The following is a 55701-nucleotide window of genomic DNA, read 5'->3' as shown; positions in this document are numbered from 1 at the left end:
GGCCGAGATCGTTCGAGGTGACGAACACGCCGGCATGGGCAAAGCGTGTCACCACGAACACCCAGGACATCAGCACGATGAAGAGATCGGCATGGCGGAGCGGCAGCGCCAGCGCGATGAGGGCGTAGAACAGCACCGGCAGCTCGAACTGGTTGCGGTAGCAATTGGCGATTTGCGTGGCGCCCTTCGGCCAGTTCGGCTCGCCCAGCGCGATGTCGCGGATCTTGGTCTCGCCCGAGACCAGCGCCTTCCGCCGCCCGAACACCATGCCGATCAGCAGCGCGAAGGTCAGCCCGATCTGCACGAAAACAGGCAGCAGGACCATTTGAACGGACATCGGAACTTTCCCGTGAGGCGGTATGCCGCGGACCGTCATTAGCCGCGACTTCTCACGCTGACAATCAGGGAGTTGAACCAGCGTTCCCGAGTCCGCGACCAACCAGCGATTGTTAAAGCGATTTTGCCCCATTGCGGGCCTTCGAAGCGAGCCGCCATGAGCACCCTGTCCAGCCTTTGGTCCGAATCCGCCGACGGCCAGCTCGGCATCTGGATGTCGGCGCTGTCAGGCGTCGCCGCGGCGCTCGCCGTCGCGCTGGCGATGACAGTCTATTTCCGCCTGGCCTACCGCACCTGGCGCGATGTCGTCAGGCACGGACTGGCGGTGCTCGCGGCAGCCGCGCTGCTCGCGTTCGTTGCCTTCGACATGCGCCACGCCGCGCTTGCCTATCTCGGCCTCAACCCGTCCAAGCCGGCGGTGGAGTTCGAGATCCGGATGCCACGCGAAACCTTGACGGCCGCGTCCGCCGACGCTCAGATCGAGCTGCACACCGATCGCAACCAGACACTTGCGCTGGTCAACGGCGTCAGCGACCTCACTGACGGACGCGCGGTGCTGCGCGGCGCGGTCGCCCTCACCCATCGCACCGCCGACCGCATGCTGGTGGTGAACCTGCCGGGCAAGGGCACGTTCGAGTTCCGCCTGCGCCTGCCGGCCGAGCCGCATCGCACCGAGCAGTTCGGCCCCTGGCATCTCGCCGACCGCATCGCCTCGCCCGTGGCGGGCAGCGTCGCGCAGCAGGACGCCTACACGATCCGCTATCGCGTGCTTTAAACTTTGTTTCATCGCCGATCTTGCGCCGATGTCATCGTTCCGACGTTTGGCTAGATGATACTTCGCGCATGTCCGAATTTCGCATCACGCAGATTTCTGACACGCATCTCGGCCGGCGTTTTCCCGGCCTGATCGCAAACTTCCAGGCGGTCAGCGAGCACATCGATGCAAGCAGGCCCGATCTCGTCATCAACACCGGCGACGTGTCGTTCGACGGACCGACGAGCCGCGACGATGTGGCGTTCGCGAAGAGCCTGCACGCTGCCCTGCCCGTCGACTGTCGCTACATCCCTGGTAATCACGACATCGGTGACAATCCGACGGCGCTCGGGCCGGCGCCGAAGCCGCCGGTCACCGAGGCGCACCGCCAGCAATTTCGCGACATCATCGGCGAGGACCATTGGTCATTCGATGCTGCCGGCTGGCGCTTCATCGGCCTCAACTCGCTGGTGATGAATTCAGGGCTCGCGTTCGAGGCCGAGCAGTTCGATTGGCTCGCTTCGGAGATCGCCGAGGTGGACGGCAGGCCGGTCGCGCTGTTCATCCACAAGCCGCTGTTTCTCAACCTGCCCGACGATCCTGAACTCCCGGAGACCTCGATCCGCTACGTGCCGCAGCCGGCGCGCGCGCGGCTGATCGAGATGTTCGCGCGCGCCGATCTCCGCCTGGTCGCCAGCGGTCACGTGCATCAGCGCCGCGACTTCACGTCCCGCCACGTCAGGCACGTCTGGGCGCCCTCAGCCGGCTTCAAGATCAATGACACACGCCAGGATCGGATCGCGATCAAGGAGACGGGTCTCGTCGAGTACCGCTTCGCGTCAGACAGTTTTGAAGTCCGCCACGTCCGCGCCGCGGGCCAGGTCGATATCGACATCGAAGAGCTGTTCGCCCAGATGGGCGGCGAGCACTAGCTCAGCTCTCAGGCGAAGCTCTTGAGATCGTGTTGGATTGCAGCCAGCAACGACTGCAGCGCCTCGCTGCTCACCGGCTGCGGCGCCGGACCATTGGCGGGGACCACGTTGACGCGGTCGGTCGTCCTGACCGATGGCTTCGGAAAGCGCGGCGGAGGCGCCGGCATCGCGGGAGCAGCAGACTCGCCCTCCTCCTCGCTGTGCACGAACTTGCCGTGGATGACGTCGTCATGGCGGCCCATGACATACATGGCCGCCCAATAGCCGGCAGCCAGCAGGATTACGCAGAAAATACCGATCTCTAACATCGCAGCACCTGAAATATGCGCGATGATTCAATGCCTTCGCCTTGGCGTCAATGAACCCTCGGTCACACGCTGCGCCTTTTACGGGCAGGTGTGGCCGATCGGTAACTATTTGTTAACCAGCGACGTCTGGTATGTGGCAAAGGCGCAACTCCAGGACGCCTCAGGCCTCCTGGAGACGCTAAAAGCAATGGCTCTACGCCTTGTCTGGCCCGACCCGGACCAGCTGCTTGCCGAAATTGGCGCCCTTCAGGAGCCCCATGAAGGCGCCGGGAGCGCTCTCCAGGCCGTCGGTGACGAACTCCTTGTACTTCACCTTGCCATCGCGGACCCATCCGGACATGTCGCGCAGGAAGTCGCCATGGCGCGAGGCGAAGTCGGAGACGATGAAGCCGCGGAAGGTCAGCCGCTTGGTCAGCGTCGCGCGCATCATCGATGCGGCCCATTTCGGCGGCTTGGCTTCGGTGTCGTTGTAATGCGCGATCAGGCCGCAGACCGGCACGCGCGCGAACGGATTGAGCAGCGGGAACACCGCCTCGAACACCGCGCCGCCGACATTCTCGAAATAGACGTCGATGCCTTTCGGGCAGGCGTCTTTCAGCTTCGCCGCCAGATCAGGATCGCGGTGATCGATGCAGGCATCGAACCCAAGCTCCTTCACCACGTAGTCGCACTTGTCCTTGCCGCCGGCGATGCCGACCGCACGTGCGCCCTTGATCTTGGCGATCTGGCCGACCGCGGAGCCGACTGCGCCGGAGGCACCGGCGACGACGACGGTCTCGCCGGCTTGCGGCTTGCCGATGTCGAGCAGGCCCGTGTAGGCGGTCATCCCGGGCATGCCGAGCACGCCGATCGAGGTCGAGATCGGACCGAGCTTGGGATCGACCTTGATGAGACCCTTGCCGTTCGAGATCGCGTGCGTCTGCCAGCCAGTCCGTGCGCGCACGATGTCGCCCTTGGCAAAATCAGGATTGTTGGAGGCCGCGACTTCGCTCACCGCCTCGCCTTCCATCACGCCGCCGACCGGCACCGGCGCGGCATAGGACGGACCGTCGCTCATGCGCCCGCGCATATAGGGATCGAGCGAAAGCCAGATCGTGCGCAGCAGAACATCGCCAGCGCCCGGCGTCGGCACCGCGAATTCCTCCAGACGAAAATCGGATGATTTGGGCTCGCCGACGGGACGCGCGGCGAGAACGATGCGTTTGGCGCTATGTTGAACTTGGGACATGGCTTCCTCCTGATTGCTTGTTGCAGTCATTTAGGAGGTACGCGGGAATGAAGCAAATCCCAACACGCTCGGTGTCATCGCCCGCGAAGGCGGGCGATCCAGTCCAGAGAAAATAGTGATTTAGCCGAGAAGCTGCGGCGTACTGGATTCCCCGCCTTCGCGGGGAATGACAGCGAAGAAAACCGGCACGCAGCCGAAGCGACTAACCGCCGCCCGGATAATTTGGACTCTCGCGCGTGATGGTCACGTCGTGGACATGGCTTTCGCGCAGGCCCGCGCCGGTGATGCGGACGAACTGCGCCTTCGCGTGCAGCTCGTTCATGTCCTTGGCGCCGACATAGCCCATGGCAGCGCGGAGGCCACCGGCGAGCTGGTGCATGACGTTGCCGACCGGGCCCTTGTAGGGCACCTGGCCCTCGATGCCTTCAGGCACGAGCTTGAGGGAATCCTTGATGTCCTGCTGGAAGTAGCGGTCGGCAGATCCACGCGCCATCGCACCGACCGAGCCCATGCCGCGATAAGCCTTGTAGGAACGGCCCTGCCACAGGAACACTTCGCCGGGCGTCTCGTCGGTGCCGGCGAGCAGCGAGCCGACCATCGCAATGTCAGCGCCGGCGGCGAGCGCCTTGGCGAGATCGCCGGAAAACTTGATGCCGCCATCGGCAATGACGGGGATGTCGGACTTTTTGGCGGCCTCGACCGCATCCATGATCGCGGTGAGCTGCGGCACGCCGACGCCGGCGACGATGCGCGTGGTGCAGATCGAGCCCGGGCCGATGCCGACCTTGATGCAATCAGCGCCCGCATCGATCAGCGCCTGCGCGCCGTCCGACGTCGCGACGTTGCCGGCGACGACCTGCACGGAGTTGGAGAGACGCTTGATGCGGTTCACCGCATGCAGCACGTGACGGGAATGGCCGTGCGCGGTGTCGACGACGACGAGGTCGACGCCGGCATCGATCAGGCGCTCGGTGCGCTCGAAGCCGGTGTCGCCGACGGTGGTGGCGGCGGCGACGCGGAGGCGCCCCTGCGCATCTTTGCAAGCGAGCGGATGGGCGACGGCCTTCTCGATGTCCTTGACGGTGATCAGGCCGACGCAGCGATATTGATCGTCGACGACCAGCAGCTTCTCGATGCGGTGATGGTGCAGCATCCGCTTGGCTTCGTCCTGGCTGACATTCTCGCGCACCGTGACGAGGTTCTCGCGCGTCATCAGCTCGGAGACTTTTTGCCGGCGGTCGGTGGCAAAACGCACGTCGCGGTTGGTGAGGATGCCGACCAGCTTGCCGGGCGTCGCCTTGCTTGCGCCGGTGACGACGGGAATGCCGGAGATGCCGTGATCGCTCATCAGCTTGAGCGCATCGTCGAGCGTGGCCTCGGGGCTGATGGTGAGCGGGTTAACCACCATGCCCGACTCGTAGCGCTTGACCTGCCGCACCTGAGCGGCCTGGCCTTCGGGATCGAAATTGCGATGGATGACGCCGAGGCCGCCGGCCTGCGCCATGGCGATGGCCATGCGGGCTTCGGTGACGGTGTCCATGGCGGAGGCCATGATCGGGATGTTGAGTGGAATGGCGCGGGTGACGCGGGAGCGGATGTCGACCTCGCCCGGCATGACGTCGGACAGGCCCGGCTTCAACAGCACGTCATCGAACGTAAAAGCTTCGCGGATGCCCTGAAGTTGCACCGTGGCCATATGCCAACTCCTTCCTGCGGCCGTGCCGCAAACGATTATGGATGAGCGCCGCCCTCGGCGTACCTTGCGGCATCGCCTTGAGAATCGGAGCCCATCGGTGGGGTTGACGCGGGTCGATAGCATGTCCGCGTGACGAATCAAAGCAAATCGGACCGCTGGCCAGCCATGCACAGGCTTTTTTGCGCAAATTCGGCGGGGATTGCCCATCCATACGGTCATTCCGGGGCGCGACGAAGTCGCGAGCCCGGAATCCATTCCGCAGCGGTCCCTGCGGCCCAATGGATTCCGGGCTCGCGCCAAGTGGCGCGCCCCGGAATGACAAAGGGGGTGGGTTCAGGATTTAGGTGCTATGCGTTCATCCGCAATAGTCCCGCCGGGATGGCGATGATAAGCCAAAATTCTCGCCCTTCCGCTCCATTTCCGTGACCAACCCGACATGCTCGACAAGCAACGCATCATTCCGCTGATCGTGGCCACGGCTCTCTTCATGGAGAACATGGATTCCACCGTCATCGCCACCTCGCTGCCGGCGATCGCGGCCGACATCGGCACCAGCCCGCTGACGCTGAAGCTCGCGATCACGTCCTACCTCTTGTCACTCGCCGTGTTCATCCCGGCGAGTGGCTGGACCGCCGACCGGTTTGGCGCGCGCATGGTGTTCGCGATCGCGGTCGGCGTGTTCATGATCGGCTCGGTCGGCTGTGCGCTGTCAGGTTCGGTTACCGGCTTCGTGGTCGCACGCATCCTGCAAGGCATGGGCGGGGCGATGATGACGCCGGTCGGGCGCCTCGTGCTGCTGCGTTCGGTCGACAAGAGCGCGCTGGTCAACGCCATGGCCTGGGTGACGGTCCCTGCCCTGATAGGCCCCGTGATCGGCCCGCCGCTCGGCGGCTTCATCACGACCTACGCGTCGTGGCACTGGATCTTCCTGATCAACATCCCGATCGGACTGCTCGGCATCTTCATGGCCTTGAAGTTCATTGAGCCGATCAAGAGCGAGACACAGGAGAAGTTCGATCTCTACGGCATGGTGCTCGCCGGTGTCGGGCTTGCCGGCATCGCGTTCGGTCTTTCGGTCGCCGGCCTCAATCTGTTGCCCTGGAGCACGGTGGCGGCCCTGGTTGCGGGCGGCGCGATCTCGATGACGCTCTACGTCATTCACGCCCGACGGACGGGTTCGCCGGTGCTGGATTTCTCGCTGCTGACCTTGCCGACATTGCGCGCGGCTATTATCGGCGGCTTCATGTTCCGGCTCGGCATCGGCGCCCTGCCCTTTCTGCTGCCGCTGTTGATGCAGATCGGCTTCGGCCTGTCGCCGTTCCATTCCGGCCTTGTCACCTTCTCCTCCTCGCTCGGCGCGATGGGCATGAAGACGCTGGCGGCGCGCCTCATCCGCGCCTTCGGCTTCCGCAATCTGATGACGGTGAATGCGATCGTCAGCGCGTTCTTCCTCGGCGTCTGCGCGCTGTTCACGGTGACGACCCCGCTGCTGATCATCATGGTCATCCTGGTGGTCGGCGGCTTCTTCCGCTCGCTCGAATTCACCGCGATCAATACGGTGGCCTATGCCGAGGTCGACAGCCCGCAGATGAGCCGCGCCACCACGCTGGTCAGCGTCAACCAGCAGCTCGCCGTCTCCGCCGGCGTCGCGGTCGGCGCCGCCTCGGTGGAGACGACGATGTGGCTGAACCATGTCAGCGAGCTCAATGCCACCGTGTTCATGCCGGCCTTTGTCGTGGTGGCGCTGACCTCGGCGGCCTCGAGCTGGTTCTTCTGGCAGATGCCGAGCGATGCAGGCCACGAGATCTCCGGCCGCAAGGCGATTGAGGTCGCAAGCCGCAAGGGCGCGGCGAAGAGCGCCGCGAGCGCTGCGGTGAAGGCGGCCACCGAAGATACGCAGGACATGCGCGATCAGCGGCTGGGGTAGCCCACGATACCAATCGCTCAGATTCGGAGCGCGGAAACCGTCGCTCAATCCGCGCCAGGCTCGGAAAAGGATTACTCGCCTTTGACCGAATGACCTCCGCGGTTCTCGAACCGACTGGACATGCCTTCGTCGCCGCGATCTGCGGGATAGGTTGCTCGCCGCATCTGCCTCGCGAGGCTGCCAAACTGCTTGGCGCCCTCCGACATGCGGCGCATCTGAAGTTGAAGATGTGCCAAACCGTCCTCAAGCAGAGCGAATTGTTCGAGAAAGCGTTCCTCGATACTTTCTTGTTCGGTGAGACACTTTTGGTTCGTGTCGCGAACGTCGGCACAACATCTCATGGAGTCACTCCTGCGTAGGCCATGAATCTGCATGGCCCGAAATGTGACCGGTGCGTAGAGGCCGCTGCCCGTCTGTAGCGAGGCCTCTACCTGTTCGATCCAATGATCACTCGACCGCCGGGACTTTCGTGCGGCCCACGGACCGGACAGTCGTGGCCCCGTCGTTCATCCAGCACTCACGTGATCGTAACGACCACCTCGAGATAGGTGCTGGGAACGACGAGGTCGCCGCGATCGCCCCAATTCGATTTCTCCAGCAGATCGAGAATGTCGGCCTCCAGCGCCGCTGCCTTGTCCGCATCCAGCGCGGCGAATGCGCGGTTGGTGGGACCGTAGAATGAACGAAAAACGTCAAGCCAATGGGCCGGAGACCGGTACCGGAAAGTGAACGTCTGCTCCAAGGCATTGATCTGCTGACGGGGAAACAGCTCGCCAAGCCGCGCGACGGTGCCCCATAGCGTCGGCGACCTAACGCCGGACGGCGGCGGCGCATACTTTCCGACGAGCTTGAGGAGCTGACCGATGAATCCGTCCGGCGTCCAGTTGGCGAGCCCGATCTTTCCACCGCGGCGCACCACACGCACGAGCTCGGCCGCCGCCTTATCCTGATCTGGGGTGAACATGACGCCGAATGTAGACAACGCAGTATCGAAGCTGCCGTCGGGAAACGGCAGGGCCTCGGCATCGGCCTCCTGGAAATCGACGGCAACGCGTTCGGCGGCGGCGCGCTCCCGACCCCGCTCGAGAAGCGCGCCGACATAGTCGGTGGACGTGACTTGCGCGAAGCGGCGCGCAGCGGCGAGCGTCGCGTTTCCGTTACCGGCGGCGACATCGAGCACGCGGCTCCCAGCCCGCAGATCGAGAGCCTCGCACAGCCGCTCGCCCACGATCTGAAGCGTGGTCCCGATCATCGCATAGTCACCTGCCGACCAGACCGTGCGCTGTCGTTGTTTGATGGAAGTATAGTCGAGGGGGAGCGTCGTCACTGACATCAGTCATCTCCTGTTGCCCGGCAACCCGCCGGAAGCGGCATCGCATCTCGCGATTGGACAACAGCGAGCCATAACTGCCCGAAGGCATCCAGTTCCGTAACTGAACCGGAGCGGTACAGATTCTGTACTGGCCAATCTGTCGACTTCCTCCTAGCCTCGCGACCTCGGAGACGACTGGCCGAAAGGAAGCAATCGAATGGCGGATGGCGGCTACAATCAGTTCTGCCCAGTTTCAATGGCAGCCGAAATCATTTGCTCTCGCTGGACGCTGCTTGTCTTGCGAGAGCTGGTAATGGGATCGACCCGGTTCAATGAGCTGCGGCGAGGCGTCCCCAGCATGTCGCCTGCTCTTCTATCCAAGCGACTCAAAGAGCTCGAAGCCGCGGGCATCGTCACCCGCGTCGCCGTAGAGCGGGACTCCGGCGTCCACGAATATCATCTCACCGAAGCGGGGACGGAGCTGCGCCCAATCATCGAAGCCATCGGCGCCTGGGGCCACAGATGGGTGACGACAGAAGCAACCTTGAAGAACCTCGATGCCAATCTTTTGATGTGGGACGTCAGGCGAACTCTCAATACCGATCCGATGCCGCCACGCCGCAACACCATCCAATTCATTTTCAAGGACAGACCCAACTCGGAGCGCAACTATTGGCTGATCGTGGAGCCGAACAAGGACGTTGACCTCTGCCTCGTCGATCCAGGCTTCGATGTCGATCTCTACGTGTCGACGGATCTTCAATCGATGACCGAGATCTGGCTTGGATACGTAACTGCCGACCAGATGTCGGATGATGGTCGGCTTGTCCTGACCGGGAGCAGCAAGCTGGCCACCGACCTCCGCGCTTGGTTGAAGCTCAGCGTGTATGCCAATTTCGAGAAAAAAGTGGCCTAAGGCTCGAGCGTCCAAACCAATCGCAGCGCCGATGATCGGCGCACTCTAACTGGGCCCACGAAACCCCGTCGCGAGCACATAGCGCTCGGAGGAATCCTGCCGGCTTGCGGCCGGCTTGACATGACGCACCGTCGCAAAATCGCGCTTGAGCTGCGCGAGCAGGTCGGCGTCGGCGCCGCTCTGGAAGGTCTTCGCGAGGAACGTGCCGCCGGGCTTGAGCACATCGCATGCGAAGGCAGCCGCCGTCTCGACCAGGCCGACGATGCGGAGCTGGTCGGTCTTGCGGTGGCCGGTGGTGTTGGCGGCCATGTCGGACATCACGACATCGGCGCCGCCACCCAGCATCGCGGTGAGCTTGTCGGGCGCGTCGTTGTCCATGAAGTCGAGCTGCGCGAAATCGACGCCGGGAATCTCCGGCATCTCCAGCAGGTCGATGGCGACGACCTTGCCCTTGCCTTCAACCGAGCCGACGCGCTTGGCCGCGATCTGACTCCAGCCGCCGGGTGCGGCCCCGAGATCGGCCACGGCCATGCCCGGCTTTAAGAAGCGAAACTTGTCGTCGATCTCCAGTAGCTTGAACGCGGCACGCGAGCGATAGCCCGCGGCCTTCGCCTTGGCGACATAGGGATCATTGAGCTGCCGCTCCAGCCACAGCTTCGACGACAGCTTGCGCTTGCCGCCGGTCTTGACCTGGACGTGCAAGCGGCCGGTGGTGTCTTTCGCCATCTCACCAGCTCCTGAGCGCGCCGTCCTCGCGCATCATCTCGACCAGCATGCCCTCGCGCAGGCCACGGTCGGCGACGCGCAGGCGCGGCAGCGGGAACGCGTGCCTGATGGCATCGAGGATGGCACAGCCAGCCAGCACCAGATCAGCACGCTCGACACTGATGCAGCTGTTGCCCGCGCGCTCCTCGTAGCTCATGCCGAGCAGCTTGTTGATGGTCGCGGTGATGTCGGGATCGTTCATCCAGATGCTGTCGATGCGGCGGCGATCGTAACGCACGAGATTGAGATGGATGCCGGCGAGCGTCGTCACGGTGCCCGACGTGCCGAGCAGATGCATGTCGGTGAGATCGCGGCCGTGCTCCGCAGCGAACGGCGCAACGTGATTGGCGACCTCCTGCTCCATTGCGGCATAGATCGCCGGCGTCACGTCGCGACCACCAAATTGCTCGGCCAGCGTCACGACGCCGAGCGGGATCGACATCCACGCCTTGATCCGCGGCTCCGGATCTTGCGGGTCGCGCTCGATCCGCACCAGCTCGGTCGAGCCGCCGCCGATGTCGAACAGGATGGCGCCGCGGCCCCTGGGATCGACCAGCGGCGAGCAGCCGAGCATCGCGAGCGCGGCTTCGGTCTCGCGGTCGATCACCTCCAGCTCGATGCCGGTCTCGGCCGCGACGCGGCTGCGAAAACCTTCCGCATTCGAGGCCGCGCGGCAGGCTTCGGTGGCGATCAGCCGCAGCCGCTTGGCCTTGCGCAGGTTGATCTTGTCCCGGCAAATGCTGAGCGCGGCGATGGCGCGATCGATCGCAGCCTCGCTGATGCATCCCGTCGCCGAGACGCCCTCGCCGAGCCTGATGATGCGCGAGAAGGAATCGACCACGCGAAAACCATCGTGAGTCGGACAGGCGATCAGGAGCCTGCAATTGTTGGTCCCGAGGTCCAGCGCCGCATAGACGCCGGTTCCCGGCGCCTGCGCAGGGACTGCAGGCTCCGTGGCCAACGCCACCGCCGCCATCGACCCCTCCAGCTCACCGTGCGGCGCAAGGCCGTCGCGGAGCCGCGTGTCGTCATTCATACAAACTGTCTTTCCACGACCCTAAGGGGCCGATCCGGAATTGATTTTTCGCCTGAAACATTAGCAGCGCGGCTGGCATGCGCAACATCGCATCACATAGGACCATGCCCATTCGTGCGTTGTCGTGAACGGGACCGTGGGCTATTTTTGGCGGGTCCGGTCCTCCAGGCGCCCCCAAATCGCGCAATTGCCGGCTTTTCAGGTCAATTCCATGCAAGAACACACCAAATCGTCCACGCTCGAAAACGCTATTGCACTGCAAAAATATGGGGTCGGGCAGCCCGTCCGCCGCAAGGAGGACGACACGCTGGTGCGCGGCAAGGGCCGCTACACCGACGATTTCAATCTGCCCGGCCAGGCCCATGCCGTGATTGTCCGTTCCACCCATGCCCATGGCATGATCCGCGGCATCGGCGTTGACGCGGCCAAGGCGATGCCGGGCGTGCTGGGCGTGTGGACCGGGACGGATCTCAATGCCGCCGGCTATGGCCCCTTCACCTGCGGTCTGCCGCTGAAGAGTCGCGACGGCTCGCCCCTGCTCCAGACCAACCGCCATCCGCTGGCAACCGACAAGGTCCGCTTCGTCGGCGATCCCGTCGCCTTCGTCGTCGCGGAGACGCTGGCGCAGGCGCGCGATGCGGCCGAGGCAGTCGAGCTCGACATCGAGCCGTTGCCGGCGGTGACCGATCCCGAGGAAGCTGCCAAGCCGGGCGCGCCGCGGCTTTACGATCACATCCCCAACAATGTCGCGCTCGACTATCACTATGGCGACACGGAGAAGGTGAACGCGGCCTTCGCCAGCGCCGCCCATGTCACCAAGGTCGACATCGAGAACACCCGTGTCGCCGTGGTGTCGATGGAACCGCGCGTCGGCCTTGCCTCCTACGATAAGAAGACCGAGCGCTACACCATCCAGATGCCGACCCAGGGCGTCGCGGGCAACCGCGCCAACCTTGCCAAGAACCTGAAGGTGCCGAACGACAAGGTGCGAATCCTCACCGCCAATGTCGGCGGCTCCTTCGGCATGAAGAACGTCAACTATCCCGAGTACATGTGCATCCTGTACGCCGCGAAGGCACTGGGACGCCCGGTGAAGTGGCTCGACGAGCGCTCGACCAGCTTCCTGTCCGACAGCCACGGCCGCGCGCAGAAGATCCACGCCGAGCTGGCGCTCGACGCCGAGGGGCACTTCCTCGCAGCAAGACTGTCCGGCTACGGCAATCTCGGCGCCTATATCACCGGCGTTGCGCCCAGCCCGCTTTCGCTCAACACCGGCAAGAACTTCTCCAGCGTCTACCGGACGCCGCTAATGGCGATCGACATCAAGACGGTCTTGACCAACACCACTTTGATGGGTGCTTATCGCGGCGCCGGCCGGCCCGAGGCCAACTACTACATGGAGCGGCTGATCGACCGTGCCGCCGACGAGATGGGCATCAACCGGCTGACGATGCGCAAGCGCAACTTCATCAAGTCGAACCAGATGCCCTTCCCGGCCTCGTCAGGCGTCACCTATGACAGCGGCGACTTCCAGGCCGTGTTCAACAAAGCGCTGGAAATCTCCGACCACGAGAATTTTGCCAAGCGCAAGAAGGAGAGCAAGAAGGCCGGCAAGCTGCGCGGCATTGCCGTCGGCTCCTATCTCGAGGTCACCGCGCCGCCGGGCCCCGAACTCGGCAAGATCGTGTTCGATCCCGATGGCACCGTGCAGCTCATCACCGGCACGCTCGACTACGGCCAGGGCCACGCCACGCCGTTCGCTCAGGTGCTGTGTGCGCAGCTTGGCGTTCCCTTCGAGAGCGTGAAGCTCGTGCAGGGCGACAGCGACATCGTTCACACCGGCAACGGCACCGGCGGTTCGCGCTCGATCACCGCGAGCGGCCAGGCCATCGTGGGCGCCGCAAAGCTCGTCATCGAGAAGGGCAAGCGCGCCGCCGCGCATATGCTGGAGGCCTCGGAGGCCGACATTGAATTCGCCGATGGCGCTTTCACCATCGCCGGCACTGACCGCAGCATCGACATCATGGAGCTCGCCAAGAAGCTGCATGACGGCAAAATGCCGGATGGTGTGCCTGACTCGCTCGATGTTGATCACACCAGCGATCCCATCGCCTCGGCGTTCCCGAACGGCTGCCACGTCGCCGAGGTCGAGGTCGATCCTGAGACGGGCGTGGTGCAGATCGTGCGCTACAGCGCGGTGAACGATTTCGGCACCGTGATCAACCCGATGCTGGTCGCGGGCCAGCTCCATGGCGGCGTGGTCCAGGGCATCGGCCAGGCGCTGATGGAGCATGTCCGCTACGACGAGAGCGGCCAGCCGATCACGGGCTCGCTGATGGACTACGCGCTGCCGCGCGCCGAGGATGTGCCGAACATGACGGTCGGCGATCACCCGGTGCCGGCCACCACCAATCCGCTCGGCAGCAAGGGTTGCGGCGAAGCCGGCTGCGCCGGCAGCCTGTCGACGGTGGTGAACGCGGTGCTCGACGCGCTCTCGGACCACGGCATCAAGCACATCGACATGCCGCTGACCCCGGAACGGGTGTGGCGCGCGATCCAGGACGCGAAGGGGAAGGCGGCGTAGGCGACATTCGTCGTTCCGGGGCGATGCAAAGCATCGAACCCGGAACCTCGAGATTCCGGGTTTGGTCCTGACGGACCGCCCCGGAATGACGGTGCTGGATGCTACGCCGCCGCCTGCTCGCGCGGCTGGTAGATCGCGGTGTGCTGGCAGTACGCGATCGGGGTCGCACCATTCGCGACGACGAGCGCGTCGAGCTCGACGAAGCGGTGGCCCTTCTTCTCGTAATTCGCGGTGACCTTTGCCCGCGCCACTATCTCGTCGCCGGCGCGCGCGGCTGACAAGAGCTGCATGCGGCTGCCGACGTGAATCCAGGGGCCCAGAATGGTGTTGTCGACCAGCACGCGGTTCATGACGCGCTGGATCAGGCCGGGATGACCGAGGCCCTCGCGCGCAAAGATCGGATCGGTCTCCCTGATGTCGGCGAGATAGTCGCTCGCGTCCTGCCCGGCCCAGCGACGTGGCGCCGTGCCGAGCCACTTGCCCACCTCGAAGATGTCGGGGCTGACCGGCTTGCGCTCAGCGACCGCGGGGACTTCGACATAGTCGCCCAATGACACCACTGGCGCCGCCGCCGGCAGCGAGGCAGTGCCAGTGGCGCACAGCTCGGTGCGACTGAACACCTCGATCGTGAGCAGGCCGTTGTGCTCGGTCGCATCGACGTCGGCGGTCTCGCCGTCATAGACAGGCTTGATGAAGCGGGCCTCGACCAGCCCGCGGGAGAGGAAATCGCGGCCCCAGCGCGCCACCGGCACGTGCATCATGTAGGCGAAGACGTCGACGCCGGGGACCAGCCCACCGGAAAAGCCGAAGCGGCGCGCCACCGTGTCGTCATGCATCTTGTTTTCGGACTGTTTGGCGGTGTTGTAGGCCTCGACGCGCCAGGTTTCGAGCCGGTTCGGCATGGCTTGGCTTCCCCAAAATTCTTGTTGTTTCGGGGCTGATCGTAGGCCCCGGGGAACACCGGTCAATCCCCTCGCCTTTGCGGCCCGAATGCGGTACCACGCGGCGAATGACCAACACCCCCACCCGCATCTATGTCGACGCCGACGCATGCCCTGTGAAGGACGAGATTTATCGCGTCGCGCTCCGCCACGGCGTGCCGGTGAGCGTGGTCGCCGGCAATTTTATCCGCGTGCCGCACGAGCCCCTGATCGAGCGCATCGCGGCCGGCTCGGGCATGGATGCGGCCGACGACTGGATCGCGGAACGGGCGAGGCCCGGCGATGTCGTCATCACCTCGGACATTCCGCTGGCGAGCCGCTGCGTGAAGGCCGGCGCCGACGTGATCGCGCCGAACGGCAAGCCGTTCACGGAGGAATCGATCGGCATGACGCTGGCGGTGCGCAATCTGATGACGGATCTGCGCTCGGCCGGCGAAGTCACCGGCGGCCCGCGCTCGTTCGCACCGCGCGACCGCTCCGCCTTTCTCTCGGCGCTCGACCAGACGCTGCGACGGATCCAGCGCCGCCGCGCCGACCAGGCTGCTACGAGTCAGGGCTAGTCATGGCGCCCCCGCTGATTCAACTGAAAGACATCAAGCTGACCTTCGGCGGCACCCCGCTGCTGTCCGGCGTCGAGCTCAACGTCGCGCCATCCGAGCGCGTCTGTCTGATCGGCCGCAACGGCTCCGGAAAGTCGACGCTGTTGAAGATCGCGGCCGGCCTCGTCGAGCCCGACAGCGGCACGCGCTTCGTGCAGCCCGGTGCCACCGTCCGCTATTTGCCGCAGGAGCCTGACTTCGGCGAGCACAAGACTCTGCTCGCCTATGTCGAGGCCGGGCTTGCACCGGGCGACGATCCGTACCAGGCCCGCTACCTTGTCGAACAGCTTGGGCTCACCGGCAACGAGAACCCGGCCAACGTCTCCGGCGGCGAAGCGCGCCGTGCGGCGCTGGCGCGCGTGCTGGCTCCCTCGCCCGATATCCTGCTGCTGGACGAGCCGACCAACCATCTCGATCTCTCCACCATCGAATGGCTGGAAAAGGAGCTCGACTCCCGGCGCAGCGCGCTTGTCATCATCAGCCACGACCGGCGTTTCCTCGCCAACCTCTCGCGCTCCACCGCCTGGCTCGACCGCGGCAAGATCAAGCAGATCGATCGCGGTTTTGCCTCGTTCGAGACCTGGCGCGACGAGGTGCTGGCGGAAGAAGAGCGCGACCAACACAAGCTCGACCGCAAGATCGTGGACGAGGAGCACTGGCTACGCCACGGCGTCTCCGGCCGGCGCAAGCGCAACGTCAAGCGGCTCGCCAATCTGCATGCGCTGCGCGACCAGCGCCGCAACTATCGCGGCACCGCCGGCACAGCCAGTCTCGCCGCGACCGAGGCCGAACAATCCGGCAAGCTGGTGATCGAGGCCAAGGGCATCACCAAGGCCTTTGGCGATCGCGTGATCGTCGACAATTTCTCCACCCGCATCCAGCGCGGCGACCGGCTCGGCATCATTGGGCCGAACGGCGCCGGCAAGACCACGCTGGTCAATCTGCTCACCGGCGGCATGCAGCCGGATTCCGGGACGGTGCGGCTCGGCGCCAATCTGGAGATGGCAACGCTCGACCAGCACCGCGAAAGCCTCGACCCCAAATCGACGCTTGCCGAAGCGCTGACCGGCGGCCGCGGCGATCACGTCATGGTCGGCGGCAAGCCCAAGCATGTCGTCGGCTACATGAAGGACTTCCTGTTCGCACAGGAGCAACGCGGCACGCCGCTGGAGGTGCTCTCCGGCGGTGAGCGCGGACGGCTGATGCTCGCGCGTGCGCTCGCCAAGCCATCAAACCTCCTGGTGCTGGACGAGCCGACCAACGATCTCGATCTCGAGACGCTCGACGTGCTGGAGGAAATGCTCGGCGACTACGAGGGCACGGTCATCCTCATCAGCCATGACCGTGACTTCCTCGACCGCGTCGTCACCTCCGTGATCGCGCCTGAGGGCAACGGCAAGTGGATCGAATATGCCGGCGGCTACAGCGACATGCTGGCGCAGCGCGGCGCGGATCTCAAGCGTGAGACCACGAAGACCCCGGCGCCAGCAGAAAAGAAAGAGGAACGCGCCGCTGTCCCCGCCTCAGCGAAGAGGAAGCTGAGCTTCAACGAGAAGCACGCGCTGGAGACGCTGCCGAAGAAGATGGAAACGTTGCACGCCGATATCGCCAGTCTGCAACGCGTCCTCGACGATCCCAATCTCTATGCCAGGGATCGCAAGAAATTCGACGACACGTCGGCCGCCATCGCCAAGGCGCATGAAGAACTGTCCGCTGCCGAAGAGCGCTGGCTTGAACTTGAAATGCTCCGCGAAGAAATTGAACAGGCTTAACCCATGACCACACCCCTCGCCGCCAAGATCGCCCGCGAATACGGCACGCCTTGTGCTGTCATCGACATGGACAAGGTCGAGCGCAACATCGCGCGGATCCAGAAGGCCTGCGATGACGCCGGCGTTGCCAATCGCCCGCACATCAAGACGCACAAGAACCCGACCATTGCCAAGATGCAGGTCGCGGCCGGCGCCAAGGGCATCACCTGCCAGAAGATCGGCGAGGCCGAGATCATGGCCAATGCCGGCATCGACAACATCCTGATCAGCTACAATCTCCTGGGCGAAGAGAAGATGGCGCGGCTCGGCGCGCTCAATGCCAAGACCAGGATGACGGTCGCCGCCGATAATTCGACGGTCGTCGCGGGCTTGCCGAAGGCCGCCGAGGCCTCGGGCCGCCCGCTCTCGGTCGTGGTCGAATGCGACACCGGTCGCAAGCGTGCGGGCGTCGAGACGCCGGCGGAAGCGATTGCGCTGGCGCGCGAGATCGCGGCGTCCAAGGGGCTCGCGTTCGCCGGCTTCATGCTGTATCCGACCGAGACCGGCTGGGCGGATGCGCAGAAATTCTACGACGAGGCGCTCGCCGGCGTGCACGCGCACGGGCTGGACGCAAAAATCGTCTCGACCGGCGGCACGCCAAACCTCGTCAACATCGGCAAGCTCAAAGGCGGCACCGAGCATCGCTTCGGCACCTATATCTACAACGACCGCATGCAGGTCGCGGCCGGCTCCGCCACCTGGGACGATTGCGCGCTGCATATCTATTCGACGGTGGTGAGCCGCGCCGCCCCCGAGCGCGGCATTCTCGATGCCGGCTCGAAGACCTTGACGACGGACACCGGCGGCCTCGATGGCCACGGCCTGATCCTGGAGCACCCCGAAGCCAAGATCGCGAAGTTCGCCGAGGAGCACGGCTTCCTCGATCTCTCCCGCAGCAACACGCGGCCCAATGTCGGCGACGTCGTCCGCATCGTCCCGAACCACGTTTGTGTCGTCGTCAACATGATGGACGAGGTGTTGATGGTCCGCGGCGACGAGATCATCGGTACGCTGCCGGTGGCGGCGCGAGGGAAACTGCGGTAGATCGCCGCTGCCGTGGGGTGGGCCCAAGCGAAGCGGGCCCACGACTTTGTGTCCCAACTACGAAAGATGGTGGGCATGGCGCTGTGCGCTTTTGCCCACCTTACGATTTCTGCAATTGGGCGAGCCACTCCAGCACGCCCCTGCCCGCTGCTGCCCCCGTCGCGAACGAGGCCTGCAGCAGATAGCCGCCGGTCGGGGCTTCCCAGTCCAGCATCTCGCCGGCGGCAAACACGCCGGGCAGCTTGCGCAACATGAAGTGGTCGTCGAGTTCGTCGAAGGCAATCCCGCCTGCGGTGGAAATGGCGCGATCGATCGAGGCAACGCCGGTCAGCTGGATCGGAATGGCATTGATCAGATGCGCAAGCTCTGCCGGCGAGAACGCAGCCAGTGACCGGCCGGAGGCGATGGCCGCCTCCTGCATCAGGCCGATGCCGACCGGCGACACCTGTGCCGCCTTGCGCAGGAAATTCGCCAGTGATTGCTTGCCACGCGTGCCCGACAGGCGCGTGGTCAGTGCGGCCGTGTCGAGATCGGGCCGTAATGCGATTGTCAACGTCGCCTGCCCGATCCCCAGCACCGCATCGCGCAGCTCTGCCGACAGCGCGTAGATCGCGCCACCCTCGATGCCGGCACGCGTAATCATCGCCTCGCCACGCACCGTGCGCGCGCCGATCGTCAGTGCCACGCCCTTGAGCGGCTGGCCTTCAAACCGATCGCGAAACACATCGGACCAGGCGACAGTGAAGCCGGAATTCGCCGGCCGCAGTTTTGAGACGGTGATGCCCTTTGCTGCGAGCAAATCGCCCCATGCGCCATCCGCGCCGAGCCGCGGCCAGCTCGCACCGCCAAGCGCGAGCACTGTTGCACTGCCGGCGACGGCGCGCGTGCCATCGGGCGTCTGGAATTCAAGCCGACCCTGCTCGTCCCATCCGGCCCAGCGGTGGCGGAAGGCGAATTGCACACCCGCCGCATCGAGCCGGCGCAGCCAGGCACGCAGCAGGGGCGAGGCCTTGAACGTCTTTGGAAACACACGCCCGCTGCTGCCGATGAAGGTCTGTTGCCCGAGGCCTGCGCTCCAGTCACGCAGCGCGTCGGGAGGAAACGCCTCGATCGCGTCGCGCAAGTGAGGCATCGCCTCCCGGTAGCGAGGGAGGAAATCCGCCAACGGCTCACTGTGGGTGAGGTTGAGTCCACCCCGGCCGGCCATCAAAAACTTGCGGCCTGCCGACGGCATGGCATCGTAGACGGTGACGCTGGCGCCGCCTTGCGCCAGCACTTCCGCCGCCATCAGCCCGGCGGGACCGGCACCGATGACGGCGACGTCGCTCAGAGCTTGATCCCCGCCCGCGCCGCGGCCTGCGCGACATACTTTTGCGTCTGCTCGAACGCACCGGCGAGCGCCTTGGCCTTCGACATGTCGCTGATCTCGGCGAAATGCGCGGCGATCGCGTCCGGGGTCCAGTCGGATTCCGGCAGGTTGATGCCTTCGCTCTCGATGATCTTGATCACGGCGAAGGAGCCCGCACCGGCACCCATGATGGTGCGGGTCGGCGCGTCCTCGCTCAGCATGTACTCGACGGCCGGCGTGATCGCATTCGGCTTCATCAATTGAAGCGCCTGAGGCGGCAGCAGCTCTTCGGTCATACGGGTCGCCGCCGTCGGCGAGATGATGTTGACGCGGATGTTGTTCTTGCGGCCCTCTTCCGCGAGCACATTCATCAAACCGACCATGCCTGACTTGGCCGCGCCGTAATTGGCCTGGCCGAAATTGCCATAGAGGCCCGAGGACGATGTCGTCAGCACGATGCGACCATAGTTGCGGTCGCGCATGCCGGCCCACACCGCCTTGCAGCAGTAAAAAGTGCCGACGAGATGCACGTCCAGCACTTTCTGAAAATCGGTTGCTTCCATCTTGCCGAACGACTTGTCACGCAGGATGCCGGCATTGGCACACATGATGTCGACGCTGCCCCACTCCCTGGTGGCGCGCTCGACCATGGCGGTGACCTGCTCGAAATTCGAGACGTCCGCGCCGTCGGCCATTGCGGTGCCGCCGGCTTTCCGGATCTCCTCGACCACGGCTTCGGCCGGCGAGAGCGAAGCCCCGGTGCCATCGCGGGCGCCACCGAAATCGTTGACGACGACCTTCGCACCGCGGCTCGCAAGGCCCAGCGCATGCGCCTTGCCGAGACCATTGCCCGCGCCGGTGACGATGGCGACGCGTCCGTCGAACCTGATTGCCATGAGTGTGCTTCCTGGATGTTAGGTGTCACGGCCGGGCTTGCGCCGGCCACCCATCAAAATTGAGAGGCTTTTGAGCAGCGATGCATGGCTGGGTCAAGCCCGGCCAACACGGCCTGCCTCACGCGAAATAAATCAGGCCGAGCCAATCCGCGACCAGCGCCGGCTTGTCCTCGCCCTCGATCTCGACCGTCACATTGGTACGGGACTGCAATTCGTTCGGCTTACGCAGCTTGGCTTCCGCCAGGACGAAACGGCCGCGAACGCGCTTGCCCGAGCGCACCGGCGAGATGAAGCGCAGCTTGTCGAAGCCGTAATTGACGCCCATCGTGGTGCCGGCGATCGCCGGCATCACCTCATAGGACATCACTGACAACATCGACATCGTCAGAAAACCGTGCGCGATGGTGGTGCCGAACGCGGTCTCCTGCTTCGCCCTCGCGGGGTCGACGTGGATGAACTGGTGATCTGCGGTCACGTCGGCATAGGTGTCGATCCGGGGCTGGTCGATGAGGTGCCAGGACGACACGCCGATCTCCTTGCCGACCATGGCCTGATAGGCCTCGAGCGTGATCGGCGGCTTCTTCCAGATTTCGTTCACTTAGGTCTCACTTCTCGTTTTCGGCAGTTCGGGAAAATCCTCCTCACGGAATTCCCGGCCGCGCAGCGGATCGTCGCGATCATTGTCGCGTTCGAGCCGTCGTAGCTGCACGCGGCGGATTTTGCCAGAGATCGTCTTCGGCAGTTCGCTGACGATTTCGAGCCGGCGGATGCGCTTGAACGGCGCAAGCCGCGTGTGCAGGTGTCTGAAGATGGAGAGCGCGGTTTCGGGCGTCCGTTCGGCGCCTGCGGTCAGCAGCACGAAGGCCTTGGGGATCGCGAGCCTGATGGGGTCGGGGCTCGGTACCACCGCGGCTTCGGCGACAAGCTCGTGCTCGAGCAGCACGCTCTCCAGCTCGAACGGGCTGATGCGATAGTCTGAGGATTTGAACACGTCGTCGGAGCGGCCGACGAAGGTGAGATAGCCGTCCTCGTCTGCGAAGACCACGTCACCACTGCGATAGAGCTCGCCTTCGGCGCCCGAGAGCTTGCCGTCGTCGCCCTGATAGCCCTGCATCAGGCCGGCCGGACGATCAGCGCCCAGCAGCAGCGCCACCTCGCCCTCCCCGGCCGGATGGCCGTCGGCATCGCTAACCTGCACGCGATAGCCCGGCAACGGCCGGCCCATCGAACCGACCTTGATCTTCTGGCCCGGCGAGTTGCCGGCAAGTGCCGTGGTTTCGGTCTGGCCGTAGCCGTCTCGGATGGTCAGGCCCCAGGCGGCCTGCACCTGGTCTATCACTTCGGGGTTGAGCGGCTCGCCGGCGCCGCAGACTTCGCGAAGGGCTACCTTGAACGAGGCCAGGTTCTCCTGGATGAACAATCGCCACACGGTGGGCGGCGCGCACAGCGTGGTGACACCGCAGCGGCCGATGGTGGCAAGCAGGCCTTTCGCGTCGAAGCGCGGCTGGTTGACCACGAACACGGTGGCGCCTGCATTCCACGGTGCGAAGAAGCAGCTCCAGGCGTGCTTGGCCCAGCCGGGAGAGGAGATGTTGAGATGGACGTCGCCGGGCTTCAGCCCGATCCAGTACATGGTCGACAGATGCCCGACAGGATAGCTTCGCTGACTGTGCCTGACGAGCTTTGGCTTTGCCGTCGTGCCCGAGGTGAAATACAGCAGCATCGGGTCGTCGGCATTGGTCGGACCGTCAGCCGCAAAACTCTCTGAAGCGTTCGCCGCCTCGTCATAGGCAAGCCAGCCATCGGACGCCTCGCCCACGACGATACGCACCACATCGTTCACGCCAAGACTCGCGAATTTCGCGACCTGGTCCTGCGCGGCCACCACCGCCTTCGCCTTGCCGCGCTCGAGGCGATCGCGCAGCTCGTCGGCGGTCAGCAGCGTGGTTGCGGGGATGACGACGACGCCAAGCTTGATCGCGGCCAGCATCGTCTCCCACAGCGGAACCACATTGCCGAGCAGCAACAGCAGATGATCGCCGCGCTTGAGGCCCTGCGCGCGAAGAAAGTTGGCAACCTGGTTGGAGCGCTTCGAGAGCGTCGCGAAGGACAGCTTCGTCTGCTTGTCCTGCGCGGCATCGACGATCCAGAGCGCGGGCCGATCCCTGCTCTCCGCGTTCGCCGCCAGCTCGGCGTCGAACCAGTCGAGCGCCCAGTTGAAGGGCGCAGGATCGGGCCAGCGGAAATCCCTGACCGCTGTCTCGTAATCCGTGCGGTGTGCGAGAAGAAACGCGCGCGCGTCCTGAAATGTCGTCATTAAGCTTTCCCGGCTAGCCCCCTAACGTGCTTGATAATTCCGGAAAAATCCACCCCGCCCTGGCCGGCTGCGTCGAAAGACTGATAGATCTCCTGCGCATGCTTGCCGAGCGGCGTCGCGGCGCCCGTCGCTTTCGCGGCGTCCTGCGCCAGGGTCAGATCCTTCACCATCAGCGCCGAGGCGAAACCCGGCTTGTAATCGTTGTTTGCGGGCGACGTCGGCACCGGGCCCGGAACCGGGCAATAGGTGGTCAGCGACCAGCACTGGCCCGACGAAGTCGAGGCGACGTCGAACAACGCCTGATGCGAGAGGCCGAGCTTCTCAGCCAGCGCAAAGGCTTCGCTCACCGCGATCATGGAAATGCCGAGGATCATGTTGTTGCAGATTTTTGCGGCCTGGCCCGCGCCGGCGCCGCCGCAATGGACGATCTTCTTGCCCATCTTTTCCAGCACAGGCTTTGCCGCCGCGAACGCGCCCTCCTCGCCACCGCACATGAAGGTGAGCGTTGCCCCCTTGGCGCCGCCGGTGCCGCCCGAGACCGGCGCGTCGACCGAGAGCACGCCGTTCTTGGCAGCGAGCGCGTGCGCGGCCCTCGCGCTCTCGACATCGATTGTGGAGCTGTCGATGATCAGCGCGCCTTTGGTCATGGCCGGCACGACATCGTTCCAAACGCCGAGCACGTGCTTGCCGGCGGGCAACATCGTGACGACCACATCGGCGCCTTTCACCGCGCCTGACGCACTGTCCGCGATGCTGGCGCCGTCGGCTTTGGCCTGGCTGCGCGAGGCCGCGACGAGGTCGAATGCCACCACCTTGTGCCCGGCCTTGACGAGGTTAGCCGCCATCGGGCCGCCCATGTTGCCGAGACCGATGAATGCGATCGTGGCCATTGTCGTTTCCTCCGCTCGTTTCGTTGATTAGTTGAACTTGAGCTCGTCGGCGCCGATCTCGGCGAAATAGGGTGCAAGCATCTTCGGCGTCACATCCTCGATCCGCGGTGGCGACCAGCTCGGATTGCGATCCTTGTCGATGACGGCGGCGCGGACGCCCTCGCGAAAATCGTCGCTGCGAAAGACCTCGTTCGCGGCGCGATATTCGCGCACCAGGCATTCTTCCAGACTTGACGCAGTGCGCGCCAGCCGCAGCAGCTTCAGCGTCACCACCATGCCACGCGGCGATTTTTCGTTGAGTGTCTTCAGCGTCGCCAGCGCAAAGTCGGAGCCGTCGCGTTTGAGCGCCGCAAAAATGTCTTCCATACGGTCGAAGCCGAACAGCGCATCGATCGCGGGCTCCTTCGCCGCCATCGGGCCGGCGGTCTCGCCAGTCGCAAAATCCCTGATCAGCTTGCTGACGTCGGCGGCAGTCGAGCCCGGGCGAACCTCGGTCAGGGCCTCACGCAACTCCGGCAATTTCACTGCCGGGACCACCCAATCGGCGAACTTCGCATGGATAGCATCCGGTCCATTCATGGTCTGACCGGTCAGGCCGAAGAACGTGCCGATCTCGCCGGGCGAGCGCGACAACAAATAGGTGCCGCCGACATCGGGGAAGAAACCGAGCCCGACCTCAGGCATCGCAAGTTTGGTCCGATCCGTAACGACCCGATGACTCGCATGCGCGGACAAGCCAACGCCGCCGCCCATGACGATGCCGTCCATGAAGGCGACATAGGGCTTAGGGAATTTCTTGATCCGGGCGTTGAGAATGTATTCCTCGCGCCACAGGATCTTGCCGAGATCACCGTTGACTTTCGAGCTCTCCCAGAGCGCCCGGATGTCGCCGCCGGCGCACAGGCCGCGCTCGCCGGCGCCTTCCAGCATGATCACGGCAACAGCGGGATCGGCTTCGAAGCGGTCGAGCGCCTTCTCGATGTCGCGAAACATCTCCAGCGTGACGGCATTGATCGCCTTGGGACGGTTCAGCCTGATAATGCCGGCCGCGCCCTCGACACGGGCGACGAGATCGCCCTCTTCCACCGAACTCATCGCGCGCCCTCGATCAACTTGCGCGCCACGATGAGCCGCATGATTTCATTGGTGCCCTCGAGGATCTGGTGCACGCGTAGATCGCGCACGATCTTCTCGATGCCGTATTCGCTGAGGTAACCGTAGCCGCCGTGCAGCTGAAGCGCTTGGTTGGCGACCTCAAAGCCAACATCGGTCCCGAAACGCTTGGCCATCGCGCAGAGCATGGTGGCGTCGGGATCCTTGCGATCCAATGCAGCCGCGGCACGCCACAGGAAGGTGCGTGCGGCCTCGAGCTCGATCGCCATATCGGCGAGCTTGAACTGCAACGCCTGGAATTCGTCCAGACGCTTTCCAAACGCCTTGCGCTCCTTCATGTAGGCACGCGCCTTGTCGAGCGCGGTCTGCGCGCCGCCGAGCGAGCACGCCGTAATGTTGAGGCGGCCGCCGTCGAGGCCTGCCATCGCGATCTTGAAACCGACGCCCTCCTCGCTCAGCCGGTTCGCGACCGGGACGCGGGCGTTCTCGAACATCACGGCGCGGGTCGGCTGCGCGTTCCAGCCCATCTTGCGCTCGTTGGCACCGAAAGAAACGCCAGGCGTCTTGCCGTCGATGACAAGCGTCGAGATGCCGCCGGGGCCATCGCCGCCGGTCCGCACCATGGCGACCAGCAGATCAGTACCGCCGGCTCCGGAGATGAATTGCTTCTGGCCGTTGAGCACGTAATGATCGCCGTCGCGCACCGCACGCGTCCGCAGCGCCGCTGCGTCGGAGCCGGCGCCCGGCTCGGTCAGGCAGTAGCTCGCGATCAGCTCCATCGAGCAGAGTTTTGGCAACCATTGATGGCGCTGGGTGTCGCTGCCGAAGGCATCGATCATCCAGCTCGCCATGTTGTGGATGGAGATGAAGGCCGAGGTGGTCGGACAACCCGTCGCCAGCGCCTCGAAGATCAGCGCCGCGTCGAACCGCGACATCGCGGAGCCGCCGACATCGTCGCGGATATAGATGCCGCCCATGCCGAGGGCGGCCGCCTCGCGCATCACGTCGACGGGAAAGTGCTTCTCCTCGTCCCAGCGCAGCGCGTGCGGCGCGATCCTCGAAGCCGCAAACGCCAACGCGATGTCGCGAACCGCGACCTGATCCTCGTTCAGAGCGAACTGCATCCCGGCCTCGCTCCTGGGAGGATTACTTCATCAGCGGGATCGAGAATTCCGCGCCTTCCTTGACGCCGGACGGCCAACGCGAGGTCACCGTCTTGGTCTTGGTGTAGAAGCGGACCGAGTCCGGGCCGTGCTGGTTGAGATCGCCGAAGCCCGACTTCTTCCAGCCGCCGAAGGTGTAATAGGCGATCGGCACCGGGATCGGCACGTTGATGCCGACCATGCCGACGTTGACCTTGGCTGCGAAGTCGCGCGCGGCATCGCCGTCGCGGGTGAAGATGGCAACACCGTTGCCGTAGTCATGCTCGGACGGCAGCGCCAGCGCTTCCTTGTAGTCGTGCGCGCGCACGACCGAGAGCACGGGCCCGAAGATCTCCTCCTTGTAGATCCGCATGTCCTTGGTGACGTTATCGAACAGCGAGCCGCCGAGATAGAAGCCCTTCTCGTAGCCCTGCATCTTGAAGCCGCGGCCGTCGACGGCGAGCGTCGCGCCTTCCTTGATGCCGATGTCGATGTAGCTCTTGACCTTCTCGACCGCCTCGCGCGTCACCAGCGGACCGTAGTCAGCGGACGGATCGATCGAGGTGCCGATCTTGAGCGATTCGACGCGCGGGATCAGCTTGTCCATCAGGCGATCAGCGGTGGACTTGCCGACGGGAACGGCAACCGAGACGGCCATGCAGCGCTCGCCGGCCGAGCCATAGCCCGCGCCGATCAGCGCGTCGACGGCCTGGTCCATGTCGGCGTCGGGCATGATGATGGCGTGGTTCTTGGCACCGCCAAAACACTGGCAACGCTTGCCGCTCTGGGCGGCGCGCTCGTAGATGTACTGCGCGATCGGCGTGGAGCCGACGAAACCGACGGCCTTGATGTCGGGATCGTCGAGGATGGCGTCGACCGCTTCCTTGTCGCCGTTGACAACGTTGAGGATGCCGGCCGGCAGGCCCGCTTCGATCATCAGCTCGGCGAGCAGCATCGGCACGCCGGGATCGCGCTCGGACGGCTTGAGGATAAAGGCGTTGCCGCAGGCGATCGCCGGCGCGAACTTCCACATCGGGATCATCGCCGGAAAATTGAACGGCGTGATGCCGGCGACGACGCCGAGCGGCTGGCGCATCGAATAGATGTCGATGCCGGGGCCGGCGCCCTCGGTGTACTCACCCTTCATCAGATGCGGGATGCCGCAGGCGAACTCGGCGACTTCTAGGCCGCGCTGGATGTCGCCCTTGGCGTCGGGCACGGTCTTGCCGTGCTCGCGCGCAAGCAGCTCGGCGAGCTTGTCGTAATCGCGCTGCACCAGCTCGACGAACTTCATCATCACGCGGGCGCGGCGCTGCGGGTTGGTCGCGGCCCACTCGGGCTGGGCGGCGCGCGCGTTCTCGACGGCGGCGCGAACCTCGGCCTTGGACGCCAGCGCGACCTTGGCCTGGACGTCACCGGTCATCGGCTCGAAGACGTCGGCGGTGCGGCCCGAGGTGCCCTTGACCTCCTTGCCGCCGATGAAATGTCCGATTGAACGCATGGAATGATCTCCTTGAGGCCAGCCTGTTCGCTTTGACAAATCCTATCGACCTGCATTTTATAGGATTCAAGTCTGAGATAATGCACCATAGATGTGCGAAAATGCTGGATCAAGGTAGCATCGACTGGGACGACTTCCGCTTCGTGCTGGCCATCGTGCGGGGCGGCTCGGTGTCGGCTGCGGCAAAGCAGCTCGGGGTCGACCATGCCACCGTGATCCGGCGTGTGGACCGGCTGGAGAAGCACCTTTCGGCCAAGCTGTTTGACCGGCGCAAGACCGGCTATCTCCTCACCGAATCCGGCCAGCGCGTCGCCGACAGCGCCGAAGCAATGGAATCGACCATTGTCGCCAACCAGGAGCAGGTGGGCGGCTCGGTGGCACGGCTGACCGGGACGGTGCGGATCGGCGCGCCCGACGGCTTCGGCACCGCCTTCCTGGCGCCGCGGCTCGCCCCGTTCGCCGACCGCTATCCCGATCTCGATCTGCAACTTGTGGCGACCGCAAGGCTGTTCAGTCTCTCCAAGCGTGAGGCCGACATCGCGATCAGCCTGACCATGCCGAAGGAAGGCCGCATCGTCGGCCGCAAGCTGCTCGACTACCGCCTCGGGCTTTATGCCGCCCCCGCCTATCTCGACCGCTTCCCAAAAATCGCCTCGCGGCAGGATCTGCCGCAGCACCGCTTCGTCGGCTATATCGAAGAGCTGCTGTTCACGCCTGAGCTCGACTACCTGCCGCAGGTGTCGCCGCGCATCTCGGCACGCTTCCGCAGCGCCAATCTGATCGCGCAGCTCAACGCCACGCTCTCAGGCTTCGGCATCGCGGTGCTGCCGCATTTCATGGCGAGCGATTATCCGCAGCTCGTGGCGGTGCTGCCCGAGGAGATCTCGATCACCAGGACGTTCTGGATGCTGATGCACGCCGACAGCAAGGATCTCGCGCGGATCCGGGCGGTCGCGGATTACATCGGCGAGATCGTGGAGCGTGAGCGGGCGCTGTTTGCGGGACGGTGAGAAATCGCCGGGTGGGCAAAGCGACTTGTCCGCCGTAGCTCGCAGAGCGAAGGCGGAAGCGTGCCCACGCATTTTTTGCGAACGAGAGAGATCGTGGGCACGGCGCTTGCGCGCCTTTGCCCACCCTACGGCATCTCGCCTAGTTCTGCTTCGCCCTCTTCGCAGCAGTTACCTTCGGCTCACGCTTCGCGCCCTCGAGGGCACTCTCCTTACCGGCCTTCAGCACTTCATCCGACAGCTCGCTGGAGCCGGCAATGCGCGCCAGCAGCATGGTGCCCGCCATCGTGGCCAGCGTGGCGATCGCCTGCTTGCGCGCGGCCTTGCGTGGAACGTTCGGGATGAAATCGGTCATCATCTCGACCATCTCATCGAGCTTGCCGGCAAATGCCTTTCGCGTCTTCGGGCTCTCGCGGGCGATCTCGGCGCCGAGCGCGGGGATCGAGCAGCCATGGCCGGGATTGTCGCGGTGCAGTGCAGAGAGATAGGTCTCCACGATCTGGGCAAGCTGCTTCTCGGGCGCAAGCTGATCGGATTGCTTGCGCCAGTGCTCCATCGAGCGGTCCATGGCGTAGGCAAAAGCCTCGATCACCAGCGCCTCGCGCGAATCGAAATGGGCGTAGAAGCCGCCATGGGTGAGGCCCGCCTCCTTCATCAGGTCGGCGACGCCGATGCCGTGGGCACCCTTTTCCCGAAGCCGCACGGACGCCTTCCTCACGATGCGGTCGTGGGTTTCCTGCTTGTGTTCCCTGGAATAGCGCATGCGGCTCTCATTGGATGTCGGAGGTCATCTCATAACACGGATATCAGCCGAGCGGCGCATTAATTCCCGGTAAAGATGTTGCCGACCATGGAAAAGGTTGCAGTTGCATGGACTGCGAGCGCCCCTTTACCGTCGCGGACGAAGCCCTCGGTATAGCTGGTCTGGCGCCCGAGCTTGATCACCCTGCCTTCGGCCGAGATCAGCCCCGACCGGACCGAGAGCGGACGCAGGAAGGTCATCTTCAGGTCGAGCGTCACCGACGACTGGCCGGCCTCAAGCCGAGTCGAAATCGCACAGCCCATGGCGGTGTCGAGCAGGGCGGCCGCGGTCGCCCCATGCAGAAGGCCGATGGTATTTTCGAGATCCTCGCGCGGCTCCAGTTCCATCACAATCCGGCCCGGCTCGACTACGCCCACGATGAAGCCGATCAGTTTTGCGAAGGGCGGCGGCGGCAGCCTGCCGTCGCGGATGCCAAGCATGGCGTCCATGCCCGACAGACCCATGGCCACTTTCGCGACCGGCGCCGGGACCTGCCAGTCCACGACGCGCTCGCGCCGAAGTATGGACGTAAACAAGTCGCGCTGATGGGGTTCGGTCATGGCCGCCTCTTTGTATGATATACGTCATACTATTCCACGGACTTCGCGCTGGCAACTTCGTCCTCGCCCGCTTGACAAGCGAGGCGTTTCGGCCCGGAAGTGGCGTCGACTGACGCGCCTTGCGCCCGTCCAGGAAACCTTCGAGACATCAGATGGAAATGCTCAATAACCACTGCGGCGTAACGCGCGATGCGCGCGGCGTCGTTCATGTCGCGATCTGCAACGCCGGCTCGCTGAACATTCTGGGCTCTCGTGTGACCGACGCGGTCCGGGAAGGGCTGCAAAAGCTCGCCACCGACCGCAGCATCCGCGTCGTGGTACTGCGCGGCCAAAGCGAGAAGAGCATGATCGGCGGCGCCGATATCAAGGAGATGGCCAAGCTCGACCAAAAGTCGGCCGAGGCCTTCATCAGCCGCCTGCGCGATCTCTGCGAGGCCGTGCGGCAATTCCCTGCCCCCATGATCGCGCGCATGCCCGGCTGGTGCCTCGGCGGCGGGCTCGAGGTCGCAGCCGCCTGCGATTTCCGGATCGCCGCGCATGATGCGCATTTCGGCATGCCGGAGGTACGAGTCGGCATCCCCTCGGTGATCCACGCTGCACTGCTGCCGCGCCTGATCGGCTGGGCCCGCGCGCGCTGGCTGGTGATGACCGCGGAGAACATCGATGCGTCGACGGCGCTGTCCTGGGGCCTGATCGACAAGATCGCGCCGGCGGACGGGCTGGATGCCGAGATCGAGCACCTCGTGAAGGCGCTGCTCGAATGCGGCCCCGAGGCGCTGCGGTCGCAGAAGGCACTGCTGCGGCAATGGGAGGAATTGCCGCTCACCGAGTCGGTGAACCTCAGCGTCAAGGTGTTCGGCGAGTCGTTCCTGACGGACGAGCCGACGCGACTGATGGGCGCGTTCGTGAACAGGAAGCGGTAGGCGGTCCAGCGCCAATCGGACGATCAATTCATCCGAACTACGACATTTTCTCATGCCAGGCGCGGTTGCATTTTTTGCGCCGCATCATATGATGATCATAATCTAACGGATCATCACAGGGAGTTTGTCATGGCCGAAGCCGTCGATCCCGTCGTCATCGTCTCCGCCGCCCGTACTCCGCTCGGCCGCTTCATGGGCGAGCTGTCGCCGCTTGCCGCCCACAAGCTCGGCTCGCATGTGATCAATGCAACGCTGGAACGCGCCAAGCTCGCGCCCGAGAAGGTCGACGAGGTGTTCATGGGCTGCGTGCTGCCGGCCGGCCAGGGCCAGGCGCCAGCGCGCCAGGCCGCGCGTGGCGCTGGTCTACCCGATGCCACCGGTGCTACCACGGTGAACAAGGTCTGCGGCTCCGGCATGAAGGCGACCATGCTGGCGCACGACATCATTCGCGCCGGCTCGGCCGAGATCGTCGTCTCGGGCGGCATGGAGAGCATGAGCAATGCGCCCTATCTACTCGCGAAGGCGCGCGGCGGCTATCGCGCCGGCCATGATCGCATCATCGACCACATGATGATGGACGGCCTCGAAGACGCCTATGAGACCGGCCGCTCGATGGGCGATTTCGGCGAAGCCACCGCCGAAGCCTATCAGTTCACCCGCAAGGACCAGGACGCCTATGCGATGGAGACGCTGAGCCGTGCCCGCAAGGCCGTCGAGGGAGGCGCGTTCAAGGCGGAGATCGCGCCAATCACGCTGACCGAGAAGGCAGGCCCGCGCGTCATCGCCAATGACGAGCATCCACTGAAGGTTGATCCCGCCAAGATTCCCGGACTGAAGCCAGCCTTCCGCGCCAATGGCACCATCACGCCGGCGGCCTCCTCCGCCAATGCCGACGGCGCCGCTGCGCTGGTGCTGACGAAACGTTCGCTCGCCGATCGCAACGGCCTGCCTGCCATCGCCGAGATCAAGGGCCACGCTACGCACAGCCAGGAGCCGCAATGGTTCACCACTGCGCCGATTCCGGCGATCAAGAAACTGCTCGACAAGGTTGGCTGGAGCGCAGGCGATGTCGATCTCTTTGAGATCAATGAAGCGTTTGCGGTGGTCGCGATGGCAGCACAGCGCGATCTCGGCATCCCGCGCGAAAAACTCAACATCAACGGCGGCGCCTGCGCGCTCGGTCATCCCATCGGCGCCACCGGCGCCCGGCTGATCGTGACCCTGCTGCATGCGCTCGAGGCCAACAACCTCAAGCGCGGCGTCGCGGCGCTCTGCATCGGCGGCGGCGAGGCCACCGCGATCGCGGTCGAGCGTCTCGCACACTAACCGTCGTAACGTCCGAAATTGAGGGAAGTCTGTCATTTCAGACTTCCCGATCTCGTGCCAGACTGCAACAATGACGCGGGTGTTCCGGAGCCCGCCAACCTGGATTGAGGGCAATGATCTCGAACTGGCTTTCGGCCACGCTAGGCCGTCGCAACATCCATTACGGCTGGGTGATGGTCGGCGTGACCTTCTTCGCCGCCCTGATCAGCGCGGGCACGGTCGGCGCGCCCGGCGTGTTCATCGTTCCGCTCCAGAAGGAGTTCGGCTGGAGCACGGCGGAGATCTCCTCGGCGCTCTCGATCCGTTTCATCCTGTTCGGGCTGATGGCGCCATTCGCCGCCGCCCTCCTCAACCGTTATGGCCTGCGCAACGTCACGCTGACCGCGCAGCTCATCGTCGTCTCGGCGCTGGTGCTCTCGCTCGGCATGACGCAGGTCTGGCAGCTCGTGGCGCTGTGGGGCGTGGTGATCGGCATCGGCACCGGCATGACCGCGCTGGTGCTGGGCGCGACCATCGCAACGCGCTGGTTCGCAGCGCGCCGCGGCCTCGTCATCGGCATCATGACAGCGAGCGTCGCCACCGGCCAGCTCGTGTTCCTGCCGCTGCTCGCAAGCCTGACCGAGCGCTTCGGCTGGCGGCTTGCGCTCGCCTTCGTCTGCATCATGCTCGGCGTCTCCGCGACCGCGGTCTTGCTGATCATGCGCGATCGCCCAAGTGACCTCGGCCTGCGCCCGTTCGGCGACGAAGGCACCGAGCCCCTGCCCGCGCCGCCCGTGAATCACGGCTCGATCACCTCAGTGGCGCTCGGCACGCTGCGCGATGCCTCGAAGTCGAGCGCGTTCTGGATCCTGTTTGCGACCTTCTTCGTCTGCGGCGCCTCGACCAACGGCCTCGTCCAGGTGCATTTGATTCCGATGTGCCTCGACTTCGGAATCCCGCAGGTGCAGGCGGCGAGCCTTTTGGCGGCGATGGGCATTTTCGACTTCTTTGGCACCATCATGTCGGGCTGGCTGTCGGACCGGTATGACAACCGCTTCCTGCTGTTCTGGTACTACGGCCTGCGCGGGCTCTCGCTGATCTTCCTGCCCTTCAGCGATTTCTCGTTCTATGGCCTGTCCATCTTCGCGATGTTCTACGGCCTCGACTGGATCGCCACCGTGCCGCCGACGGTGCGGCTAACGGCGCAGAAGTTCGGACCCGAGCGCGCCAATCTGGTGTTCGGCTGGATCTTCGCCGGCCATCAGCTCGGCGCCGGCGCGGCCGCCTTCGGCGCGGGCCTGTCGCGGACGCTGCTGCAAAGCTATCTGCCGGCCTTCTTCGTCGCCGGTACGCTCTGCGTATTTGCCTCGCTGATCGTGCTGACACTGTCGCGGCAGCCGAAGCCGCAAGCAAAACCGGCGATGGCCTAGTTAGCACCTGATCGTGGTGGTGGCGCCGCGCACCGCGGCGTCACCGATCCGCGAGATGATCCCGAACCGATCGGGTGGAGCGATCCCACCATTGCGGGCTGCGATCTCGACTACCTCATCATTGGCGTCAAGGACGTGCTCGGCTTTACGATGCCAAAGCCGCGCTAGCGAGAGGCTGTTCGCGACGGATCCTCACCGAGCTGCTGGCCCTGTGCGAGCCTCTGCTTGATCATCCCCATGACGGAACCTACCTCGCCGAAGGCTCTGGAGTGGGAATCGTCTCCGCCAAGATGCGTGAGGTCGAATACCAGGATTTTCTGCTGCGCCAGCGCGCTTTTGTACGGCTCATCCTGCGGATTGATATCGCCGAGGCGAGTTGTCCCTCCGGCGAGCGACTTCGATAGTTTGAGAGCCGTATCATCCTGCGACAGAAACAGGCCGATGCGGGGGCGCCGCGGCCCCAAAGCTCCGACCGCGCTGATGAACTCGTCGAAGCCGATGTCGGGCGCGACCAGCGCGACATTCTTCAGCTTCGGCACCGATCCGCCGTGCGAGGCCCTGCCCCGCAGCGCATCGAGCGTGGCCAGGCAGCCCATGGAATGGCAGACGAACGTGATCTCCTTGACGGCGGGATTGGCGTTGACGGTGTCCAGCAGCTCGGTCAATGCCGAGCCCGATCGGCCCGCGACCTTGCGATCGTGGTCGTATGACCCGAGGTTGCCGGCCCCCTGCGATGGCCAAGAAAACAGGATCGGAATGACGGGAAGCCGGCCGTCATGGACGAATTGCGCGTAGCGATACACCGCATCGTCAAAACGGTTGTTGAAGCCGTGCACGAACACCAACGTCTTGGTCAGATGTCCGGCCTTTGCCGCGCTGGATACGGCAGCGCCGAATTCGGTGCGATCCAGATAGCCCGCCGATGCGGTGACGAACTCCTTGCGCGGGTCCCCGGGAGGCGACAATGGCCACTGGATTTCACCGGCCTTGCGCGATCCATCCGGTGGAATCGACACTGTGACTTGCGCAAAAGCCATTTCGCTGGACGGCTCGCGGCTGAACATCTCGCCGGGGTCACTGCTGGATCGCGCGCGCGTCGTTCCGATCAGGATGGGGACCTGGGAGGCCGCTTCAACGGCCTCGCTGCTCGGCACCAGAACGCCCTGCAGAGGGCGCATCGAGCAGGAGGCGGAGACCAGCACCGTCAGCACGGCAGCGGCGACGTGCATAGAAGCAGCGGTACGGCCCCGAGGATGCATCCGATTCTCCTTCCGGCGCGCACAACTGGCTCCGGAGCAGTCTGACAATCGCTCGTTGCCGGCCTCGATTTTGACGCCGCCAGCGCGTGTATCCAGCAAACAAGGGCAGCTACCGGCAATTCCGATTGATCCAGATCAATCATCCGCTCCGGCAAGCCGTGCGCGGACGGCGCGATGCTCCCTTTCCCAGAACCTTGGCCCAAAGCCGCGCCTGCACGAATCCGCATGAGCCCGGAACATTCGCAGGCCGGTGCCGCAAGCGGGTCTTGATGTGCATCAAGCGATCGGGGAACATAGCAGCTAGGAATTGAAGCCTTGCAAGCCGGCGTCGGAGCGCGACATGGAAAAACATAGTCTTAAGTGTTTGATTATTGCCGGTCTTGCCGCTGGTTTCACCGCCGCGGCCCAGGCCGAAGACGTCGACATCGGCAAGGGAGAGTTTCAGTCGTCCTGCGCGAGTTGTCATGGTGTGGATGCGAGGGGCAAGGGTCCGGTCAGCGCCCAGCTGCGCGTACCGCCTGCCGATTTGACGATGCTGGCCAAGAACAACAACGGCGTGTTTCCCACGGACGCTCTTTATCAAGCCATCGATGGAACGAAAACCGTCCCCGCTCATGGCACGCGCGAAATGCCAGTCTGGGGAGAGCGATTCAATCCCATCGTCAATCTGCCTCACTATGTCGATCCTTCGTATTGGGAAAAGGCCGGTCCGGATCAAAAGCCTGAGGTCGTCGTGCGAAAGCGCATCCTCGCTGTGATCGATTATCTCAGCCGTATTCAGCAAAAATAGCACGGGCTGCATCGAGACGGCCTACCGTTCGCGCTGGGGCGCCCTCCAGAGCGGCCGCCGGGCGTTGCCTCCCACGGTCTCGCTCGGGACATATTGCCGTTAGACTTGACGGCCCAAACGTGGACAATACGACCTCAAGCGCTTCGCGCGCACAGTGCACACCAAGATGCGCCTGAGGAAACAACATGCCGACTGCCTTCCCGTCGCCCGTCCCCACCATTCCGACCGTGCCCTTGACCGCCCAGATCCGCGACGGGTTGCGCGCGATCGTGGGCGAAAAGGGGCTTATTGAGGACGAGCATGGCATGCAGCCCTTCGTACGGGACTGGCGTGGCCTGCTGGTTGGCGGCGCCGGGGCCGTCGTGCGCCCTGGCAGCACCGAGGAGGTCTCGCAAGTCGTCCGGCTGTGCCACGAGCATGGCATCGCGATCGTGCCCCAGGGCGGCAACACCGGGCTGATGGGCGGGGCGACGCCCTGGCCTGCGCACACCGGAATCGTGCTGTCGCTGGGCCGGATGAACCGCGTGCTGGACGTCGATCCCGTCGGCTATGCCATGACGGTCGAGGCCGGCTGCGTGCTGGAAACGCTTCAGGAGACCGCGGCCAGACACGACAGGTTCCTGCCGCTCAGCCTCGGTGCCCAGGGCTCCTGCATGATCGGTGGCAACCTCTCGACCAATGCCGGCGGTGTGCAGGTGCTGCGCTATGGCAATGCCCGCAATCTCGTGCTCGGGCTCGAGGTCGTGCTGCCCAATGGCGATGTCTGGAACGGGTTGCGGGCGCTGAAGAAGGACAACACCGGCTACGACCTCAAGCACCTTTTCATGGGCGCCGAAGGGACGCTCGGCATCATCACCAAGGCCGTGCTCAAGCTGTGGCCGGCGCCGAAGGACATCTCCACCGCGTGGCTGGCCGTTCGCGATCCGCGCGCGGCGCTGGAGATCCTGTCCGAGGCGCATGCGGCCTCCGAGGACAATGTCGGGTCCTGCGAGCTCTTGAGCCGCGCGGCGGTCGATCTCGTGATGCGCCACATTCCCGGCGTCCAGGATCCGCTCAAGGCGGATACGCCGTGGTACCTGCTGCTGGAATGGTCGTCCTCGCGCCCGCGACAGGACGGGGCCGATGGCATGTCGGAGAAGCTGGAGCAGTTTCTCGCCGACCAACTCGAGGCCGGTCGCGTGCTCGACGCGGTGATCGCGCAGACCGTCAGTCAATCCCGCAACATGTGGCGCATCCGGGAAGCCATGGCCGAGGCCTCCCGCGCCGAGGGACCGGGGATCAGCTACGACATCTCGGTGGCAATTTCCAGAATTCCGGAGTTCATCGACAAGGGGCTCAAGGCCGTGCTCGACATTCTCCCGAGCATTCGTCCCTATCCGCTCGGGCATATCGGCGACGGCAACCTGCATTTCTCCTTCATGGGCCCTGATGGCATGGATCAGCCGACGCTGAACCAATACACCGCCGCGATTACGCGCGCCGTGAACGACCTCATCACCTCCATGGGCGGCTCGATCTCCGCCGAGCACGGCATCGGCATCGAAAAGCTCGACCAGCTCAGCGACTACCGCTCGAAGACCGAGCTCGACATCATGCGCACCATCAAGCGCGCGCTCGACCCGCAGAACATCATGAATCCCGGCAAGGTGTTGCGGGTGTGATGGGGGTCGAGCACCCTCGCCGTTTCCTCAGCCGCGCGGGTTGACGACGGTATAGCCCCGCAGCGAACGCGCGTGCATACGTGTGGCGTGACCGCCCGAGTTGGCGTCATACGCCATCCACATGTCGCCGCCGAGAGACTGCTCGAGAACAAAGACATGCCCGCGGCGCGCCGCGACCATCCCCGGAGCCGGCGCCGCGCGCGGAAAGCGCAGCCAGTTGGATGCAAGATTCAATTCCGGCACGACATGGCCGAACACACGGATCGCGGCGCCGCAGCCACAGAACGACGACGGGCAGCCGGCGGGTCGGCCTCCGACGACGCGCTCGCCGGCAACGCTGATCGTGGTGGCCGTGGCGCCGGCATCGGTCACCGTCATTTGCGTTGAGCGATAGGCCTGCAATGACGGCCTGGGAGCCCGCTCGCGGCGCGTCTGCGCATACGCGAAATCGCACGGCATGGTGACGTTACACTCTGGCGCCTGAAGACTCCGATGGGGCCGCGCTTCCGCGGCAATGGAGCTGGCGGCAATAGCGAGACACGCAGAAACAACTTGCTTGATCATTGCAGGGCTCTGGGTTGGAGGGTCCTGCCCCGATCGGCAACAACCAATATTGGTTTGGCTGAAATGGGCCTGAAGAGCGGCGGAAAAGGGCTGCCTTTGTGTGCGATTAACCTGCGTTAACTTCCCCGCAGCCGAGCTTTACGGCCGGATCGTCATGTTCTCCGGCGGCCCCGCTTTCCGCAGCGGCTCGGCGAGGCGCGCGAACTCGCAGAGCAGCGAGCGCGTCTTGCGGGGATCGATGATCTCCTCGACCCAGAATTTTTCGGCCGAGCGGAACGGCGAGCGCAGCTTGTTGAGACGCTCCTCGATCTCTTTCAGCTTTGCTGCCTTGTCCTCGGCCGCATCGATGTCGGCGCGGTAAGCGGCCTCGATGCCGCCTTCGAGCGGCAGCGAGCCCCAATAGGCCGACGGCCAGGCGTAGCGGATCGAGAAGCGGTCGGCGGGCTGGTGCACAACGCCGGCCACACCAAAAGCGTTGCGCAGGATCACCGTGCACCAGGGCACGGTGGTCTGGTTGACCGCGGCCATGGCGCGGACGCCGTGGCGGATGGTCGCCGCCTTCTCGGCATCGAGGCCGATCATGAAGCCCGGGCAGTCCATGAGATAAACGATCGGCAGATGGAAGGTCTCCGCGAAGTCGACCCAGCGCACCACTTTCTGGCAGGCATCCGCCGTCCAGGAGCCGCCATAGTGAAAACTGTCGCTGGCGAGCACCATCACCGCCCTGCCCTCGAGCCGCGCCAGGCCAACGATGATCGGCTTGCCGAAATTGCTGGCGACCTCGAAGAACGAGCCCTTGTCGACGACCGATTCAATGATCGGCCTGACCTTGTAGACCTGCTTGCGGTTGCGCGGCACCGCCTTCATCAGCGCTTCTTCCGTGCGCTCCGGATTGTCGATGCAAGGCAGCGTCGGCGGCAGCTCGTAGACCGACGACGGCAGATAGGACAGAAAGCGCCGCGCGCAGGCAAAGGCCTCTTCCTCGGTATCGACGGCATGGTCGATCGCACCGGCCTTGGTCTGGATATCGGCGCCGCCAAGCTCTTCCTTCGAGAGGTTCTGGCCGAGCGCCTTCACCACCGGTGGCCCTGCGACGAACATCGCGGACTTCCGGGTCATGATGGAATAGTGGCTGGCGGCAAGGCGCGCCGCGCCAAGGCCCGCGACCGAGCCGAGGCCGAGCGCGACCACGGGCACGCGCGACAAATTCTCCGTCGTGAAGCGATACCAGCGCGTGCCACCGATACCGCCAGGCAGATTCGCCGCGCCCTTGGTCTCGATGGTCTTGACCGAGCCGCCGCCGCCGGAGCCTTCGATGATGCGGAAGATGGGCAGGCGGAAGTCGTGCGCCATCTCCTCCGCCATCAAGGGCTTTGCCGAAATCGACGCGTCCGCCGAGCCGCCGCGCACGGTGAAATCGTCACCGACCACGACCACGGTGCGGCCATCGACGCGCGCGCGGCCGAACACGCAGTTCGCCGGCGTCACGGTCTTCAGCTCGCCCGTGGAATCGTACTCACCGATGCCGGAGACGGCACCGATCTCGTGGAAGCTACCCTTGTCGATCAGTCTGTCGATGCGTTCCCGAACTGTCAGCCGGCCCTGGTCATGCTGTCGCTTGACCTTGTCAACGCCGCCCATCTCCCGCGCGAAGGCTTCGCGCCGGGCGAGCTCGTCGAGTTCCGTCTTCCAGTTCATTCACTCCCTCCGAACTCATCGGCTTGTTATTGTTATGCACCGATATTGCGACCGGTTTGCGCGAGATGCGGTTGTTGAAGGCATCGCCTTCGGCGCCCTCCATCAGGCTGCCAAGCGATCGGCCGAGCGCCAGCATCAGCGGCGCGACTTCGGCATGCAGACGCTGCTCGTCATACATCGCCGAGAGCAAACCGATCGTGACGACCACGAAGGTCTGGTACTGCGGCGACCAGATCGGGACCGCCAGGCCATTGATGTGCGGGCTCCACAAGCCGCAAGCCGTGACATAGCCGCGCTCGCGCAGCGATTGCCTGTTGGCCTCGATGCGGGGCCGCAGGATCTTTACAGCCTCCGGCGCTTCGCGCTCCATGTCGTTGATAAAGGCATCGCCGACTTCAGGCGCCAAGGCCGCGGTGTAGGCCGCGCCCGCCGCGGTGGAGGCCATCGAGATGCGGCTACCGGTGCCCTCGTGCAGACCGAGCGCTGAAGGCGAGCGTGCGAACTGAAGATAGACCAGATGGAAGCGATCAGGCACGACGAAGCCGACGGTGCCCGGCAACTGCTCGGCGACTTCCTGAAGTCGCTGCCGGATCATGCTGCGCAGCTGCGCGCCCTTCATCATCGAAGCGCTCATCGCTACCGCGCTCGGACCGATCCGATATTTCTGATCGCGCGGCAAATAGACGAGCTGCCCCATGCGCGTCAGCGTGTGCGTGAGCCGCGACACCGTCGAGCGCGGCAGGCCGCAGCGATTTGAAATCTCGAGATTGCCGAGCCGCGCCTCGTGGCCCTCGAAGCATCGCAACACGTCGAACGCGCGCGACACCACCTGGATGACATCACCCTCGCCGGCATCACCAGCGAGCGCACCTTGCCTGCTTAACCGCTCCGATCGTCGTCCCATGATCCCTACCGTTTGTTCCGCTCTGCGGAATTAAATTCCACTTTGTGAACGACGCTACCTCAGGCATTTTGCGACGACAACAAAAAGGCGATGGCATGCCAGAAATTAAGATCGTGACGGAGGTCGCCGGCCGCATCTGCGCAACTCCCGTGCAAGTTGGAGGAACTGTCGCCGATGGCGACGACGTTGTGGTCGTCGAGGCCATGAAGATGGAGATACCGGTAGCCTCTCCTGCATCAGGCACGCTGAAATTACTGCTCGTGAAGATCGATGACCTCGTTGCCGAGGGACAAGCGATCGCGATCGTCGCGAGCTGAGCACGCGCCATCAGCGGCTCCTCGCGGCCGCGACAATCTGGAGCAGATGATATCGGAATGGCGCGCGGCATCTTGCGTTCGGGCGCCACCACAGGAGGCCGGACGGGTTGCGTGTTCCCTGATTGCGTTGCACAAGTGAGCGATGATAGCGCAACCGTCGCATGCCTCCGCCTGGACCCGCTCGAAGCCGCCGCTGCTGCGGTTTCTCGACACATGCCTGAATGAATTCTCCGCGGAGACCTCGGGCGCGGTTGCGGACTACATCCCCGAGCTGAGCAAAGCCGACCCTGCCTATTTTGGCATCAGCCTCGCCACGCTCGATGGCCACGTCTATGAAGTCGGCGACTCCAGGGTGCCCTTCACCATCCAGTCGCTGTCAAAACCGTTCGTGTTTGCGCTGGCACTGGATCTCTTGGGCGCGGGCAAGGTCGAGAGCGCAATCGGTGTTGAGCCCTCGGGCGATCCCTTCAACTCGATCCGGCTCAATGCGGACAACCATCCGTTCAATCCGATGGTGAATGCAGGCGCGATCGCCTGCACGGGATTGATTTACGACAGCAAGGGCCCTGAGGCCTTTGAGCAGATCCGGCTTGCGCTCAGCCGCTTTGCCGGTCGCGATCTCGCCGTCGATGAGGCGGTCTACTCCTCCGAGAGCCAGACCGGCGACCGCAACCGCGCCATCGGCTATCTGCTCAAGACCAATGCGGTGATCTCGGACAATGTCGCCGGCGTCCTCGACGTCTATTTCCGGCAATGCGCGGTGCTGGTCACCGCACGCGACATCGCGGTGATGGCGGCAACGCTGGCCAATCGCGGCGTCAATCCGGTCACGAACGAACAGGTGGTGACGCCGTATGCGATTTCGCGCACGCTGTCGGTAATGACGTCGTCGGGTATGTACGACTATGCCGGCGAGTGGATCTACCGCATCGGCATTCCCGCCAAGAGCGGCGTTGGCGGCGGCATCCTGGCTGCACTCCCTGCCCGTCTCGGGCTCGGCAGCTATTCGCCAAAACTCGACAAGCATGGAAACAGCGTGCGCGGCATCAAGGTCTGCGAGGCGCTGTCCTCGCACTATGATCTGCACATGCTCAACCGCAGCGACGACGCCCGCAACGCCGTGATCGCCGACTACGATATCGGCAAGAGCCCGTCACGCCGCGTCCGCCGTCAGCAGGAGCGCGACATCCTCGCCGCGCACGAGCAAGCCGTGCGCGTGATCGAGCTGGTTGGCGTGCTGTCATTGTCGGCCGTCGACTATGTCTCGCGGCGGCTCGCCGGGCGGCCGCGACCGCAAATCGCCGTGTTCGACCTGCACCGCGTCACCTCCACGACCCGCGCCGGCGCCCGGCTGTTCGCCGAAGCCTTCGAGGAGCTCGCCGCGCTTGATGTCACCGTGGTGATCTCAGGCGTTCGTCGCGCCTCCAAGGAATGGGACACGCTGCGCGAATGGACGGCCGAATTGAAGAACGTCCGCGACTTCTACCTGCTCGACACCGCGATCGAATGGGCGGAAGACCAGATCGTCTATCGCTACGGCGGCTCGATCGACTTTCACGAGACCACCGAGCTGTCGGAGCAACCGCTACTCGACGGCCTCGGCGCGGAAGAGCTGACCGATCTTGCCTCGATCTGCACCATCAGGACCTATCAGACCGGCGCAAAGATCGTCACGACCGGCGATCCCGCCGATGCCCTGTTCTTCCTGCGCAGCGGCGCGGTGCACGTCACCCTGCCCGATGGCGTGCGCCTGGCGACGCTCACCGCCGGCATGGCCTTTGGCGAAATGGCGTTGATCGAGACCACCCGCTCCGCCGACGTGTTCGCGGACATGGCAGCGACTGCATTTGAAGTCCCGCTGAAGGACTTTGAGCGCTTTCGCAGGCAGCACCCGCGGGCGAGCGAGCGCATCATGCGCAATCTGGCGCAGCTATTGGCCGATCGCCTGATCGTTGCCAACACCAAGGTGGATATCCTGACGTCGACGTAAGCTAAGCTTAGCGGCTCGCCGCCTCGCTGATGCGCCGCTTGATCTTGGCAGCACTTGCTTTCAGCAGTTCGGACGGCTGGTGGCCGGTGGCGGCGCACAGACAGGCCCAGTAGTAAATGACATCGCCGAGCTCTTCGACGAGACCCGCCTTGTCGAGCCAGTCGTCGCGGAGCAGCTTCTTGATGTGCTCGGCGACCTCGCCGGCTTCACCGGCGAGGCCCAACCCGAGATAGGACAGCCGCTCGTTCGAGGGCTGCTCATCGACTTTCGCAATGGTTGCGGCCCAGACCGCATATTCATCGATCGTCATGGCCATTCCTCGCGGCTCGCGCCTGATCAGCCCACCACTTCGGTGACGGGCTGGAGATCGATCTCAAATGTCTCCAAGAACTTTGACGTCATGATGTAGAAGCCGATCGAGAGCTGAAGCTCGACCAGTGCCGCCGGCGTCAGTCTTGCAGCAATCGCCTTGAAGGTCGCATCCGTCGGCTTCTTCAGCTTGACGATCTCATCAGTGAAGGCGAGTGCGGCGCGCTGCGTCTCATCGAAGCAGGCTGCGGCCTGCCAGTTCTCGAGCGCCTCGTTCTGCGCGTCGGTGACGCCGACATTCTTGCCGATGCGCTTGTGCGCGATGATCTCGTACGGCGCCTCGCACAGAATCCCGGTGCGCGTGATCGCGAGCTCCCGCACGATGGGGTCGAGCTCGCCCTTGTGCCTGATGGCGCCGCCGAGTCGGCAATACTGCTCAAAATAGCTCGGCGAGTGCGCCATCATGCGGAAAATGTTGGCGTTGCGGTTCTTGTCGAGGATTTCGCGGGTGCGGTCCGACGCCTTGGACGGATCGCTGTAGTCGATACGGGCCATGATTTACCTTGAGTTTTTCCTGACGCCTTTGAGGCTTATTGTCGTTACCGGAATAAGTTCCCAAAAACTCTATTCGCAGCCCGACGCAGGAGCAACATCATCGAGTCAAATTGCCGCCGCATTGCTGATCGACCTTGGCACAGTCGATATTCGCCGCGTGGGGACACATTGCGGTGACTACTCGAGTGGGGTGTTCCGAGTAAAAACAATTGGCCGTCTGCGCGCTTACCACGCAACGATGAGTCACGCCCAAGTCTAGGGAGAAAACGGCATGAAGGAAGCCTCCAAGGGGGCGGCCTCGGAAGCGCTCGCGCATATGCTGGCGGTGATGGCAATGCTCGTCATCGCCAGCATATTGTTCTACGCGCGCTGAGTTGGAGTTTTACAGTTTTCGCCATTCCGGGGTGGCCCTCGCACAGGCCAGGCCCAGAATTCCCGTTCCAGGCTCGGTCCCATGACCGCCCCCGAATGGCGAAATCCCTTACTTCGTAAAAAACGGTACCAGCTTCCCGGCAAAAGGCCTGAAGCTCGCCGTGACCGCATCACCGATGGCCAATCCGTTGTCGCCATGGGCCATCATGCGAAATCCCTCGGCGCAATCGACCAGCAGGATATTGTAGGGCACGTGCGCGCGCGTCTCGGTCGTGGCGGCGCGGCAGACCAGCGAGGTCGCATAGACCCTGCCTTTGCCGCTGGCACGCGCCTCGCGCGGACCTGCGGTTCCACATGCGGCGCAGAAAGCGCGGTGGAAATACTGGACATGACCGCACGCGGCGCAGGTCTGGTAGGTGATGGCCTCTTCGCCCCTGGTCCAGTCGGCCAGACGTTCGCTCATCTCACTCGCTCCAGAAACATGCTGACGTGGGACGACAGCACGCCGCCGTCACCGTGCAGCAGCGCAATCGAGGCGTCCCGCACCTGGCGATTCGCCGCCCGCCCCGTCATCTGCAAATGCGCCTCGACCAGATGCGCCATGGCCCCGCCGACGCCGCAATGGCCGTAGCTGAGCAGGCCTCCATGGGTGTTGAGCGGCATCGCACCGTCGCGGCCGAAATGACCCGATCGCACGCGCGCAGCCGCCTCGCCTCGTCCAGCAAGGCCGAGGTCTTCCAGCAGCATGGCGAGTGTGATGGTGAAACTGTCGTAGATCGCGGCGTAACGCACGTCTGATATCGCCAGGCCCGTGGCCTCCTTCGCGCGCGCGATGGAGATCTCGGCGCCGAGCTCGCTTAAGCCCGGCGCGGCGGTGACGTGCTGATGCGTATGCGCCTGGGCACACCCGCGGATGCGCACGCCGGCGTCGCCGGTCCGCTCGCGACTGATGACGAACGCCGCGCCGCCGTCGGACACCGGGCAGCAATCGAGCAATTTTAACGGCATCGCCACCGGCTTCGAGGCCATGACGTCGGCAACCGAAATGGGATCGTGGAATTGCGCGCCGGGATGAGTGCAGGCGTGCGCACGCATCAGCACCGCGAATTCGGCGAGGTCTTCTTCGGTCAGGCCGTATTCGTGCATGTATCTGCTAGCAACGAGGCCATAGTAAGCGGGGATGGTCGGACCGAGCGGCACCTCGTAGTCGGGGTGGCCGACCTGTGCCAGCGCCTGGATCGAGGCGTCGCGGCTCTGGCCCGTAAGGCGATTCTCGCCGGCAACGACGAGCACGTTACGGCAGACACCCTCTTCGACAAGATGATGGACGAGCATGGTCATCGCAAGGCCGGTGGCGCCGCCGACCTGCACGGCGTGGGCGTAGGACGGGCGGATGCCAAAATGCTCGGCGAACACCGTCGCCAGCATGATGTGCGGCGAGACGGTGGAATAGCCGCAGAGGATACCGTCGATTTCCGCACGCTTGAGGCCGGCATCGTCGAGAGCGAATTGCGCCGCCTTGCTCATCAGGTCGAGCGAGGATGAGCCGTCGTGCTTGCCGAAAGGCGTGAGGCCGACGCCGGTGATGAAGCTCATGGCGCTCTCCTACTCCGGCGCCGAGCGCGTGGCGCCGTCGCGGACCATGGCAGCGATCTCGTCAGCGGAGTAGCCGATCTCGCGAAGAATCTCCGCGCCATGCTCGTTGAGGCGTGGCGCGAGGCGCACGGGTTCAGCCTCGGTCTCCGACCAGGTCGCCGTCACCTTCATGCTGCGGATTGGGCCTTCGGTTGGATGGTTGACGACCGGAAAGAAGCCGGTCGCCTCCAGATGCTCGTCGTGCAGGATCGAGGCGAGATCGTGCATCGGCATGACGGGCACATCGGCTCTGGTCAAAAGGTCGATCCACTCGGCGGTGGTGCGCGCCTCGAAGATACGCGCGAGCTCGGCATAGACGACATCGATATTGGCGGCGCGGCCGGCGAAAGTCGCGAACTTTGGATCGGCACGCAGATCGTCGCGGCCTGTCGCCTTGAAGAAATTCTCCCACTGCTTGTCGTTGTAGACGATCACGCTGAGATAGCCGTCCGAAGTCTTGTACGGCCTGCGGTCGCGCGAGAGGTGCCGGGCATAGCCGCCCTTGTCGAGCGGCGGCTCATAGGTGAGCCCGCCCATGTGATCGCCCATGACGAAACCGGCCATGGTCTCGAACATCGGGATGTCGACCCGCTGGCCGCGCCCGGAGCGGTCGCGATGCACGAGGCTGGCGCAGATCGCGCCGACGGCGGTGAGGCCGACGATGCGATCGACTAGCGCATTCGGCACATAGCGTGGCACACCGTCGCCGGTCTGAGCCATCAGCGCCGGCAGCGCGGTCGCGCCCTGGATCAGATCGTCATACGCGGGTTTAGCAGCATAGGGCCCGTCCTGGCCGAAGCCGAACACGCCGGCATAGACGAGGCGCGGATTGATCTCCGAGACGACGTCATAGCCGAGCTGCAGCCGCGCCATCGCCTGCGGGCGGACGTTGTAGACGAGCACGTCGGCATCCTTCAGCAGCCGCAGCACGGCTTCGCGGCCTGCGGGCTTCTTCAGGTCGAGGCAGATCGAGCGCTTGCTGCGATTGGTGTTGAGGAACACCGGGCCCATGCCGGTGTGCCGCATCGGGCCGATCAGGCGGGTGACGTCGCCGTCGAGCGATTCCACCTTGATGACGTCGGCCCCGTAGTCGCCGAGCATCTGGGTCGCATAGGGGCCCATCAGCACGGTTGTCATGTCGACGACCTTGATGCCCTTCAACGGCCCCATTGGTTCGCTCCCGATTGCGCGCACTCAAGATGCGCGATTTCGGTCCAGCTAAGGGGAGTAACGGCACATGCGCAAGGGCGGCCGGCGTATGGCCGCATGCGCATGGATGCAGCCGCTATTTCTTCTGGCGGGATTCGCGGATCTTCATGAGACGCTCGAGCTCGTCGTTCTGCTGGTTGATGCGGTCGGCGATGCGCGACTCGTTCTGCTCGCCGGAGGCGGCGGCAGCCTGCTCGATCAATTGGCGGATGTTGTCCTCGAGGATCGCGATGCGATCGTTGAGAGCTTCGATAGAGAGTGAATCTTCGTAGTCATTGCCCATGATGCATTCCCTGCAAATCAATCAGGAGCATTAAGGCGAGCTGAAACCGGCCCACCATGATCTAACGCAAGGAAAAGGTGGGCACGGCGCTTGCGCCTGTGCCCACCCTACAAGACCTATTTCAATGGCTCGAGAACCGAAACGTAGTTGGCGACCGCGGCGCCGCCCATGTTGAAGATGCCGCCCAGCCTGGCGTTCTTCAGCTGCATGCCCTCGGGCGCTTGCCCGGCGAGTTGCATCGCGGTCATCACATGCATGGAGACGCCGGTAGCGCCGATCGGGTGGCCCTTGGCCTTCAGGCCGCCGGACGGATTGACCGGCAGCCTGCCGTCCTTGAGCGTCCAGCCCTCCTTGATGGCGCGGGCTCCCTGCCCCCTCGGCGTCAGTCCCATCGCTTCGTACTCGATCAGCTCGGCGACGGTGAAGCAGTCATGGGTCTCGACGAAGGAGAGATCGGACAGCGTCACGCCAGCCTTCTCCAAGGCGCGTTGCCAGGCAACCGTGCAGCCCTCGAATTGGAGGATGTCGCGCTTGCTCATCGGCAGGAAATCCTGCGCATGCGCGGTGGCGCGGAAGCCGATCGACTTGCTCATCCCCTTGGCGGTCTCGGCGTCGGCCAGCACCAGCGCGGCGGCGCCGTCGGACACCAGCGAGCAGTCGGTGCGCTTCAGGGGGCCGGCGACATAAGGATTTTTCTCGCTCTCGGCGCGGCAGAAGTCGAAGCCGAAATCCTTGCGCATCTGGGCAAAGGGATTGGCGACGCCGTTCTTGTGGTTCTTGGCCGCGATCAGCGCCAGCGCATCGGACTGGTCGCCGTATTTCTGGAAGTAGGAACTGGCGATCTTGCCGAACACGCCGGCAAAGCCGCCGACCGTGTCGCCGTCCTCGGGCAGATAGGAGGCCTTGAGCAGGTTCTTGCCGATCTCGGGCCCGGGCGTGCGGGTCATCTGCTCGACGCCGACGACCAGCACGATCTTGGCGGCGCCAGCGGCGATCGCGCGCAGGCCCTGATGCACGGCAGCAGATCCCGTGGCACAGGCATTTTCGACGCGGGTCGCCGGCTTGAAGCGCAGTTTCGGGTCGGCCTGGAGCACCAGCGAGGCGGTAAAATCCTGCGCCGAGAAGCCAGCGTTGAAATGGCCAAGCACGATCTCGTCGACATCGGAGGCCGAAATGCCGGCATCGGCCATCGCCTCATTGGCGACCCGGGTGACGAGGCTTTCGACAGTTTCGGTGTCGAACTTGCCGAACGGCGTATGCGCCCATCCGACGATGCTGGCAGTCATGGTCTTCTCTCCCTGGCGGTCTCTTGCTGACCTAAGTCTTAGCCCAGGGATGGCAAGACTTCACGCGGGTTTAAGGGCCTGGAGGGTGCGCTGGCAGATGGCAGTTATGCCGGCCCAGTTCCCGGCCCTGATCTCCGCCGTCGGGCACAGCCAGGAACCGCCAACACAGACCACATTTGGCTCGGCGAGCCAGGTCGCTGCATTGGCCTCGCCCACCCCGCCGGTCGGGCAGAACCGCACATTCGGGAACGGCCCGCCAAGCGAGCGCAGGCCCTTGATGCCGCCGGCCTGCTCGGCCGGGAAGAACTTGGCGACGTCGAAGCCGTAGGACAGCGCCGTCATCAGCTCGGACGCCGTGGCAATACCGGGTGCGAACGGCAGGGAGCTATCTCCGGCGACCTTGAGGAGATCGGGGGTCAGGCCCGGGCTGATGCCAAAGGCGACACCGAGCTTCTCGACACGGGTGAAGTCGGCCGGAGTGAGAATGGTGCCGATGCCGACCACCGCATCGGGGACCTCGGCCATCATCGCCCGCGCCGCCTCGATCGCAACGGGCGTCCGCATGGTCACCTCCAGCGTGCGAACGCCGCCGGCCACCAGGGCTTTTGCCAACGGTACGGCATCCTGGATCCGCTCGATGGTGAGCACGGGAATGACGGTCGCGGCCTTGAACAGCGCGACGAGGTGGTTCTGTTGGGCAGCAGTGGGCATCTCAGGGATCTTTTCGTTGACGTGGTCGCGTTACTTCGTGGCTTGGCGCGTGGTTGCCGGCCGGTGCCGCTTCTTCGGCGGCATGGCATAGCCCGGAATGATGGCGCCGGGGTAGCAAATCACGAGGCTGGCGAGGCGATGGCCTGATTGGGCCGCCTCGACCGGATCGGAGCCGCCGAGCCGGGCCGCGATATAGGCCGCGGCAAAGCTGTCTCCGGCAGCGGTGGTATCAACGACGGGCTTCGTCATGGGTTCAGCGCGGACCTCGTGGGTACCACCGGGGTAGCGCAGCAGGCTGACGGGCTCGGCGAGCCGGAACACCAGCTCCGGCGTCGGGATGCGCGCCATCAATTGCTCGGGGCTCTCGCCGGGATAGAGCGCGAGCAGATCCTCGGCCGACGTCAGCACGATGTCGGCGGCCGCAAACGCCGCGGCAAACACCTCGCGCGCGACGTCGCGATCGGGCCAGCCGCGTGCGCGGAAATTAGTGTCGAACACGAAGCGGGTGCCGAGCAGGCGTGCGCGCTTGATCGCCGCGAACAGGCGATCGCGCCCGGCCGCGTCGTAGATCGAGAGCGTGATCGCGGAGAGATAGACGATGTCATAGCTCATCAGCGAGTTGAGCAGCTCGTCGGTCTCCGGGAGGCTCATCAGCTGCCGCGCCGCCGCGCTGTCGCGCCAGTGGAAGAACTGGCGCTCGCCGTTGGCATCGAGCTGGATCATGTAGAGGCCGGGCAGCTTCCCCGGCAGCCGCACGACACGGCGCGTGCCGACGCCCTCGGCGTTCCAAGCCGCGATCATTTCCTCGCTGAGGCCGTCGTCGCCGAGCGCGGTGAGATAGTCGACCTTGACCTCGAGCCGCGCCAGATAAACCGCCGTGTTGAGGGTATCGCCGCCGAAGCCACGCGAGTACAGGCCACCGCCCTGCCCGGCAGACTGGCCGCCCTGGGCCTGCCGAAGCTCGACCATGCATTCACCGATGCAAGCCACGCTCGCCATCGTCATATCCACGCTGTTCGTCTGATAGCTCAGGCGACGAAGTTGCCGCCCAGCTCGTCTTCGATGTGAATGCGGATGATATCGTCGAAATTCTTCTCGGCGGTGGTGAAGCCGAGCTCGAGTGACCGCTTTGCGTTGAAGTTGCGCGGCCAGCCACCGACGATGCCGCCGATGAAAGGATCGGGCTCACGCTTGATGCGGGCAGCAACCTTCTCGCCGGCGACGCGCTTCAAGGCCGCGATCTGCTCGCCGACGGTCGCCGACAGGCCCGGCATCGTCAGATTGCGGCGGGGACCGACCGTGGCGAGGTCCATGGTGCCGGCGTGCAGCAGGAAGCCGACGGCCGAGCGCGGCGTGGCGTGCCAGTGGCGAACGTCCTCGGACACCGGAAGGATCGCTTCCTTGCCGGCCAAGGGCTCGCGCAGGATGTTGGAGAAGAAGCCCGATGCCGCCTTGTTGGGCAGGCCGGGCCTGATGCAGATGGTCGGCAGGCGGATGCCGATGCCGTCGAGGAAGCCGCGGCGGGAATAGTCCGCGAGCAGCAACTCGCCGATCGCCTTCTGGGTGCCGTAGCTGAGCAGCGGGGTGTGGAAGAATTCGTCGCCGATCGCATCCGGGAACGGCGCGCCGAACACCGCGATCGAGGACGTAAACACCACGCGCGGCTTGTAGCCGCCGCCGACCAGCCTGACAGCATCCAGCAGCATCCGCGTGCCGTCGAGATTGATGCGGTAGCCCTTGTCGAAATCGAGCTCGGCTTCGCCCGAGACGATGGCGGCGAGATGGAAGATCACGTCGGGACGGCCGGCGATCAGCTTCTCGGCAGCGCCCGGCACGGCGAAATCGCCCGAGACGGTCTCGACGGCAAAACCTGATTTCTCCGGCTTTTTGGGCTCGACCACGTCGTGCATGGTCAATTTGGTGATGTCGCTCTTGCCGAGACGGCCGTCGCGCAAGAGACGTTCACACAATTTGCGGCCGACCATGCCGGCGGCGCCCAGAACCAGAATGTGCAAGAGCCTACTCCTTCTTATTGGCCGGAACGCGCCGCTCTTGAGACATGTTGGCGCGTTCTCAGGCAGGCCCCGCTGGTCATTCCTTCACGGCGCCGGTCATTGCCGACACATAGTACTCTACGAAGAAGGAATAAAGGATAACTACGGGGACCGAGCCGGTCAGGGCCGCCGCCATCAGGGCGCCCCAATGGTAGACGTCGCCATTGACGAGCTCGGTGATGGCGCCGACCGGAATGGTCTTGTTCTCCGAGGAGGAGATGAAGGTCAGCGCGTAGATGAACTCGTTCCAGGACAACGTGAAGGCGAAGATGCCGGCGGAGATCACTCCCGGCAGAGACAAAGGAAGCGTGATCTTGACCAGGATCTGCAGCCGCGTGGCCCCGTCGATCAGCGCGCATTCCTCCAGCTCATAGGGAATGGTGCGGAAATAGCCCATCAGCAGCCAGGTGCAGAACGGGATCAGGAAAGTCGGATAGGTCAGGATCAGCGCCAGATTGCCGTCGAACAGGCCGAGCTGGAACACGATCGCGGCGAGCGGAATGAACAGGATCGAGGGCGGTACGAGATAGCCAAGGAAGATCGCAAGGCCGACATAACGCGACCCCTTGTAGCGCAGACGCTCGATCGCATAGGCGGCGCAGACGCTGGCGAACAGCGAGATGAAAGTTGAGGACACCGAGACGATCACCGTGTTCCACATCCACAGCGGATAGTCGGTCTCGAAGAACAGTTTTGTGATGTGCTCGAACGTCGGATGTACGATCCAGAACGGATTGTACTTCTCGTAGTCGTACATCTCCGCGTCCGGCTTGAAGGTCGCGACCGTCATCCAATAGAACGGAAACAGCAGGAAGACGACGATCAGGCCGAGCGGAAGGTAGACGCGGAGAAACTTCCGCGGAAAACGTTCGAGGTAGTCCATTCCGACGCTTTGGTCGTCCGCGGTGCTCATGGTCAGTCCCTTCCGCCTTGCTGCCAGCGGGAGCGCTGAAGCCCGAAGAAGCTCAACAGGATCGCCGCAACCAGGAACGGGATCATCGCATTCGAGATCGCTGCGCCCTCGCCAAGATTGCCGCCGGTGATGGCGCGCTGGAACGACAGCGTCGCCATCAGATGCGTGGCGTTGATCGGACCGCCGCGCGTGATGGTGTAGATCAGCTGGAAGTCGGTGAACGTCATCAGCACCGAGAACGTCATCACGACAGCGATGATCGGCGACAGCATCGGCAACGTGATGTGACGGAATCGCTGCAGATTGGTGGCGCCGTCAAGATTAGCGGCCTCGTAAAGCGAGGGAGAGATGGTCTGGAGTCCGGCGAGAAGCGTAATCGCAACGAAGGGCACGCCGCGCCAGATGTTGGCGACAACCACCGACCAGCGCGCATTCCACGGATCGCCGAGGAAGTCGATGTAGCGCGTGATCAAGCCGGCCTTGATCAGCACCCAGGAGATGATCGAGAACTGGCTGTCATAGATCCACCAGAACGCGATCGCCGAGAGCACCGTCGGCACCACGAAGGGCAACAGCACGATAGCCCTGATCATCGACTTGAACGGCAGCCGCTCATTGAGCAGCAGCGCCAGGTAAAGACCGATCGCAAATTTCACGATGCTGGCGGCCACGGTGTAGAAGATGGTGTTGAACACCGACAGCCAGAACACGGAGTCCTTCGCCAGCGAGACGAAGTTTCCGAAGCCGATGAAGCGCCCGACCCCGCCGATCTTGGTGTCGGTCATGCCGAGCCACAGGCCGAGCACCAGAGGGTAAGCCAGAAACAGAATGAGGATGGCGATTGCCGGCACCATGAACATGGCGCCCAGGAAGTTTCGGCTTTCGAACGCCCTGCTCCACAAACTGCTGCGCTTGACCTGCGCAGCGGCGGGCTCGGCGATAACGGCCATGTCGGACTCCCCTTCAAGAACGACAACGGCGGCGCCCAGCAAACCGGGCGCCGCCGAGGTGGTAGCAGATCAGACCTGGTAGTAGCGCTTGGCGCGCTCGGCGGCGCGCTTTGCTGCTTCCTGCGGCGTGGCCTGTCCAGAGGCGGCTTCGGCGAACATATCGACCACGACGAAGTCGCCCATGACGGCGGCCGAGGCGTAGCCGAGATCGCCGGCATAGCCGTTGTCGCGGCAACGCTTCAGGCAGTCGCGATACGGCGTGATCTTGGGATCGGAGGTCCACACCGGATTGTCATTATAGGCCGGAAGCGGCGGCGAGACGTAGCCGTTGGAGGCGACCTCCCACGCGTCGTAGTTCTCCTTATCCATCATGAACTTGATGTATTCCTTGACCGCCTTCGGATACTTCGAGTGCTTGTAACCGTAGTAGACGAGGACGTTCTGCTGCTCGGTCGGCACGCCCACGGGCCCGATCGGCATCGGCGCATGGTCCATGTCCTTGGCGATCTCCTGCTGCTTCGGATCGGGCGAGGTCTTGCCGACGGTCCAGATCGAGATGCCGTTCAGGGTAAGGCTGAGTTCGCCGTTGAGGAAGGCCTTGTTGTTGTTCGAGTCGTTCCACGACAGCACGCCCGGAATGAACGTCGCGTAGAGTTGCTTGACGTATTCGAGCGCCGCAATGGTCTCCGGCGAGTCGATCACGACCACGTTCTTGTCGTTGACGACCTTGCCGCCGAACGCCCACAGCGCCCACTGGCACCAGCCGTTGGCATCGCCCGTGGCATGGCCGAGCGCGAAGCCGGCCGGCGTGTTGTTCTTCTTCAACGCCTGACACAGCTTGAGGAAGCCGTCGGTATCCTTCGGAAATTGCTCGAAGCCCGCAGCCTTCATGTGGCTGATGCGGTAGTTCAGGCAACCGCCGGTCGCGCCCTGCGGAATGGCGATCCAGCCATTGCCCTTCTTGCCGTAGCGCTCGGCAACCGGATACCAGCCGCCATATTGCTTGCCGAGATAGTCGGCAACGTCGGTGACGTCGATCAGCTTCTCCGGGAATTTGAAGGGATCGTCGAGCGTGCCGATGATCAGGTCCGGACCCGCGCCGACATTGGCGGCGACCGCGGCCTTGGGGCGGATGTCTTCCCAGCTCTCGGCCTCGAGCTTCACCTTGATGCCGGTCTTCTCGGAAAACTTCTTGGTCTGCTCGGCGAACTTGTCGAACTCGGCCTGGATGAACTGCTTCCAGCGCAGCACGCGGATCGAGGCGTTAGGCTCCGGCGTGTTGGTCCACTCCGCAGCCCGGACGGGGACGATCCCCGGGCCAGCCAGCAACGCTGCGCCGCCCAGGCCGGCTTTAAGCACACTTCGCCTGTCGAAATCGCTCATCGTTCTCTCCCTGATTTTTTAATTGTATTTGGTCGTTCTGAAGTCGCTACAGGCGTTTGCCTGTCGCCTCGTCAAACAAGTGAATCACGTCCGGATCGGGCTTCAGCTTGACCTTGTCGCCCGGGTTGAACTGGTGACGTTCGCGGAAGACCGCGACGACCTGCTCGCCACCGACCTTCGCAAATACCTGCGTCTCCGAGCCGGTCGGCTCGACCACGACGATCTCGGCGTCGGCGCCGTCGTCGGCAATGGTGAAATGCTCGGGACGGACGCCGTAAACGACGGGCTTGCCGTCCGAGGCAGCCGGCGCGCTCTTGAGCGGCAGCTTGACGCCGTTCGGTCCCTCGAAGGTGGCAACGCCGTTGACGCGGATGTGCCCCTTCAGGAAATTCATGGCCGGCGAACCGATGAAGCCGGCGACGAACTGGTTTTCCGGCTTGTCGTAGAGCTCGAGCGGCGTGCCCATCTGCTCGACGATGCCGTCATGCATCACGACGATCTTGTCGGCCATGGTCATGGCCTCGATCTGGTCGTGGGTGACGTAAACGGTGGTGGTCTTGAGCCGCTGGTGCAGCTCCTTGATCTCGGTCCGCATGGCGACGCGCAGCTTGGCGTCGAGGTTCGACAGCGGCTCGTCGAACAGGAACACCTGAGGATCGCGCACGATGGCGCGGCCCATGGCGACGCGCTGGCGCTGGCCACCTGAGAGCTGGCGCGGATAGCGGTCGAGCAATGGCGTCAGTGCAAGAATCTCAGCGGCGCGCTTGACGCGCTTGCTGATCTCGTCCGAGCCGGCATTCCGCAGCTTCAGCGAGAAGCCCATGTTCTCGGCGACGGTCATGTGCGGATAGAGCGCGTAGTTCTGGAACACCATCGCAATGTCCCGCTCCTTGGGCTGGACATTGTTGACGACGCGGTCGCCGATCGAGATCGTGCCTGATGTGATGTTCTCGAGGCCTGCGAGCATGCGCAGAAGTGTCGACTTGCCGCAGCCGGAGGGGCCAACCAGGACGACAAACTGGCCGTCCTCGATCGGGATCGAGACGCCGTGCAGGACTTCAAAATTGCCGAACGATTTCCGCACGTCGCGGATTTGCACAGACGACATCTAGCTCCCTCCTTCGACTTAGACGACGCAACTGGCGCGCCGCCACCGTCTTGTTTTTCTGAACTTCGCTGACCTGAAGCCCTCTTAACAGGCGACATTGTCAGCAGTTTGTGCGGGTTTGGCAATTTGTCTTTGGTTAGTCGCTGCTGGTAGCGCTGTCAACGATCCTTTGTTTGCGGGATAGGCTGTGTTAAGAGCAACAAATGGGTCGAAAGCGCACCAAGTCTGGCAAGATTCGGCTGGCGGAAGTCGCCGAGCTGGCCGGCGTCAGCCCGATCACGGCGTCCCGCTTCTTCCGCAATCCCGAGGCGCTGTCGGTCGCCAAGC

The 55701-nt window shown here is 64.2% G+C and carries 54 protein-coding genes and 1 pseudogene (2 of these 55 only partly in view); 18 read left to right on the top strand and 37 right to left on the bottom strand.

Going from position 1 to position 55701, the window contains the following annotated elements; translation table 11 throughout:
• Positions 1-337, bottom strand: the 5' portion of a protein-coding gene (locus tag XI06_RS11225) for an MAPEG family protein (RefSeq protein WP_271605318.1). The gene continues 86 nt to the left of window position 1, outside the view; the window shows 337 of its 423 coding nt (coding positions 1-337); it begins with the start codon at positions 335-337; its stop codon lies beyond the left edge, outside the window.
• Between the two features lie 156 nt (positions 338-493).
• Here XI06_RS11225 and XI06_RS11220 point away from each other — a divergent pair, with 156 nt between their 5' ends.
• Both XI06_RS11220 and XI06_RS11215 read left to right on the top strand, forming a co-directional pair.
• Positions 494-1111 carry an acriflavin resistance protein gene (locus tag XI06_RS11220; protein WP_271605317.1) on the top strand — a complete coding sequence of 206 codons (618 nt, stop codon included), beginning with the start codon at positions 494-496 and terminating at the stop codon, positions 1109-1111.
• A 68-nt stretch (positions 1112-1179) separates the two neighbouring features.
• Positions 1180-2022: a metallophosphoesterase family protein gene (locus XI06_RS11215; RefSeq protein WP_271605316.1), complete on the top strand. Its 843-nt coding sequence runs from the start codon at positions 1180-1182 to the stop codon at positions 2020-2022.
• A gap of 8 nt (positions 2023-2030) precedes the next feature.
• Here XI06_RS11215 and XI06_RS11210 read toward each other — a convergent pair whose 3' ends face one another.
• The 3 genes from XI06_RS11210 to guaB form a co-directional block, all read right to left on the bottom strand.
• The gene (locus tag XI06_RS11210) at positions 2031-2330 is read right to left on the bottom strand and encodes a hypothetical protein (RefSeq protein ID WP_237858492.1); all 300 of its coding nucleotides are present in this window, start codon (positions 2328-2330) and stop codon (positions 2031-2033) included.
• A 193-nt stretch (positions 2331-2523) separates the two neighbouring features.
• The gene (locus XI06_RS11205; RefSeq protein WP_237869472.1) at positions 2524-3558 is read right to left on the bottom strand and encodes an NADP-dependent oxidoreductase; all 1035 of its coding nucleotides are present in this window, start codon (positions 3556-3558) and stop codon (positions 2524-2526) included.
• Positions 3559-3760: 202 nt separating this feature from the next.
• Positions 3761-5254 carry an IMP dehydrogenase gene (gene guaB, locus XI06_RS11200; protein WP_237858494.1) on the bottom strand — a complete coding sequence of 498 codons (1494 nt, stop codon included), beginning with the start codon at positions 5252-5254 and terminating at the stop codon, positions 3761-3763.
• 436 nt (positions 5255-5690) lie between these two features.
• On the opposite strand from guaB, the gene XI06_RS11195 reads away from it, so the two are divergent.
• Positions 5691-7181: an MFS transporter gene (locus tag XI06_RS11195; RefSeq protein ID WP_237858495.1), complete on the top strand. Its 1491-nt coding sequence runs from the start codon at positions 5691-5693 to the stop codon at positions 7179-7181.
• A gap of 71 nt (positions 7182-7252) precedes the next feature.
• Here XI06_RS11195 and XI06_RS11190 read toward each other — a convergent pair whose 3' ends face one another.
• Positions 7253-7522, bottom strand: coding sequence for a hypothetical protein (locus XI06_RS11190; protein WP_237869473.1), 270 nt, complete (start codon positions 7520-7522; stop codon positions 7253-7255).
• A gap of 176 nt (positions 7523-7698) precedes the next feature.
• Complete coding sequence (locus tag XI06_RS11185) at positions 7699-8514, bottom strand: class I SAM-dependent methyltransferase (RefSeq protein ID WP_237858496.1); 816 nt, start codon at positions 8512-8514, stop codon at positions 7699-7701.
• A 196-nt stretch (positions 8515-8710) separates the two neighbouring features.
• Between XI06_RS11185 and XI06_RS11180 the strand changes: the two genes are divergently transcribed.
• Positions 8711-9409, top strand: a complete 699-nt coding sequence (locus tag XI06_RS11180; protein ID WP_271605315.1) for a winged helix-turn-helix transcriptional regulator — start codon at positions 8711-8713, stop codon at positions 9407-9409.
• A 45-nt stretch (positions 9410-9454) separates the two neighbouring features.
• Here XI06_RS11180 and XI06_RS11175 read toward each other — a convergent pair whose 3' ends face one another.
• Together XI06_RS11175 and XI06_RS11170 are read right to left on the bottom strand one after the other, a co-directional pair.
• Positions 9455-10135, bottom strand: a complete 681-nt coding sequence (locus XI06_RS11175) for an RlmE family RNA methyltransferase (RefSeq protein WP_271605314.1) — start codon at positions 10133-10135, stop codon at positions 9455-9457.
• A 1-nt stretch (position 10136) separates the two neighbouring features.
• The gene (locus tag XI06_RS11170) at positions 10137-11210 is read right to left on the bottom strand and encodes a Ppx/GppA phosphatase family protein (protein WP_237869475.1); all 1074 of its coding nucleotides are present in this window, start codon (positions 11208-11210) and stop codon (positions 10137-10139) included.
• A 211-nt stretch (positions 11211-11421) separates the two neighbouring features.
• Between XI06_RS11170 and XI06_RS11165 the strand changes: the two genes are divergently transcribed.
• Entirely contained in the window at positions 11422-13794 is a 2373-nt protein-coding gene (locus tag XI06_RS11165) for a xanthine dehydrogenase family protein molybdopterin-binding subunit (RefSeq protein WP_271605313.1), read from the top strand.
• Between the two features lie 101 nt (positions 13795-13895).
• Here XI06_RS11165 and XI06_RS11160 read toward each other — a convergent pair whose 3' ends face one another.
• Entirely contained in the window at positions 13896-14696 is an 801-nt protein-coding gene (locus XI06_RS11160) for a hypothetical protein (RefSeq protein WP_237858505.1), read from the bottom strand.
• Between the two features lie 107 nt (positions 14697-14803).
• On the opposite strand from XI06_RS11160, the gene XI06_RS11155 reads away from it, so the two are divergent.
• Genes XI06_RS11155 through XI06_RS11145 form a run of 3 tightly spaced genes read left to right on the top strand, consistent with a single transcriptional unit; the run spans position 14804 to position 18189 of the window.
• Positions 14804-15295: a YaiI/YqxD family protein gene (locus tag XI06_RS11155; protein WP_237858507.1), complete on the top strand. Its 492-nt coding sequence runs from the start codon at positions 14804-14806 to the stop codon at positions 15293-15295.
• A 2-nt stretch (positions 15296-15297) separates the two neighbouring features.
• The gene (locus XI06_RS11150) at positions 15298-17106 is read left to right on the top strand and encodes an ABC-F family ATP-binding cassette domain-containing protein (protein ID WP_271605312.1); all 1809 of its coding nucleotides are present in this window, start codon (positions 15298-15300) and stop codon (positions 17104-17106) included.
• 3 nt (positions 17107-17109) lie between these two features.
• The gene (locus XI06_RS11145) at positions 17110-18189 is read left to right on the top strand and encodes a D-TA family PLP-dependent enzyme (RefSeq protein ID WP_271605311.1); all 1080 of its coding nucleotides are present in this window, start codon (positions 17110-17112) and stop codon (positions 18187-18189) included.
• Positions 18190-18289: 100 nt separating this feature from the next.
• On the opposite strand, the gene XI06_RS11140 is transcribed toward XI06_RS11145, so the two are convergent.
• The 8 genes and pseudogenes from XI06_RS11140 to XI06_RS11105 all read right to left on the bottom strand — a co-directional run bounded on the left by XI06_RS11140 (position 18290) and on the right by XI06_RS11105 (position 27396).
• Positions 18290-19519, bottom strand: a complete 1230-nt coding sequence (locus XI06_RS11140) for an NAD(P)/FAD-dependent oxidoreductase (RefSeq protein WP_271605459.1) — start codon at positions 19517-19519, stop codon at positions 18290-18292.
• Positions 19516-20433, bottom strand: a complete 918-nt coding sequence (locus tag XI06_RS11135; RefSeq protein ID WP_237890151.1) for an SDR family NAD(P)-dependent oxidoreductase — start codon at positions 20431-20433, stop codon at positions 19516-19518. Before XI06_RS11135 ends, XI06_RS11140 begins: the two co-directional genes overlap by 4 nt.
• A 118-nt stretch (positions 20434-20551) precedes the next feature.
• Positions 20552-21031 carry a MaoC family dehydratase gene (locus tag XI06_RS11130; protein WP_237858522.1) on the bottom strand — a complete coding sequence of 160 codons (480 nt, stop codon included), beginning with the start codon at positions 21029-21031 and terminating at the stop codon, positions 20552-20554.
• Entirely contained in the window at positions 21032-22750 is a 1719-nt protein-coding gene (locus XI06_RS11125) for an AMP-binding protein (protein ID WP_271605310.1), read from the bottom strand.
• Positions 22750-23643 (bottom strand): annotated as a pseudogene (gene mmsB, locus XI06_RS11120) (3-hydroxyisobutyrate dehydrogenase); the annotation flags it as partial. The pseudogene mmsB and the gene XI06_RS11125, both read right to left, overlap by 1 nt.
• A 24-nt stretch (positions 23644-23667) precedes the next feature.
• A complete protein-coding gene (locus XI06_RS11115) occupies positions 23668-24735 on the bottom strand; it encodes an enoyl-CoA hydratase/isomerase family protein (protein WP_271605309.1) in 1068 nt (355 codons plus the stop codon).
• Complete coding sequence (locus XI06_RS11110) at positions 24732-25877, bottom strand: isobutyryl-CoA dehydrogenase (protein WP_271605308.1); 1146 nt, start codon at positions 25875-25877, stop codon at positions 24732-24734. Before XI06_RS11110 ends, XI06_RS11115 begins: the two co-directional genes overlap by 4 nt.
• A gap of 22 nt (positions 25878-25899) precedes the next feature.
• Positions 25900-27396, bottom strand: a complete 1497-nt coding sequence (locus XI06_RS11105) for a CoA-acylating methylmalonate-semialdehyde dehydrogenase (protein WP_237858537.1) — start codon at positions 27394-27396, stop codon at positions 25900-25902.
• Between the two features lie 101 nt (positions 27397-27497).
• On the opposite strand from XI06_RS11105, the gene XI06_RS11100 reads away from it, so the two are divergent.
• On the top strand, positions 27498-28406 hold the full coding sequence (locus tag XI06_RS11100; RefSeq protein WP_237869490.1) for a LysR family transcriptional regulator: 909 nt from the start codon (positions 27498-27500) through the stop codon (positions 28404-28406).
• A 139-nt stretch (positions 28407-28545) separates the two neighbouring features.
• Here XI06_RS11100 and XI06_RS11095 read toward each other — a convergent pair whose 3' ends face one another.
• Together XI06_RS11095 and XI06_RS11090 are read right to left on the bottom strand one after the other, a co-directional pair.
• The gene (locus XI06_RS11095) at positions 28546-29166 is read right to left on the bottom strand and encodes a TetR/AcrR family transcriptional regulator (protein ID WP_237858539.1); all 621 of its coding nucleotides are present in this window, start codon (positions 29164-29166) and stop codon (positions 28546-28548) included.
• A gap of 59 nt (positions 29167-29225) precedes the next feature.
• A complete protein-coding gene (locus XI06_RS11090) occupies positions 29226-29765 on the bottom strand; it encodes a PaaI family thioesterase (protein ID WP_237858540.1) in 540 nt (179 codons plus the stop codon).
• 152 nt (positions 29766-29917) lie between these two features.
• On the opposite strand from XI06_RS11090, the gene XI06_RS11085 reads away from it, so the two are divergent.
• The 3 genes from XI06_RS11085 to XI06_RS11075 all read left to right on the top strand — a co-directional run bounded on the left by XI06_RS11085 (position 29918) and on the right by XI06_RS11075 (position 33423).
• Positions 29918-30688: an enoyl-CoA hydratase gene (locus XI06_RS11085; RefSeq protein WP_237890146.1), complete on the top strand. Its 771-nt coding sequence runs from the start codon at positions 29918-29920 to the stop codon at positions 30686-30688.
• Positions 30689-30817: 129 nt separating this feature from the next.
• Positions 30818-32014 (top strand): acetyl-CoA C-acyltransferase, encoded by a 1197-nt coding sequence (locus XI06_RS11080; RefSeq protein WP_271605307.1) that lies wholly within the window; start codon positions 30818-30820, stop codon positions 32012-32014.
• 113 nt (positions 32015-32127) lie between these two features.
• A complete protein-coding gene (locus XI06_RS11075; protein ID WP_271605306.1) occupies positions 32128-33423 on the top strand; it encodes an MFS transporter in 1296 nt (431 codons plus the stop codon).
• A gap of 164 nt (positions 33424-33587) precedes the next feature.
• Here the strand turns inward: XI06_RS11075 and XI06_RS11070 are convergent, their stop codons facing one another.
• Positions 33588-34634: an alpha/beta hydrolase gene (locus XI06_RS11070; RefSeq protein ID WP_271605305.1), complete on the bottom strand. Its 1047-nt coding sequence runs from the start codon at positions 34632-34634 to the stop codon at positions 33588-33590.
• Positions 34635-35022: 388 nt separating this feature from the next.
• Here XI06_RS11070 and XI06_RS11065 point away from each other — a divergent pair, with 388 nt between their 5' ends.
• Both XI06_RS11065 and XI06_RS11060 read left to right on the top strand, forming a co-directional pair.
• Complete coding sequence (locus XI06_RS11065; RefSeq protein ID WP_237858549.1) at positions 35023-35472, top strand: c-type cytochrome; 450 nt, start codon at positions 35023-35025, stop codon at positions 35470-35472.
• Positions 35473-35657: 185 nt separating this feature from the next.
• Entirely contained in the window at positions 35658-37133 is a 1476-nt protein-coding gene (locus XI06_RS11060) for an FAD-binding oxidoreductase (protein WP_237858550.1), read from the top strand.
• A gap of 27 nt (positions 37134-37160) precedes the next feature.
• On the opposite strand, the gene XI06_RS11055 is transcribed toward XI06_RS11060, so the two are convergent.
• The 3 genes from XI06_RS11055 to XI06_RS11045 form a co-directional block, all read right to left on the bottom strand.
• Positions 37161-37697, bottom strand: coding sequence for a hypothetical protein (locus XI06_RS11055; RefSeq protein ID WP_237858551.1), 537 nt, complete (start codon positions 37695-37697; stop codon positions 37161-37163).
• A gap of 138 nt (positions 37698-37835) precedes the next feature.
• The gene (locus XI06_RS11050) at positions 37836-39395 is read right to left on the bottom strand and encodes an acyl-CoA carboxylase subunit beta (protein ID WP_271605304.1); all 1560 of its coding nucleotides are present in this window, start codon (positions 39393-39395) and stop codon (positions 37836-37838) included.
• Positions 39325-40299 (bottom strand): IclR family transcriptional regulator, encoded by a 975-nt coding sequence (locus XI06_RS11045; RefSeq protein WP_237858555.1) that lies wholly within the window; start codon positions 40297-40299, stop codon positions 39325-39327. The genes XI06_RS11050 and XI06_RS11045 overlap by 71 nt, the downstream gene beginning before the upstream one ends.
• Positions 40300-40394: 95 nt before the next feature.
• On the opposite strand from XI06_RS11045, the gene XI06_RS11040 reads away from it, so the two are divergent.
• Positions 40395-40616 carry a biotin/lipoyl-containing protein gene (locus XI06_RS11040; RefSeq protein ID WP_237858557.1) on the top strand — a complete coding sequence of 74 codons (222 nt, stop codon included), beginning with the start codon at positions 40395-40397 and terminating at the stop codon, positions 40614-40616.
• A 142-nt stretch (positions 40617-40758) separates the two neighbouring features.
• A complete protein-coding gene (glsA, locus tag XI06_RS11035; RefSeq protein ID WP_237869504.1) occupies positions 40759-42606 on the top strand; it encodes a glutaminase A in 1848 nt (615 codons plus the stop codon).
• 7 nt (positions 42607-42613) lie between these two features.
• On the opposite strand, the gene XI06_RS11030 is transcribed toward glsA, so the two are convergent.
• Together XI06_RS11030 and XI06_RS11025 are read right to left on the bottom strand one after the other, a co-directional pair.
• Positions 42614-42916: a nucleoside triphosphate pyrophosphohydrolase family protein gene (locus XI06_RS11030; protein WP_237858564.1), complete on the bottom strand. Its 303-nt coding sequence runs from the start codon at positions 42914-42916 to the stop codon at positions 42614-42616.
• 26 nt (positions 42917-42942) lie between these two features.
• Positions 42943-43470 (bottom strand): carboxymuconolactone decarboxylase family protein, encoded by a 528-nt coding sequence (locus tag XI06_RS11025; RefSeq protein ID WP_271605303.1) that lies wholly within the window; start codon positions 43468-43470, stop codon positions 42943-42945.
• On the opposite strand from XI06_RS11025, the gene XI06_RS11020 reads away from it, so the two are divergent.
• On the top strand, positions 43469-43729 hold the full coding sequence (locus XI06_RS11020; protein WP_271605302.1) for a hypothetical protein: 261 nt from the start codon (positions 43469-43471) through the stop codon (positions 43727-43729). The genes XI06_RS11025 and XI06_RS11020 overlap by 2 nt on opposite strands.
• A gap of 222 nt (positions 43730-43951) precedes the next feature.
• Here XI06_RS11020 and XI06_RS11015 read toward each other — a convergent pair whose 3' ends face one another.
• The 12 genes from XI06_RS11015 to XI06_RS10960 form a co-directional block, all read right to left on the bottom strand.
• Entirely contained in the window at positions 43952-44305 is a 354-nt protein-coding gene (locus XI06_RS11015) for a Zn-ribbon domain-containing OB-fold protein (RefSeq protein ID WP_271605301.1), read from the bottom strand.
• Positions 44302-45438, bottom strand: coding sequence for a thiolase family protein (locus XI06_RS11010; protein ID WP_271605300.1), 1137 nt, complete (start codon positions 45436-45438; stop codon positions 44302-44304). Before XI06_RS11010 ends, XI06_RS11015 begins: the two co-directional genes overlap by 4 nt.
• A gap of 9 nt (positions 45439-45447) precedes the next feature.
• The gene (locus XI06_RS11005; RefSeq protein WP_237858571.1) at positions 45448-46647 is read right to left on the bottom strand and encodes a CaiB/BaiF CoA transferase family protein; all 1200 of its coding nucleotides are present in this window, start codon (positions 46645-46647) and stop codon (positions 45448-45450) included.
• 115 nt (positions 46648-46762) lie between these two features.
• Positions 46763-46969, bottom strand: coding sequence for a hypothetical protein (locus tag XI06_RS11000; protein ID WP_237858572.1), 207 nt, complete (start codon positions 46967-46969; stop codon positions 46763-46765).
• A 116-nt stretch (positions 46970-47085) separates the two neighbouring features.
• Entirely contained in the window at positions 47086-48255 is a 1170-nt protein-coding gene (locus XI06_RS10995; protein ID WP_271605299.1) for an acetyl-CoA acetyltransferase, read from the bottom strand.
• Between the two features lie 60 nt (positions 48256-48315).
• On the bottom strand, positions 48316-48966 hold the full coding sequence (gene eda, locus XI06_RS10990; RefSeq protein ID WP_237858574.1) for a bifunctional 4-hydroxy-2-oxoglutarate aldolase/2-dehydro-3-deoxy-phosphogluconate aldolase: 651 nt from the start codon (positions 48964-48966) through the stop codon (positions 48316-48318).
• A 30-nt stretch (positions 48967-48996) separates the two neighbouring features.
• Positions 48997-49965, bottom strand: coding sequence for a sugar kinase (locus tag XI06_RS10985; RefSeq protein WP_237858575.1), 969 nt, complete (start codon positions 49963-49965; stop codon positions 48997-48999).
• Positions 49966-49994: 29 nt separating this feature from the next.
• The gene (gene denD / locus XI06_RS10980) at positions 49995-50981 is read right to left on the bottom strand and encodes a D-erythronate dehydrogenase (protein WP_271605298.1); all 987 of its coding nucleotides are present in this window, start codon (positions 50979-50981) and stop codon (positions 49995-49997) included.
• Between the two features lie 76 nt (positions 50982-51057).
• Positions 51058-51933 carry a carbohydrate ABC transporter permease gene (locus XI06_RS10975; RefSeq protein WP_237858577.1) on the bottom strand — a complete coding sequence of 292 codons (876 nt, stop codon included), beginning with the start codon at positions 51931-51933 and terminating at the stop codon, positions 51058-51060.
• A 2-nt stretch (positions 51934-51935) separates the two neighbouring features.
• On the bottom strand, positions 51936-52883 hold the full coding sequence (locus tag XI06_RS10970; RefSeq protein WP_237858578.1) for a carbohydrate ABC transporter permease: 948 nt from the start codon (positions 52881-52883) through the stop codon (positions 51936-51938).
• A gap of 69 nt (positions 52884-52952) precedes the next feature.
• The gene (locus XI06_RS10965) at positions 52953-54266 is read right to left on the bottom strand and encodes an ABC transporter substrate-binding protein (protein WP_271605297.1); all 1314 of its coding nucleotides are present in this window, start codon (positions 54264-54266) and stop codon (positions 52953-52955) included.
• Between the two features lie 46 nt (positions 54267-54312).
• Complete coding sequence (locus tag XI06_RS10960; protein ID WP_237858581.1) at positions 54313-55374, bottom strand: ABC transporter ATP-binding protein; 1062 nt, start codon at positions 55372-55374, stop codon at positions 54313-54315.
• 203 nt (positions 55375-55577) lie between these two features.
• Here XI06_RS10960 and XI06_RS10955 point away from each other — a divergent pair, with 203 nt between their 5' ends.
• On the top strand, positions 55578-55701 hold the beginning of the coding sequence (locus tag XI06_RS10955; RefSeq protein WP_237858582.1) for a LacI family DNA-binding transcriptional regulator. The gene runs 974 nt beyond the window's last position; 124 of the gene's 1098 nt are visible here — the first part of the coding sequence; it begins with the start codon at positions 55578-55580; its stop codon lies off the right edge, out of view.

The sequence above is a fragment of the Bradyrhizobium sp. CCBAU 11434 genome (genome assembly GCF_028128895.1).
Classification (GTDB): domain Bacteria; phylum Pseudomonadota; class Alphaproteobacteria; order Rhizobiales; family Xanthobacteraceae; genus Bradyrhizobium; species Bradyrhizobium zhengyangense.
This window is presented reverse-complemented; position numbering and strand designations above follow the sequence as displayed.

Bases quoted from the DNA above. Each gene is read 5' to 3' on its own strand.
- XI06_RS11050 (WP_271605304.1), bottom strand. From the start codon at position 39,395: ATGAACTGGAAGACGGAACTCGACGAGCTCGCCCGGCGCGAAGCCTTC.
- XI06_RS11080 (WP_271605307.1), top strand. From the start codon at position 30,818: ATGGCCGAAGCCGTCGATCCCGTCGTCATCGTCTCCGCCGCCCGTACT.
- XI06_RS11105 (WP_237858537.1), bottom strand. From the start codon at position 27,396: ATGCGTTCAATCGGACATTTCATCGGCGGCAAGGAGGTCAAGGGCACC.
- XI06_RS11110 (WP_271605308.1), bottom strand. From the start codon at position 25,877: ATGCAGTTCGCTCTGAACGAGGATCAGGTCGCGGTTCGCGACATCGCG.
- guaB (WP_237858494.1), bottom strand. From the start codon at position 5,254: ATGGCCACGGTGCAACTTCAGGGCATCCGCGAAGCTTTTACGTTCGAT.
- XI06_RS11175 (WP_271605314.1), bottom strand. From the start codon at position 10,135: ATGGCGAAAGACACCACCGGCCGCTTGCACGTCCAGGTCAAGACCGGC.
- XI06_RS11165 (WP_271605313.1), top strand. From the start codon at position 11,422: ATGCAAGAACACACCAAATCGTCCACGCTCGAAAACGCTATTGCACTG.
- XI06_RS11145 (WP_271605311.1), top strand. From the start codon at position 17,110: ATGACCACACCCCTCGCCGCCAAGATCGCCCGCGAATACGGCACGCCT.
- XI06_RS11010 (WP_271605300.1), bottom strand. From the start codon at position 45,438: ATGAGCTTCATCACCGGCGTCGGCCTCACGCCTTTCGGCAAGCACGAC.
- XI06_RS10965 (WP_271605297.1), bottom strand. From the start codon at position 54,266: ATGAGCGATTTCGACAGGCGAAGTGTGCTTAAAGCCGGCCTGGGCGGC.
- XI06_RS11060 (WP_237858550.1), top strand. From the start codon at position 35,658: ATGCCGACTGCCTTCCCGTCGCCCGTCCCCACCATTCCGACCGTGCCC.
- XI06_RS11125 (WP_271605310.1), bottom strand. From the start codon at position 22,750: ATGACGACATTTCAGGACGCGCGCGCGTTTCTTCTCGCACACCGCACG.
- XI06_RS11135 (WP_237890151.1), bottom strand. From the start codon at position 20,433: ATGGCAATCAGGTTCGACGGACGCGTCGCCATCGTCACCGGCGCGGGC.
- eda (WP_237858574.1), bottom strand. From the start codon at position 48,966: ATGCCCACTGCTGCCCAACAGAACCACCTCGTCGCGCTGTTCAAGGCC.
- XI06_RS11040 (WP_237858557.1), top strand. From the start codon at position 40,395: ATGCCAGAAATTAAGATCGTGACGGAGGTCGCCGGCCGCATCTGCGCA.
- XI06_RS11030 (WP_237858564.1), bottom strand. From the start codon at position 42,916: ATGACGATCGATGAATATGCGGTCTGGGCCGCAACCATTGCGAAAGTC.
- XI06_RS11155 (WP_237858507.1), top strand. From the start codon at position 14,804: ATGACCAACACCCCCACCCGCATCTATGTCGACGCCGACGCATGCCCT.
- XI06_RS11090 (WP_237858540.1), bottom strand. From the start codon at position 29,765: ATGACCGAACCCCATCAGCGCGACTTGTTTACGTCCATACTTCGGCGC.
- XI06_RS11185 (WP_237858496.1), bottom strand. From the start codon at position 8,514: ATGTCAGTGACGACGCTCCCCCTCGACTATACTTCCATCAAACAACGA.
- XI06_RS11065 (WP_237858549.1), top strand. From the start codon at position 35,023: ATGGAAAAACATAGTCTTAAGTGTTTGATTATTGCCGGTCTTGCCGCT.
- XI06_RS10960 (WP_237858581.1), bottom strand. From the start codon at position 55,374: ATGTCGTCTGTGCAAATCCGCGACGTGCGGAAATCGTTCGGCAATTTT.
- XI06_RS11020 (WP_271605302.1), top strand. From the start codon at position 43,469: ATGATTTACCTTGAGTTTTTCCTGACGCCTTTGAGGCTTATTGTCGTT.
- XI06_RS10970 (WP_237858578.1), bottom strand. From the start codon at position 52,883: ATGGCCGTTATCGCCGAGCCCGCCGCTGCGCAGGTCAAGCGCAGCAGT.
- XI06_RS11075 (WP_271605306.1), top strand. From the start codon at position 32,128: ATGATCTCGAACTGGCTTTCGGCCACGCTAGGCCGTCGCAACATCCAT.
- XI06_RS10995 (WP_271605299.1), bottom strand. From the start codon at position 48,255: ATGACTGCCAGCATCGTCGGATGGGCGCATACGCCGTTCGGCAAGTTC.
- XI06_RS10975 (WP_237858577.1), bottom strand. From the start codon at position 51,933: ATGAGCACCGCGGACGACCAAAGCGTCGGAATGGACTACCTCGAACGT.
- XI06_RS10985 (WP_237858575.1), bottom strand. From the start codon at position 49,965: ATGGCGAGCGTGGCTTGCATCGGTGAATGCATGGTCGAGCTTCGGCAG.
- XI06_RS11195 (WP_237858495.1), top strand. From the start codon at position 5,691: ATGCTCGACAAGCAACGCATCATTCCGCTGATCGTGGCCACGGCTCTC.
- XI06_RS11205 (WP_237869472.1), bottom strand. From the start codon at position 3,558: ATGTCCCAAGTTCAACATAGCGCCAAACGCATCGTTCTCGCCGCGCGT.
- XI06_RS11115 (WP_271605309.1), bottom strand. From the start codon at position 24,735: ATGAGTTCGGTGGAAGAGGGCGATCTCGTCGCCCGTGTCGAGGGCGCG.
- XI06_RS11025 (WP_271605303.1), bottom strand. From the start codon at position 43,470: ATGGCCCGTATCGACTACAGCGATCCGTCCAAGGCGTCGGACCGCACC.
- XI06_RS11085 (WP_237890146.1), top strand. From the start codon at position 29,918: ATGGAAATGCTCAATAACCACTGCGGCGTAACGCGCGATGCGCGCGGC.
- XI06_RS11015 (WP_271605301.1), bottom strand. From the start codon at position 44,305: ATGAGCGAACGTCTGGCCGACTGGACCAGGGGCGAAGAGGCCATCACC.
- XI06_RS11180 (WP_271605315.1), top strand. From the start codon at position 8,711: ATGGCGGATGGCGGCTACAATCAGTTCTGCCCAGTTTCAATGGCAGCC.
- XI06_RS11215 (WP_271605316.1), top strand. From the start codon at position 1,180: ATGTCCGAATTTCGCATCACGCAGATTTCTGACACGCATCTCGGCCGG.
- XI06_RS11160 (WP_237858505.1), bottom strand. From the start codon at position 14,696: ATGCCGAACCGGCTCGAAACCTGGCGCGTCGAGGCCTACAACACCGCC.
- XI06_RS11000 (WP_237858572.1), bottom strand. From the start codon at position 46,969: ATGGGCAATGACTACGAAGATTCACTCTCTATCGAAGCTCTCAACGAT.
- XI06_RS11055 (WP_237858551.1), bottom strand. From the start codon at position 37,697: ATGATCAAGCAAGTTGTTTCTGCGTGTCTCGCTATTGCCGCCAGCTCC.
- XI06_RS11005 (WP_237858571.1), bottom strand. From the start codon at position 46,647: ATGGGGCCGTTGAAGGGCATCAAGGTCGTCGACATGACAACCGTGCTG.
- glsA (WP_237869504.1), top strand. From the start codon at position 40,759: ATGATAGCGCAACCGTCGCATGCCTCCGCCTGGACCCGCTCGAAGCCG.
- XI06_RS11150 (WP_271605312.1), top strand. From the start codon at position 15,298: ATGGCGCCCCCGCTGATTCAACTGAAAGACATCAAGCTGACCTTCGGC.
- XI06_RS11045 (WP_237858555.1), bottom strand. From the start codon at position 40,299: ATGGGACGACGATCGGAGCGGTTAAGCAGGCAAGGTGCGCTCGCTGGT.
- XI06_RS11100 (WP_237869490.1), top strand. From the start codon at position 27,498: ATGCTGGATCAAGGTAGCATCGACTGGGACGACTTCCGCTTCGTGCTG.
- XI06_RS11220 (WP_271605317.1), top strand. From the start codon at position 494: ATGAGCACCCTGTCCAGCCTTTGGTCCGAATCCGCCGACGGCCAGCTC.
- XI06_RS11210 (WP_237858492.1), bottom strand. From the start codon at position 2,330: ATGTTAGAGATCGGTATTTTCTGCGTAATCCTGCTGGCTGCCGGCTAT.
- XI06_RS11170 (WP_237869475.1), bottom strand. From the start codon at position 11,210: ATGAATGACGACACGCGGCTCCGCGACGGCCTTGCGCCGCACGGTGAG.
- XI06_RS11095 (WP_237858539.1), bottom strand. From the start codon at position 29,166: ATGCGCTATTCCAGGGAACACAAGCAGGAAACCCACGACCGCATCGTG.
- XI06_RS11190 (WP_237869473.1), bottom strand. From the start codon at position 7,522: ATGAGATGTTGTGCCGACGTTCGCGACACGAACCAAAAGTGTCTCACC.